At 71.6% G+C, this 55,977-nt stretch carries 54 protein-coding genes, 1 tRNA gene, 1 other RNA gene and 1 pseudogene (2 of these 57 running past the window's edge); 35 read left to right on the top strand and 22 right to left on the bottom strand.

The genetic code is table 11. The annotated features are described in order from the left end of the window. Positions 1-444, top strand: the end of a protein-coding gene (locus P8R59_RS01340; protein ID WP_278102391.1) for an aldo/keto reductase. It extends 549 nt beyond the left edge of the window; 444 of the gene's 993 nt are visible here — the last part of the coding sequence; its start codon lies off the left edge, out of view; the stop codon is at positions 442-444. Positions 445-511: 67 nt separating this feature from the next. Here the strand turns inward: P8R59_RS01340 and P8R59_RS01335 are convergent, their stop codons facing one another. The 4 genes from P8R59_RS01335 to P8R59_RS01320 all read right to left on the bottom strand — a co-directional run bounded on the left by P8R59_RS01335 (position 512) and on the right by P8R59_RS01320 (position 3,700). Then, entirely contained in the window at positions 512-964 is a 453-nt protein-coding gene (locus tag P8R59_RS01335; protein ID WP_278102390.1) for an SRPBCC family protein, read from the bottom strand. A 100-nt stretch (positions 965-1,064) separates the two neighbouring features. Further along, a complete protein-coding gene (locus P8R59_RS01330; RefSeq protein ID WP_278102389.1) occupies positions 1,065-2,270 on the bottom strand; it encodes an NAD(P)/FAD-dependent oxidoreductase in 1,206 nt (401 codons plus the stop codon). Positions 2,271-2,338: 68 nt separating this feature from the next. Next, on the bottom strand, positions 2,339-2,665 hold the full coding sequence (locus P8R59_RS01325) for an ATP-dependent DNA ligase (protein WP_077052215.1): 327 nt from the start codon (positions 2,663-2,665) through the stop codon (positions 2,339-2,341). Between the two features lie 105 nt (positions 2,666-2,770). Beyond that, positions 2,771-3,700: a helix-turn-helix transcriptional regulator gene (locus P8R59_RS01320; protein WP_278102388.1), complete on the bottom strand. Its 930-nt coding sequence runs from the start codon at positions 3,698-3,700 to the stop codon at positions 2,771-2,773. Between the two features lie 243 nt (positions 3,701-3,943). On the opposite strand from P8R59_RS01320, the gene P8R59_RS01315 reads away from it, so the two are divergent. Genes P8R59_RS01315 through P8R59_RS01305 form a run of 3 tightly spaced genes read left to right on the top strand, consistent with a single transcriptional unit; the run spans position 3,944 to position 5,710 of the window. Then, positions 3,944-4,291 carry a sugar ABC transporter ATPase gene (locus P8R59_RS01315; protein WP_077052706.1) on the top strand — a complete coding sequence of 116 codons (348 nt, stop codon included), beginning with the start codon at positions 3,944-3,946 and terminating at the stop codon, positions 4,289-4,291. 53 nt (positions 4,292-4,344) lie between these two features. Then, entirely contained in the window at positions 4,345-5,154 is an 810-nt protein-coding gene (locus tag P8R59_RS01310) for an alpha/beta fold hydrolase (RefSeq protein ID WP_278102387.1), read from the top strand. After that, entirely contained in the window at positions 5,135-5,710 is a 576-nt protein-coding gene (locus P8R59_RS01305; protein WP_278102386.1) for a TetR/AcrR family transcriptional regulator, read from the top strand. The genes P8R59_RS01310 and P8R59_RS01305 overlap by 20 nt, the downstream gene beginning before the upstream one ends. A gap of 85 nt (positions 5,711-5,795) precedes the next feature. Here P8R59_RS01305 and P8R59_RS01300 read toward each other — a convergent pair whose 3' ends face one another. From P8R59_RS01300 to P8R59_RS01290, 3 genes are all read right to left on the bottom strand, one after another. Then, positions 5,796-5,996, bottom strand: a complete 201-nt coding sequence (locus tag P8R59_RS01300) for a CDGSH iron-sulfur domain-containing protein (RefSeq protein WP_278102385.1) — start codon at positions 5,994-5,996, stop codon at positions 5,796-5,798. Next, a complete protein-coding gene (locus P8R59_RS01295) occupies positions 5,993-6,976 on the bottom strand; it encodes an iron-containing redox enzyme family protein (RefSeq protein ID WP_431606883.1) in 984 nt (327 codons plus the stop codon). The genes P8R59_RS01300 and P8R59_RS01295 overlap by 4 nt, the downstream gene beginning before the upstream one ends. Before the next feature lie 175 nt (positions 6,977-7,151). Further along, complete coding sequence (locus tag P8R59_RS01290) at positions 7,152-7,604, bottom strand: Hsp20/alpha crystallin family protein (protein ID WP_278102384.1); 453 nt, start codon at positions 7,602-7,604, stop codon at positions 7,152-7,154. Positions 7,605-7,896: 292 nt separating this feature from the next. Here P8R59_RS01290 and P8R59_RS01285 point away from each other — a divergent pair, with 292 nt between their 5' ends. Then, a complete protein-coding gene (locus P8R59_RS01285; protein WP_278102383.1) occupies positions 7,897-9,411 on the top strand; it encodes an HNH endonuclease signature motif containing protein in 1,515 nt (504 codons plus the stop codon). A gap of 155 nt (positions 9,412-9,566) precedes the next feature. After that, on the top strand, positions 9,567-10,394 hold the full coding sequence (locus P8R59_RS01280) for a UbiA family prenyltransferase (protein WP_278102382.1): 828 nt from the start codon (positions 9,567-9,569) through the stop codon (positions 10,392-10,394). Positions 10,395-10,470: 76 nt separating this feature from the next. On the opposite strand, the gene P8R59_RS01275 is transcribed toward P8R59_RS01280, so the two are convergent. From P8R59_RS01275 to P8R59_RS01260, 4 genes are all read right to left on the bottom strand, one after another. Next, positions 10,471-11,592 carry an FAD-dependent oxidoreductase gene (locus P8R59_RS01275; protein ID WP_278102381.1) on the bottom strand — a complete coding sequence of 374 codons (1,122 nt, stop codon included), beginning with the start codon at positions 11,590-11,592 and terminating at the stop codon, positions 10,471-10,473. Then, positions 11,585-12,340, bottom strand: a complete 756-nt coding sequence (locus P8R59_RS01270) for a methyltransferase domain-containing protein (RefSeq protein ID WP_431606871.1) — start codon at positions 12,338-12,340, stop codon at positions 11,585-11,587. The genes P8R59_RS01275 and P8R59_RS01270 overlap by 8 nt, the downstream gene beginning before the upstream one ends. 16 nt (positions 12,341-12,356) lie before the next feature. After that, positions 12,357-13,451 carry a type III polyketide synthase gene (locus P8R59_RS01265; protein ID WP_278102379.1) on the bottom strand — a complete coding sequence of 365 codons (1,095 nt, stop codon included), beginning with the start codon at positions 13,449-13,451 and terminating at the stop codon, positions 12,357-12,359. Between the two features lie 141 nt (positions 13,452-13,592). After that, positions 13,593-14,789 (bottom strand): glycosyltransferase, encoded by a 1,197-nt coding sequence (locus P8R59_RS01260; protein ID WP_278102378.1) that lies wholly within the window; start codon positions 14,787-14,789, stop codon positions 13,593-13,595. Between the two features lie 329 nt (positions 14,790-15,118). Between P8R59_RS01260 and P8R59_RS01255 the strand changes: the two genes are divergently transcribed. Then, complete coding sequence (locus P8R59_RS01255) at positions 15,119-15,565, top strand: MarR family transcriptional regulator (protein WP_278102377.1); 447 nt, start codon at positions 15,119-15,121, stop codon at positions 15,563-15,565. Positions 15,566-15,604: 39 nt separating this feature from the next. Here the strand turns inward: P8R59_RS01255 and P8R59_RS01250 are convergent, their stop codons facing one another. Then, entirely contained in the window at positions 15,605-15,949 is a 345-nt protein-coding gene (locus tag P8R59_RS01250) for a hypothetical protein (RefSeq protein WP_077052203.1), read from the bottom strand. 166 nt (positions 15,950-16,115) lie between these two features. Between P8R59_RS01250 and P8R59_RS01245 the strand changes: the two genes are divergently transcribed. After that, positions 16,116-17,051: an AraC family transcriptional regulator gene (locus tag P8R59_RS01245; protein ID WP_278102376.1), complete on the top strand. Its 936-nt coding sequence runs from the start codon at positions 16,116-16,118 to the stop codon at positions 17,049-17,051. A gap of 15 nt (positions 17,052-17,066) precedes the next feature. On the opposite strand, the gene P8R59_RS01240 is transcribed toward P8R59_RS01245, so the two are convergent. Continuing rightward, complete coding sequence (locus tag P8R59_RS01240) at positions 17,067-18,557, bottom strand: SulP family inorganic anion transporter (RefSeq protein WP_278102375.1); 1,491 nt, start codon at positions 18,555-18,557, stop codon at positions 17,067-17,069. Between the two features lie 93 nt (positions 18,558-18,650). On the opposite strand from P8R59_RS01240, the gene P8R59_RS01235 reads away from it, so the two are divergent. Both P8R59_RS01235 and P8R59_RS01230 read left to right on the top strand, forming a co-directional pair. After that, entirely contained in the window at positions 18,651-19,022 is a 372-nt protein-coding gene (locus tag P8R59_RS01235; RefSeq protein ID WP_278102374.1) for a MerR family transcriptional regulator, read from the top strand. Continuing rightward, positions 19,019-19,594 (top strand): GNAT family N-acetyltransferase, encoded by a 576-nt coding sequence (locus P8R59_RS01230; RefSeq protein ID WP_278102373.1) that lies wholly within the window; start codon positions 19,019-19,021, stop codon positions 19,592-19,594. The genes P8R59_RS01235 and P8R59_RS01230 overlap by 4 nt, the downstream gene beginning before the upstream one ends. A gap of 2 nt (positions 19,595-19,596) precedes the next feature. Here P8R59_RS01230 and P8R59_RS01225 read toward each other — a convergent pair whose 3' ends face one another. Continuing rightward, entirely contained in the window at positions 19,597-20,337 is a 741-nt protein-coding gene (locus tag P8R59_RS01225; protein ID WP_278102372.1) for a FadR/GntR family transcriptional regulator, read from the bottom strand. 81 nt (positions 20,338-20,418) lie between these two features. On the opposite strand from P8R59_RS01225, the gene P8R59_RS01220 reads away from it, so the two are divergent. The 7 genes from P8R59_RS01220 to P8R59_RS01190 all read left to right on the top strand — a co-directional run bounded on the left by P8R59_RS01220 (position 20,419) and on the right by P8R59_RS01190 (position 24,869). Continuing rightward, on the top strand, positions 20,419-21,309 hold the full coding sequence (locus P8R59_RS01220; RefSeq protein ID WP_278102371.1) for a proline iminopeptidase-family hydrolase: 891 nt from the start codon (positions 20,419-20,421) through the stop codon (positions 21,307-21,309). A 55-nt stretch (positions 21,310-21,364) separates the two neighbouring features. After that, the gene (locus tag P8R59_RS01215) at positions 21,365-22,789 is read left to right on the top strand and encodes an APC family permease (RefSeq protein WP_278102370.1); all 1,425 of its coding nucleotides are present in this window, start codon (positions 21,365-21,367) and stop codon (positions 22,787-22,789) included. Next, positions 22,786-23,754, top strand: a complete 969-nt coding sequence (locus tag P8R59_RS01210; RefSeq protein ID WP_278102369.1) for an acetamidase/formamidase family protein — start codon at positions 22,786-22,788, stop codon at positions 23,752-23,754. Before P8R59_RS01215 ends, P8R59_RS01210 begins: the two co-directional genes overlap by 4 nt. Positions 23,755-23,765: 11 nt before the next feature. Beyond that, positions 23,766-23,857, top strand: a tRNA-Ser gene (locus P8R59_RS01205). 75 nt (positions 23,858-23,932) lie between these two features. Next, positions 23,933-24,217 carry a type II toxin-antitoxin system Phd/YefM family antitoxin gene (locus P8R59_RS01200; protein ID WP_278102368.1) on the top strand — a complete coding sequence of 95 codons (285 nt, stop codon included), beginning with the start codon at positions 23,933-23,935 and terminating at the stop codon, positions 24,215-24,217. Continuing rightward, complete coding sequence (locus P8R59_RS01195) at positions 24,214-24,486, top strand: type II toxin-antitoxin system RelE family toxin (protein ID WP_278102367.1); 273 nt, start codon at positions 24,214-24,216, stop codon at positions 24,484-24,486. The genes P8R59_RS01200 and P8R59_RS01195 overlap by 4 nt, the downstream gene beginning before the upstream one ends. A 74-nt stretch (positions 24,487-24,560) precedes the next feature. Next, entirely contained in the window at positions 24,561-24,869 is a 309-nt protein-coding gene (locus P8R59_RS01190; protein ID WP_278102366.1) for a hypothetical protein, read from the top strand. 13 nt (positions 24,870-24,882) lie between these two features. On the opposite strand, the gene P8R59_RS01185 is transcribed toward P8R59_RS01190, so the two are convergent. The 3 genes from P8R59_RS01185 to P8R59_RS01175 are packed head-to-tail and all read right to left on the bottom strand — an operon-like array spanning position 24,883 to position 29,477. Continuing rightward, positions 24,883-27,189 (bottom strand): transglutaminase TgpA family protein, encoded by a 2,307-nt coding sequence (locus P8R59_RS01185; RefSeq protein WP_278102365.1) that lies wholly within the window; start codon positions 27,187-27,189, stop codon positions 24,883-24,885. Beyond that, entirely contained in the window at positions 27,176-28,423 is a 1,248-nt protein-coding gene (locus P8R59_RS01180) for a DUF58 domain-containing protein (protein ID WP_278102364.1), read from the bottom strand. Before P8R59_RS01180 ends, P8R59_RS01185 begins: the two co-directional genes overlap by 14 nt. Positions 28,424-28,430: 7 nt before the next feature. Then, positions 28,431-29,477 (bottom strand): AAA family ATPase, encoded by a 1,047-nt coding sequence (locus P8R59_RS01175; RefSeq protein ID WP_077052190.1) that lies wholly within the window; start codon positions 29,475-29,477, stop codon positions 28,431-28,433. Between the two features lie 212 nt (positions 29,478-29,689). On the opposite strand from P8R59_RS01175, the gene P8R59_RS01170 reads away from it, so the two are divergent. The 7 genes and pseudogenes from P8R59_RS01170 (at position 29,690) to P8R59_RS01145 (ending at position 38,253) form a co-directional block, all read left to right on the top strand. Next, positions 29,690-30,598, top strand: a complete 909-nt coding sequence (locus P8R59_RS01170) for an ROK family protein (RefSeq protein ID WP_278102363.1) — start codon at positions 29,690-29,692, stop codon at positions 30,596-30,598. A 75-nt stretch (positions 30,599-30,673) separates the two neighbouring features. Further along, positions 30,674-30,841: pseudogene (locus P8R59_RS19215) on the top strand (MarR family transcriptional regulator); the annotation flags it as partial. A gap of 24 nt (positions 30,842-30,865) precedes the next feature. Then, positions 30,866-31,879 (top strand): ROK family protein, encoded by a 1,014-nt coding sequence (locus tag P8R59_RS01165; protein ID WP_347404975.1) that lies wholly within the window; start codon positions 30,866-30,868, stop codon positions 31,877-31,879. A 124-nt stretch (positions 31,880-32,003) separates the two neighbouring features. Next, positions 32,004-33,362, top strand: a complete 1,359-nt coding sequence (locus P8R59_RS01160) for an extracellular solute-binding protein (protein WP_077052187.1) — start codon at positions 32,004-32,006, stop codon at positions 33,360-33,362. A 2-nt stretch (positions 33,363-33,364) separates the two neighbouring features. After that, the gene (locus P8R59_RS01155; protein WP_278102361.1) at positions 33,365-34,297 is read left to right on the top strand and encodes a carbohydrate ABC transporter permease; all 933 of its coding nucleotides are present in this window, start codon (positions 33,365-33,367) and stop codon (positions 34,295-34,297) included. Next, positions 34,294-35,205 (top strand): carbohydrate ABC transporter permease, encoded by a 912-nt coding sequence (locus P8R59_RS01150; protein WP_278102360.1) that lies wholly within the window; start codon positions 34,294-34,296, stop codon positions 35,203-35,205. The genes P8R59_RS01155 and P8R59_RS01150 overlap by 4 nt, the downstream gene beginning before the upstream one ends. 27 nt (positions 35,206-35,232) lie before the next feature. Then, positions 35,233-38,253, top strand: a complete 3,021-nt coding sequence (locus tag P8R59_RS01145; protein WP_278102359.1) for an alpha-mannosidase — start codon at positions 35,233-35,235, stop codon at positions 38,251-38,253. 148 nt (positions 38,254-38,401) lie between these two features. On the opposite strand, the gene P8R59_RS01140 is transcribed toward P8R59_RS01145, so the two are convergent. Genes P8R59_RS01140 through P8R59_RS01130 form a run of 3 tightly spaced genes read right to left on the bottom strand, consistent with a single transcriptional unit; the run spans position 38,402 to position 42,400 of the window. Beyond that, entirely contained in the window at positions 38,402-38,896 is a 495-nt protein-coding gene (locus tag P8R59_RS01140) for a hypothetical protein (RefSeq protein ID WP_278102358.1), read from the bottom strand. Positions 38,897-38,900: 4 nt separating this feature from the next. Then, the gene (locus P8R59_RS01135; RefSeq protein ID WP_278102357.1) at positions 38,901-40,889 is read right to left on the bottom strand and encodes a primary-amine oxidase; all 1,989 of its coding nucleotides are present in this window, start codon (positions 40,887-40,889) and stop codon (positions 38,901-38,903) included. Positions 40,890-40,927: 38 nt separating this feature from the next. Next, the gene (locus P8R59_RS01130) at positions 40,928-42,400 is read right to left on the bottom strand and encodes an APC family permease (RefSeq protein ID WP_160897429.1); all 1,473 of its coding nucleotides are present in this window, start codon (positions 42,398-42,400) and stop codon (positions 40,928-40,930) included. A 203-nt stretch (positions 42,401-42,603) separates the two neighbouring features. Here P8R59_RS01130 and P8R59_RS01125 point away from each other — a divergent pair, with 203 nt between their 5' ends. The 3 genes from P8R59_RS01125 (at position 42,604) to ffs (ending at position 44,897) form a co-directional block, all read left to right on the top strand. Further along, positions 42,604-44,088: an APC family permease gene (locus tag P8R59_RS01125; RefSeq protein WP_278102356.1), complete on the top strand. Its 1,485-nt coding sequence runs from the start codon at positions 42,604-42,606 to the stop codon at positions 44,086-44,088. Next, complete coding sequence (locus tag P8R59_RS01120; RefSeq protein WP_077052179.1) at positions 44,085-44,774, top strand: helix-turn-helix domain-containing protein; 690 nt, start codon at positions 44,085-44,087, stop codon at positions 44,772-44,774. The genes P8R59_RS01125 and P8R59_RS01120 overlap by 4 nt, the downstream gene beginning before the upstream one ends. 26 nt (positions 44,775-44,800) lie before the next feature. Next, an RNA gene (gene ffs, locus P8R59_RS01115) (signal recognition particle sRNA small type) lies at positions 44,801-44,897 on the top strand. A gap of 26 nt (positions 44,898-44,923) precedes the next feature. On the opposite strand, the gene P8R59_RS01110 is transcribed toward ffs, so the two are convergent. Next, positions 44,924-45,364, bottom strand: coding sequence for an NUDIX domain-containing protein (locus tag P8R59_RS01110; RefSeq protein WP_347404980.1), 441 nt, complete (start codon positions 45,362-45,364; stop codon positions 44,924-44,926). A 321-nt stretch (positions 45,365-45,685) separates the two neighbouring features. On the opposite strand from P8R59_RS01110, the gene pta reads away from it, so the two are divergent. Next, on the top strand, positions 45,686-47,821 hold the full coding sequence (gene pta, locus P8R59_RS01105; protein ID WP_077052177.1) for a phosphate acetyltransferase: 2,136 nt from the start codon (positions 45,686-45,688) through the stop codon (positions 47,819-47,821). Then, positions 47,818-49,050: an acetate/propionate family kinase gene (locus P8R59_RS01100; RefSeq protein ID WP_278102355.1), complete on the top strand. Its 1,233-nt coding sequence runs from the start codon at positions 47,818-47,820 to the stop codon at positions 49,048-49,050. Before pta ends, P8R59_RS01100 begins: the two co-directional genes overlap by 4 nt. Positions 49,051-49,062: 12 nt before the next feature. Here P8R59_RS01100 and P8R59_RS01095 read toward each other — a convergent pair whose 3' ends face one another. Further along, positions 49,063-49,812 carry a GntR family transcriptional regulator gene (locus P8R59_RS01095; protein ID WP_077052175.1) on the bottom strand — a complete coding sequence of 250 codons (750 nt, stop codon included), beginning with the start codon at positions 49,810-49,812 and terminating at the stop codon, positions 49,063-49,065. 169 nt (positions 49,813-49,981) lie between these two features. Here P8R59_RS01095 and P8R59_RS01090 point away from each other — a divergent pair, with 169 nt between their 5' ends. From P8R59_RS01090 to P8R59_RS01065, 6 genes are all read left to right on the top strand, one after another. Next, entirely contained in the window at positions 49,982-50,431 is a 450-nt protein-coding gene (locus tag P8R59_RS01090) for a PTS sugar transporter subunit IIA (protein WP_278102354.1), read from the top strand. Between the two features lie 35 nt (positions 50,432-50,466). Further along, positions 50,467-52,020: a PTS transporter subunit EIIC gene (locus tag P8R59_RS01085; RefSeq protein ID WP_278102353.1), complete on the top strand. Its 1,554-nt coding sequence runs from the start codon at positions 50,467-50,469 to the stop codon at positions 52,018-52,020. Further along, the gene (gene nagB, locus P8R59_RS01080) at positions 52,020-52,805 is read left to right on the top strand and encodes a glucosamine-6-phosphate deaminase (RefSeq protein WP_278102352.1); all 786 of its coding nucleotides are present in this window, start codon (positions 52,020-52,022) and stop codon (positions 52,803-52,805) included. The genes P8R59_RS01085 and nagB overlap by 1 nt, the downstream gene beginning before the upstream one ends. After that, entirely contained in the window at positions 52,805-53,962 is a 1,158-nt protein-coding gene (locus P8R59_RS01075; protein ID WP_278102351.1) for an N-acetylglucosamine-6-phosphate deacetylase, read from the top strand. The genes nagB and P8R59_RS01075 overlap by 1 nt, the downstream gene beginning before the upstream one ends. An 85-nt stretch (positions 53,963-54,047) precedes the next feature. After that, complete coding sequence (locus P8R59_RS01070) at positions 54,048-54,782, top strand: HAD family hydrolase (RefSeq protein ID WP_278102350.1); 735 nt, start codon at positions 54,048-54,050, stop codon at positions 54,780-54,782. Positions 54,783-54,836: 54 nt separating this feature from the next. Next, positions 54,837-55,977 carry the beginning of a glycoside hydrolase family 65 protein gene (locus P8R59_RS01065; RefSeq protein ID WP_278102349.1) on the top strand. It continues 1,388 nt past the right edge of the window, so the window shows 1,141 of its 2,529 coding nt (coding positions 1-1,141); its start codon is at positions 54,837-54,839; its stop codon lies off the right edge, out of view.

Genomic DNA, 55,977 nt, shown 5'->3' with positions numbered 1-55,977 from the left:
GACGAGGTGCTCCCGCTCGCCGCGGAGAAGGGCGTCGCGGTGTTCGCGCGGGTCCCCCTCGCCAGCGGGCTGCTGTCGGGGAAGTACTCCGTCGACACGACGTTCGACAAGGACGATCACCGCACCTACAACCGCAACGGCGAGGCGTTCGACAAGGGCGAGACGTTCTCGGGCGTGCCCTTCGCCGAGGGCGTCGCCGCGGCCGACGAGCTGAAGGCCGCACTCCCCGAGGGCGTGACGCTGCCCGCCGCGACGCTCGCGTGGATCGCGTCGCGCGAGGGCGTGACATCGGTCATCCCGGGTGCCCGATCGGCTGAGCAGGCCACCGCCAACGCCGCGGCCGCCGACCTGCTCGACGGGGGCTTCGACGTCGCGGCCTTCGACACGCTCGTGCGGGATGTCTACGACCGCCGCCTGCGCGCCGAGATCCACCCCCAGTGGTGAGCCGCCCCTGACACGACGGATGCCGGACCCCGAGGGGGTCCGGCATCCGTGTTGCAGGGGAGGGACGTCAGCTGACGTCGCCGCGCCACGCTCCGGACTCGGCGCCGCGCGACTCGATGTACTCCTTGAAGTGCTCGAGGTCCTTCTTCACCGAACGGTCGTCGGCGCCGAGCACGGCGCCGGCCTTCTCGAGGAGCCCGGTCGGCTCCCAGTCGATCTGCACGGTCACCCGGGTCTCGTCGTCCGAGAGACGGTGGAACGTGACGACGCCGGCGTGGTTCTCGTCCCCGCCGACGCTGTTCCACGCGACGCGCTCGTCGGGGTGCTGCTCGGTGATCTCGGCGTCGAACTCGCGCTCCGCGCCGGCGATCTTGACCTTCCAGTGCGTGAGCGTGTCGGTCTTCTGCGTGATGGACTCGACGAAGCCCATGAAGTGGGGGAACTCCTCGAACTGCGTCCACTGGTTGTAGGCGACGCGGACGGGAACGTCGACGTCGATGGTTTCGATGACCTGGGCCATGATGTCCTCTCTCGGTGATCCGGGGCTGGGGCCAGTCTTCGCGGGAAACCTCCCGCCGACCCCGGGGTTGAGGGATCGGCGGATGTGGCCTATGGGCGCCTCAGGCTCGACCGCGCAGGATCAGGTGCCAGTACACCCAGGGCAGGATCCGCCGATCCGCGATCCAGGTCGAACGCCGCTCGCGCGACAGCGAGCGCCAGAACGGAACCGTCGGCTGCGGCTTTCCCCGGCGGTCGAACTCCGCGAAGACGACGGTTCCGCGCGAGACGGTGAACGGGACGACGCTGTAGCCGTCGTACCGCGCACGCGGGGCGGCTCCGCGCAGGACCGCCCGCAGGTTCTTCGCGAGCACCTTCGCCTGCGGCCGGATCGCCCCGCCCGAGGGACGGGTCGCGACGCGGGCGGAGTCGCCGAGCGACCAGACGTCGGGGAAGCGGCGATGCTGGAGCGTTTCGGGGTCGACGTCCACGAAGCCGTGCGGGTCGTCCGGGTCGGCGAGCCCGCTCCCGGCGATCCACTCGGGCGCGCGCTGCGGCGGGACGGCGTGCAGCACGTCGTAGGAGAGCGTCTCCTCGTCGTCGCCGTGACCGATCGTGAGCGTGCGGGAGGTGGCATCCACGCTTCTCACCTCGCGGGAGTACCGCACCTCGACGCCGTACCCGTCGAGTACCCGGTGGAGCTCGCGATCGATGTCGGGGATGCCGAAGGGCACGGGGTCGGGGAGCACGAGGACGACGCGGATGTCGTCGAGGACCCCGAGCGCGCGCCACCAGTCGCACGCGAGGTACAACGGCTTCTGCGCGGCCGCGCCGCACGAGGCCGGCTCCGGCGGCTGCGTGAATACGACGGTGCCGCGACGAAGATCGCGCAGCACCGTGGACGCCTTCACAGCCAGGTCGAGGTCGTAGTTCGACACGCCCTCGGGCTGGGTCATGGCCTCGGGGAGGCCCGGAATCGCCTCCCACGCCAGCCGGAGACCCGCCGCCACGACGAGCTGGTCGTAGTCGAGGCGCCCGCCCGACACGAGGTGCACGCGGCGGGCGGCGGGATCGACGGTGAAGGCCTCGTCCCGCAGCCACCGCACCCCGGGCGGGATCACGTCGGCCTGCCGGCGCACGGCCCGCGAGGCCCGGGCGGTGCCCCCGGCGATGTGGGACTGCAGCGGTGCGTAGACGTGCTGCTCCCGGGGCTCGACCACCGTGACGTTCCCGAGGCGCGCGTTGTGCAGGCGTCCGGCGATCGAGAGCCCGGCGTTCCCGCCCCCGATCACCACGATCCGCGTCTCGGGTGAGGGTGTGTGCGGCATGCGGCATCCTTCCGTTCCCGTCAGGGAACCCCGGGGCGGCCCGGGAGGCGAGCGGGTTGACAGCGGGGTCAGCCGAAGGGGTCTGCCGTCAGGGCATCCTCGGCCGGCTCGGGGACGACGTACAACCCGGTGGGGGAGTTCGCCATCGTCATGAGCGCCTCGAGCCAACTGCGGTTCAGTGCCGGCGGGCGGCCGCCGTGGAACTTGAACACGATGCTCGCGCGCGGGTGCAGCCATACCGATGTGCGGCCCCCGCCCGTGCTGACGTCGTCCTTCCACTGGAAGTAGAACGGCTCGCCACGACGCAGCTTGTTCCCGATCACGATCTGGAGGTGGGCGAGCACGCGGTCCTCGAAATCGGCGCGGACCGCTCCCTCGTACATGAACTTCCCCACGATCGATCCCTTTCGTCGCCCAACCTCGTCACTGTGCCCCGTTCCCCCCTCTCCGGCCGCCGCCGCAGACCTTTCGCGCCATCACGACACGGAATGCGACGGGCGTCAGAACATGCGGGCGGTCTGGGCGGGGTTGAGCCCGTACATGTCGCGGTAGAACCGCGCGAACCGCGACGGGCTGGAGAACCCCCACCGGCGGGACACCTCGCCCACCGTCGCGCCGGCGTTCTGCAGGTCGCGGTGCGCGGCGGCGAGGCGGACCGTGCGCAGCTGCTCGGAGGGTGTGACGCCCAGGGCGCGGCGGAACGTGTGCTGGAGCCCCCGCGTCGAGATGCCCGCCGCCGCGGCGATGTCGTCGACGGTGATCGGCTCGTGCGCGTGTGCGTCGATGAACGCGAGCGCCCGTCGGACGGTCCGCGGTGCGGCCGCGCGCTGGGCGGTGCGGTCCAGGGCCTCGAGGTAGGTGGTGGAGAAGGTCGTGAGCGTGGAGATCAGGGCGTGCCGTTCCAGCTCGGCGGCGATCAGTGGCTGCTCGTGCCCGACGGCGAGGGCGGATGCCACGTACCCGAAGCTGCGCTCCCACTGTGCGGCGAGGGTGCGGTCGCGCGCGACCGGATCGATCGAGCGCAGCACGAGGCGGTCTTCGCCCGAGACCGCACGGGCGATCCGCTCGGCCGATGTCCGGTCGAAGAGGAAGGCCCGCACCTTCCCGGTGCCGCTCCAGCGCGCCTGCATCGCCCTGTCGCCCGTGATCCACGGCTGCCGGGCGTCGAGCGAATGACCCTCCGTCGTCATGCGGGCGTCGAGGGCGGCGAGCTGGCAGGCCATGATCTGGTCGTCGAGGTGGATGGAGGACCGCACGTCGGCGCGCAGCGAGTACTGCACGAGCGAGAACGCCCCCGTGTCGATCGACGTCCAGCGGAACCGCACGCGCAGCGGATCGACGTGCTCGAGTCGGGCGCTGGGGATGAACTGCTGCCACACCGTCTCGACGTCGCGAGCGCCGGTGGCGTTGACGGTGAGGACTTCCCCCATGCGACCCTCCTCCGCGGTGTGCGGTCCGCGGCATCCCGGTTATCTTGCCCCCGCCGTCGAGGTCGGACGTGCCGCGGGACGGGCCGCGCGAGGATTCGGCCTCGGAGCGAAACCGGGGGAGCGCGCGGGGGGCGGGCGCGCTGTCAAGGGGGGCGTGGGTCGGTGTGGCCGGAGGCTGGGATGGGGGAGTCGCCCGTCGTGGCGGCGCGTGCGCCCGACGCACGCACGATCGAAGGGACACCCATGAGCGACACTTCTTCCGACCAGACCATCCCGGCCGCCTCCGACGGCGTGGCCGGCGTTCAGCCTCTGCGCGACGGCGACACCTCGATCGAGCCCGACCCGACGCTGGATCCTGCACAGGCGGAGTGGGATGCCACGACCGCACTCGACGAGGGCGTCGATCCCGCAGACCTCGACCCCGCCACGGCGACGGGTGCCGATCCGGCCGAGATCCCGGCCGACGACGCCGACATCCCGCTGGAGGACGTGCACCCGGAGTCCACCGGCACTGACTCGCAGGGCCAGGATCCGGGTGTGGTCGAGCTCGGCGAGGAGGGCCAGGGAGACCTCGCGCCGGAGGACCTCTGAGGCTGCCGCGATCGGCGCTTGCCGTTACTGGCTAATAGGCGTAGCTTATGGCTATGGACATTAGCCAAGTGCAGGTGGGCGGCGGGCGACTGGCCGTCGAGGTTCGCGGACAGGGCCCCCTCGTGGCGTGCTCGCCCGCGATGGGCGACGAGCGCGACGCGTTCGGGCCCCTCGCCGACCGGCTCGTATCGGCCGGGTACCGGGTGGCGCTCGTCGATCTGCGCGGGCACGGCGACAGCGATACGAGCTTCGCCGAGTACGGCGACCGTGCGACCGCGAACGACCTCGTGGCCGTGATCGAGCGTCTCGGCGAGGGACCGGCGGTGATCGCGGGGGCCTCGATGAGCGCCGGTGCCGCGATCATCGCGGCCGGCGAGCGCCCCGATCTTGTGAGCGCCCTCGTGCTGCTCGGGCCCTTCGCCCGCAACGGCAACGCCGCGCTCGGGATGCTCCTGCGCGTGCTGCTCGCCCGTCCCTGGGGGCCGGCCGTCTGGCGCGGCTACTCCGCGTCGCTGTGGCCGGGACTCGGCGTCGGTGCGCGCGAACGGGCCGCACACCTGTCGCGCCGACTCGCGCGGCCCGGACGGTGGCGGGCGTTCTCCCGCACCACGCGCGTCGATCACTCCGTCGTCGCGCCGTTCCTGCCGCGCGTCACCGCTCCCGCGCTCGTCCTGATGGGAGAGGCGGACCCCGACTGGAAGGACCCCGCCGCCGAGGCCGCCTGGCTCGCCGGCGAGCTCTCCGCCGACGTCCAGCTCGTCCCCGGCGTGGGCCACGCGCCGATGCTCGAGGCTCCCGACGTCGTCGCCGACCGGGTGCTCATGCTCCTCGCGGAGGTGACCGGTGCCGCGGGCCGGTCTTGACGCCGACGTCGTCGTCCGCCGCGCCGCCGAGCTCGTCGACGCCGAAGGAGTGGCATCCCTGACGCTCTCCCGCGTCGCCGCCGCCCTCGGCGTCGCCGCTCCTAGCCTGTACAAGCACGTCGGCGGTCTCGGCGATCTGACGGATCGCCTCGCGCTCGCCGCCACCCGCGCCTTCGGCGACGCCCTCGCGCGATCGTCGCGCGGGGTGTCGTCCCGCGACGCCCTCGCGGCGCTGGCCGCGGCCTACCGGGGTTTCGCACGCGAGCGTCCCGGCATGTACGAACTCGCCCAGCGCGGGGGGACCGGTCCCGAGTGGGAGCAGGCGGCGGCCGAGGTCGTAGACGAGATCACCCGGGCGCTCGCCGGGTACGGCGCGGGGGCGGCCGACGTCCACCGCATCCGGTACGTCCGTTCGGCTCTGCACGGGTTCACCGATCTGGAGAGGGTCGGCGGTTTCCGTCAGCCCGAGTCGGTGGACGAGACCTTCGCGCGCCTCGTCGACGCGCTGGATGCCGAACTCTCCCGGCCCGTGGACGGCGAGCGCGCGGCGAAGTGACGGCATCCCCGTCGGCGGGAACGACTCCGGCGTGGGCGATCGGGCTCAGGATGCCGGGTCGCGCGGACCGTCCGCGACGGATGGGTCAGTCGTCGGTGCGGAACCCGGCGGGCTTGTGCGTCCCGTCGCAGAACGGCTTGATCGTGGACAGGCCGCACCGGCACAGCGCCACCGTGCGCCGGCGCTTATCGATCGGGGCGCCGTCGGCGTCGCGCAGGTCCACGTCTCCGCGCACGAGCAGAGGACCGTCGGGATAGGCCGTGATGCGCGGACGCTCGGCGGTCACCGGGCGTCCTCGGGGCGCAGTGAGGACGCGCCACGCCCCCAGGCATCGAGCAGGTGCTCGCCCACGCGACCATCGACGCTCAGGCAGACGGCGGCGCCGAACAGGATGTCGGGGAGCAGATCGGGGCGGTCCTCGGCGAGGGTGCCGGCGAGGTCGCGGGCCGCGATCTGCTCGTGCACCGCGTCGGCTTCGACGTGCTCGTCGAAGTAGCCGCACACGTCGTCATCGAAGCCCAGTCGACGCAATCCCTCGGCGTACAGGCGGTTCGGGATCGAGGACGTCATCTCGAACGCCGCGAGGTGTCCGACGATCGCGCCGAGGAGGCGCCGGTTGAGGCCGAACATCGACATCGCATTGTGAGATGCCAGGGTCACGGCGGGCACGTCGTCGACGTAGGCGCCATAGGCGTCGGAGAGCCCGGCCGCGCGCACGGCACGGGCGAAGAGCTCGGCGTGGACGCGCTCGGGGTTGCCGCCGCCGTACTCGTCGGACTGGATCTCCACGAGCGCGGCTTTCGGGCGTCCGGCCAGGCGCGGGATCGCCCAGGAGTGCGGATCGGCCTCCCGCAGCGTATAGACCGAGCGGTGCACGAGGAACTCGTGCGCCTGGTCGAGGGTCGCCTTCTTCGCGAGGTGGCGCGAGAGGCTCGGACCGCCGTCGGCGGCGGTCAGGGTGAAGAGCGCGCGGGCCACGGCATCCGCGGTCGCCGCCGGGAGTTCGGGCGGGAGGATACGCGCTCGCAGCGCGGCCTCGAACGCCCGCTCGATGACGCCGCGGGTGGCGATGAGCGACGGCTCCCACTCGAGCTCGGGGTCGAACGCCGAGACCGACCCGTAGGCCGAGGCGTACAGCGCGAAGAGGGCGAGCTGAAGGTCGTCGTCGGTCTCGACGTCGGGCGACGCGGCGGCGGCCGCGTCGGCGAGGACCGTGTGGTTCGTCGCCGCGCCCACGCCGAGGTGGTGCAGGACGGCGGCGCTCACCGGGCCGCGCGGAGTGAAGGGAAGGGCGGGCACGTCATCGGCGTCGATGGCGGCCGGCGGATCGTGGGGGGAGAGGGTCGCGGACACCGGAGCACTCTGCGGGCAGCGCTCCGGATCGCCGAGGGCCTTGACACGGGCGGAGGGGGCGACCCGTCGGCCGCCCCCTCCGGGGTGCTCACTGCTCGATCGGCTGCGGGGTGCTCTCGTGAGCCTCGATCACGTCGCCGGCGTCGTCGGTGGACACCGCGATCCGACGCGGCTTCGCCTTCTCGCTCACGGGGATCGTGACGGAGAGCACTCCATTGCGGTAGGCGGCGCTGATGCGCTCGGTGTCGATGCCCTGGCCGAGGTTCAGCTGTCGGACGAACGACGCGGTCTCTCGCTCGCGCGTGATCCACTTGACGTCGTCACCCGCGGCGAGGGTGCGCTCGGCGCGGATCGTGAGCAGCTGACCGTCGACGTCGATGTCGACCGAGCCCGGGTCGACGCCCGGAAGGTCGGCGGACAGGACGTAGTGGTCGCCGTCGCGGTACAGGTCCATCGGCATGCGTCGCGGTCCGCCGCGGCGGGCGTCGAGGAGCGTCGACGCGAGGCGGTCGAGGTCGCGGAAGGGGTCGTAGGTGGCCATGGTCGTTCTCCTTTTCGATCGGTCCGGATGCGGCATCCGGAAGGTTCATTGAAGTTGAGCCTCTGTCGCTCAACTTGGTGTCAGATTAGCACTCTCGTAGGGAGAGTGCCAAGAGTTCAGGTGCGTGTTGCGTGGCGGTCGTCGCGTCGTCGGGGCGCGCGGTGGGCGCCGCGTCGTCGCTGCGATGTCGCGGGCCGTGCGCCCCTTCTGCACAGGTCTCGCAGGTCGGAAGTTGTTCACAGATTTGCCACCTGATCTGGGAAACGTCGTGGGTTTCGTTCAGCGTTCGGATATGTCTTCGAATGTTTCGCCCGAGCCGTCCGGGTCGAGGGTCGTGGCGATCGACGTGGGGGTGTTGGCGGGTCTGGTCGCGGATGTCGTCGTCGCCGAGGCTGCGGTCGCGTCGGCGGAGGTCGCGCGCGTACGGGCGTTGGCCGCGGTCGGACGACTCGCGCTGGATGCCGCGGCGACGACACGGGCGTCGGTGCGAGCCGCGGAGATGGCGTTGCGGGAGGTGGCGTCCGAGGTGGCGGCCGCGTGCCGGGGGTCGGATCGGACGGTGCAGCGCGACATCGACGACGCGATGACGCTGGTGGAGTCGTTCCCGCGAACCGTCGCGGCGTGGGAGAGCGGGGCGATATCGCGGCGGTATGTGCGGGTGATCGCGGACGCCGGGGCGGGGCTGCCGGTGGAACGGAGGGCGGTCTTCGATGCCGAGGCCGTGTCCCTCGCGGGGGAGGCGTCCAGTCCGGGCCGGTTGAAGAGCCGGCTCGCCGTGGCCGCGCAGAGGTTGCATCCGCGGACGGTCACCGAGCGCCACCGGGCCGCGCGCGAGTTGCGGTGCGTGCGCGTGGTCCCGGCGGCGGAGGGCATGTCGGATCTGATCGCGACCCTCCCGACCGTGCTCGCCGAAGCGATCCACGACCGGGTGACGCAGCAGGCCCGGGTCATCGTGGACGCGGCGCGGGACGCGAAGGCGGGCGACGCACTCGGCGATGCCGCCTCCGGCGACATGGCCTCGACGGGCGGGGTCACCCGAGGGGGGACTCCGTCGCCGACGGGCCGGGCGAGCGGTGACGGTGCCGTCGACGGCGACCCGGTCGCCGGTCCCGTCCTCCCGAAGCCGGATACGCGCACGATGGACCAGGTGCGGGCGGACGTGTTCGCCGACATGCTCCTCACCGGCGACCCGACTCTCGACCCCACCCGACCCGACGACGGACCCGGCACCCTCGGCAAGATCCGCGCGAGGGTCCAGGTCGTCGTGCCGGCCATGACCATGCTCGCGCCGGGAGGGGAGAACGCGGCTCCGGCCGAGCTCGTCGGCCGCGGTCCCATCGATGCGGAAACCGCACGGCGCCTCGCCGAGGCCACCCGCGTCCCCTGGGATCGGGTGATCACCCACCCCGTCACCGGCGCCGTCCTGCACACCGACACCTACCACCGCACCACCGCGATCGACCGGCACCTGCGTGCCCGTGACCGCCGCTGCCGATGGCCCGGGTGCACTGCTCCCGCGATCCGTTGCGAGATCGACCACACCACCGACTGGGCGCACGGCGGGACCACCGACGTCCGCAATCTCGCCTGCCTGTGCCAACGGCACCACACGCAGAAGCAGTTCACGCGCTGGAGCGTGACGCAGCTCCCCGACGGACTCCTCGAATGGACCTCACCCACCGGCCGCGTCTACACCGACCACCCCGATCCGTATCCCTCCGCCGTCCCACCCGCCAGTGTTCGATTCGCACCCAACCCACTCCCCTGGGAGAAGCGGGTCGATGATGACGAGACGGCGGGTCCGTGAGCACGGAACAGACTTCGGGCCTGCCGCTGACCTCGAGCGCGCTGCTGTTTCCGAGCGCTGCTGCTTCCGAGCGCCGCTATTCCTGGAGGCGATAGTTCCCTGGGGCCGTGACGGGCCGCCCGCCCCGGGCGCGCGGGAGGCGGTACCGTCGTCACGTGCCCGATGCCCCCGCGAAGACACCGCTCGTGCGGGCGCTCTGGGGTGCGACGCATCCCGGACCGACGCTCGTCGTCACGACCCTGTCGCTGGCGCTCGGCGTCGCCGCCGGTCTCGAGCCGTGGCGTCTGCTGCTGCTCGTCGTCGCCGTGTTCGCAGGTCAGGTCTCCGTCGGGCTGTCGAACGACGCGATCGACGCCGGCCGCGACGTCGCCGTTGGACGCACCGACAAGCCGGTCGCCAGCGGAGCGCTCACCCCGGAACGGGCGCTCGGGGTGGCGGTGGCATCCCTCGCCCTGGCTCTCGCGCTTTCGGCGCCGCTCGGACCGGGACTCGTCGCCGCCCACGCGCTCGCGCTCGCCTCGGCCTGGGCCTACAACGCGGGGCTGAAGTCCACGCCGCTGTCGATCGTGCCGTTCCTGGTCAGCTTCGGTCTGTTCCCCTCGTTCCCGACCCTCGCGCTGCCGGCTCCCGCGCTCGCCGCGCCGTGGGCCTCGCTCGCGGGGGCGGCACTGGGCGCCGCAGTGCACCTGACGAACGTCGTCCGCGATCTCGACGACGACCGTGCGACCGGGGTGCGCGGATTGCCGCACCGGCTCGGCGCCCGCGTCAGCGTCGTCGCCGCTGCGGCGGGGATCGTGCTGGGCGCCGTCGCCGTCTTCGCAGGGTCGGGCGGAGGTGTCGTCGGAGGTGTGTTCTTCGGCGCGGTCGTGCTCGTCGCGGTCGCGACGATCGCCCTCGCCGTGGCACGGCCGCCCGGGCGCGCGGTGTTCCGACTGACCATGCTCGCGGCGCTGCTGCTGGCGGCACAGCTCGTCATCACGTGAGTGCACGGCCTGCCGATCGTGACCCTCCGCCTCGGCTCGGCCCGCCGAGACCCGGGACGCCCCTAGGCCCCTGCGCTCAGCCGCCTCGCGCGGCGGCGTCGAAGTCCATCGCATAGGCGCGCGTGAACGCCGCCGCCCCCGGGCCGCGGAGCACGGTGCGCAGCGCCACCGATCGGGTCGCGTGCCCGGGCGCCGAGGCGCCTCGCCCCAGCATCGTGTTCAGGAACGCCAGACGGGCGGCGTGCCGGACAGACGCCAGACGTCCCTGTTCCCACGCGGCCAGCCGTCGTGGTTCGGTCCCGCGCACCCACTCCGCCAGCAGGGGAGAAAGGGTGAGGGCATCCAGCAGGCCGAGGTTCATGCCCTGACCGCCGATCGGGCTGACCTCGTGCGCCGCGTCGCCGACGACGATCACCCGCCCCCTCCGCAGCGCGGGAGCCACGGCGCGCCGCACGCGGAACGTCGACGCCGTCGACGTGTCCACATCGAGCCCCACACGATCGGCCAGCGCCGCACGGAGGAACTCCGCGGCATCCGGGACATCCGCCTTCCCCGCCCACGCCACGAGACGCCGTCTGCCTCCGGGCAACGGGAACGACTCGACCACGCCGCCGCGCTCGAGGTGCACGAGCGCGGTCGCATCGCCCGGGGCGGCGACATCGACCATCGCGTACCGGTCGGAGTAGTGGTGCGTGTGCACGGCGCCCGGGCGATACACGAGCTCGCGCCCGGCCCACCCCGATGCGACCACCACGATCCCGGCGCGAAGATCCACCTCGCCCGTCGGACCGACCGCCTGCACGCGTACTCCCGCGCCGTCCTCGCGGACCGCGGTCACGCGCACGCCCCGCGAGACCGCCGGCGCAAGCTCCGTGAGCACGTCGACGGTGTCCGACTGGGGAAGCGCGGCGACGAACGGATGCCGCGCCCGCAGCCGATCGAATCGGATCGTCGCGAGCGTGCGGCCGTCCGCGCGGGCCTCGCCGCGGCCGATGCGCACGGCCCGGGCCAGAAGCGCGTCGGTCGCGCCGGAGGCCTCGAGGTGCGCGAGGGAGGGGGAGTGGATGCCGATCGCCCGCGTCCCGGCATCCAACCCCGTTCGTCGCTCCACGATGGCGACGTCGACGCCGCGCACGCGGAGGTCGGCGGCGAGCGCCAGCCCGACCGGACCCGCCCCCACCACGAGGACGTCAGCCATGAGCCCCCGCCATCCCGTCGGCGACGGCGAGCACGCGGAACGGTGCCGGAGTCTGGACACGCCAGGGTTCTCCGAGCGTGCGGGCGAGTTCCTCGGCCCGGTAGCTGCGGCGGATGGAGCGCAGTCCGTCGGTGCGGAGGAACGTTCCGGGTGCGAGCGGCGTCACCCCGATCGCGTAGAGCGCGTACGCCAGTCGTCCTCGAGCGATGTCGGCGTGCAGCACGGCGGACCGGGCGAGCGCCCGCGAGTCGTCCACGAACCCGCGCAGCTGCGCGGCGTCGAGATGATGGAGCACGTGATTGGACAGCACGATGTCGAACCTCTCCCCGTCGGCGAGCAGTTCCGACGAACCGCGCGAGACGAACCGGACACCCGGGCGTTCGCGCTCCCGAGCGGATCGGAGTGCACGCGGATCGGGATCCGCGCCGACCCACTCGACCTCGAGTCCGTCGCGCGCGGCGAGCCCGGCGAGACGCACCACGACGTCACCGCCGCCGCACCCGAGGTCGAGGACGCGACCCCGCCGGCCGAGGGCGCGAAGCCGGGGGCGCACGTGCGCGCGGTACACCCCGCCCCAGCCGGACACGGCACGGTTGACCAGATCGAACCGACGATACGTCGCGGCGAGACGGCGCGGATCGCAGTCGGGGTCGTCCATGAGCTCGAGGAGGGCGGTGTCTCGTGCGTCGAGTCGTGCCCAGCCTCCGGCGCTCACCGGCGTCCCTCTCCCACGGCGTGTCTGGTGCATCCGCGGGGCTCCCGCCTCACGCCGCAGGGCGGCGCAGCACCAGGCGCGCCGCCTCCACCGTGAGTCCCGGACCGAACGCCAGCGCGGCCACCCTGTCGCCGTCCGCGCGGGCCGTGTCCGCGAGAAGATCCCGCAGGATGAACAGCAGCGTCGCGCTCGACATGTTGCCGTGCGCCCGCAGCACCTCGCGCGAGGACGCGAGCGCCTCGGCATCCAGGGACAGAGCCGACTCGACCCGGTCGAGGATGCTCCGACCGCCAGGGTGCACGGCCCACGCGTCGACCTCGCTCAGGTCGCCGAGCACGTCCGCGGCGATCGCGGCGATCTCGCGACCGATGATGCGTGGCACCTCCGGAGTGAGGGTCATCTGGAACCCCGAGTCGCCGACGGTCCACGCCATGTCCTTCTCCCCCTCGTCGGTGACGTACGTCGCGAATCCCTCGAGGTCGAGGCCGGGCCGGGCGGCATCCGCGGCCGTCACGATCGCGGCCGCGGCTCCGTCGGCGAACACCGACGCCGCGACGATCTGATCGGGATGCGACGAGGTCTGCCAGTGCAGGGAGCACAGCTCGGCCGCGGCGACGAGGACGACGGCTGCGGGATCGGCGGCGACGATGCGCGCGGCGAGCCGGAGCGCCGGGATCGCCGCCGCGCACCCGATGAACCCCAGGTGATACCGCTCGACCGAGGGCGACAGGTCGAGATCGCGCACCAGCAGGTAGTCGGGTCCGGGCGCGAACATGCCCGTGCACGAGACCGTCACGACGTGCGTCACCGCGTCACGCCCGAGCCCGGAACCGGCCAGAGCCGCCCCGGCCGCCTCGGCGAACAGCGCGGGCGCGGTGCGGCGGTACTCGTCGTTGCGGGCACCCGTGGGCGGCATCGTCAGCTCACCGTCCGACAGCGCCGCGAGTCCGTCGGCCGAACCTCCGGCCAGCTGCGGGAGCACCGTGTGGCGCGTGTCGATGGCCGCGGCGTCGAACGCGGCGCCCACGAGGCGCTGGCTGCGCCGATCGAATCCGGGCTGTGCGGCGAACAGGTCGCGCAGCGCCGACTGGGCGACACGGGTGCGGGGCAGAGCCGTGCCGATCGAGAGGATGCTGGCGGTCATGACTCACTGTAGGCACGGTTTCGCACCGTGGTGTCGGGGATGGTGCCGCCACGGTGGTCCATCTAGGGTGCCGGGCCCCGCGCTGACGCTCCTCGGCTCCGTCGCGGTCGCCGTCGTGGTCGCCGCCGGGGCGCCCGCGGCTCAGGCCGCGAGCACCTCGGGCAGCACGAGCTCCTCGATCGCGCCGCGGTAATCCGCGACCATGCGTCGACGGTCCAGGCGCGGGCGGGCCGAGATCGCCGCCGACCGCAGCTCGATCCGGCGGGTCAGGGCCTCCTGCCAGGTCGCCGCAATGGCCTCGGCGTCGCGCGGGGTCACGAGTCCGAATCCCGCGACGACGCGGGCGGCGTCGCCGACGTCGGTCGTGACGGGGATGGCTCCGGATGCCGCGCCCTCGGCGAGGCACAACGGCGACGCCTCGCCGAAAGCGCTGGTCAGCGCCACGACGTCGGCGATCCGGTACAACGCGGGCATGTCCTCGCGCAGGCCGAGCGCGTGCAGCGCGACGTCCGCGCCCAGCCCCGCTTCGGCGACGAGCTCGGAGAACGCCGGGTTGCGGTGCGTCATCCCCGACCCGCACAGCACGTAGTGGGTGCGCGGCCGACGGCGCGCGTGCCGGGCCACGGCGTCGAGGAACAGCCCGGGATCCTTCATCGCGTCGAATCGCGCAGCCAGCATCACCACCGCGGCCGTCTCCGGGATGCCGAGGGATTCGCGGATGCTTCGGCGCTCGGCGCGCGTACCCGGCCGGAACCGGCGCGTGTCGATGCCGTTGTCGATCACCCACGCGTGCGTCGTCGCGACGCCGGAGCGCGTGTAGGCGACCGAGGTCGATTCCGCGCACGAGATGGTCGCGGACACGGCGCCGGTCGCGCCGGCGTCGACGAGCCAGCCCAGGGCCGGGCCGGAGTGCGCGGGATCCGAGCGGTGCAGGCACGCCGCGAGGGGGCGATCGGGCAGCATGCCCGCCCGTTCGAGCGCGACGATCAGGCTCAACGGCTGCTCCTTGAGGGACAGCACCATGTCGGCATCCGCGATGAGGGACGCCGCGTGCGCGAGCTCGGCGGGGCTGAAGGAGTCCGGGGTCATCGGCTGGTCGCCGGCGACGCGGTCGAACGTGTCGATGCGCACACCCGCGGCGCGGAGCGTCCGGAACCGGGTGTCGTCGTGGGCGTGCTGCAGCGATGCGTCGCGACGAGCGGCGGACGTCAGCGAGAGGACCCGGTGCTCCTGGCCGCCGTCGGCATGCAGCCCTGCGACGACGTCGGAGTGAAGGATACGGGCTCCTCCGGCGAAGAATCCCTCGTACAGGGACAGCACGCGCAGGGGTCGGTTCATCGCGATCGCTTTCCGGGGAGGGGCGCCGACGAGCGGAGCCGAATCGGTGACCGCGGATGCGGTTTGACCCATGCTGAAGGGTGGACCGCGGGTGGCGGGTTACGCCGCGGAGACCATCTCGTGAACGCGTGCGACGGCGATCGACCGCTGAACCCGCCCCCCGGTGCACGCCGGACACGGCGCGCCGGAAACGGGGCAACCGCGGGCCGAGACGACCCCGCTGCCGCGCCCGCGGCGCAGCGGGCGTCGACCCTCGTCGCGTGACACGGCGAAACGGCCGCGAGGCCCGCACCCGCGCCCCCGGCCTCGCACCGGTACGATCAGGGGTCGTGCAGAACTCCTCGGACGCCTCGTCGATCTCGGACCTCGGACGTGCGCTCCTGGCCTACGACGAGGCGCGTCGCGCCGCGACCGCCGAGGCGCGCCGGACGCTGTCCCTCAACGAGCTCGACGCGAAGGCCCTCATCTTCGTCGCCGAGAATCCCGGGGCGCGCCCCTCGCACGTGCGCGACCACCTCGGCATCACCTCGGCCGGCGTGACGACCCTCATCGACCGACTCGTGCAGCGCGGTGCCGTGCGCCGCGACCTCGACGACGAGGACCGTCGCGTGAACCACATCACCGCGACGGTCGACCTGGATTCTGCGCCGTGGTGTTCCCTCCGCGGATTCGACAACGCGGTGGAGGCGGCGATCGCCGAGATCGACCCCGCGGATGCCGACCGGGTCGCGGCCGTCCTCCGCCGTCTCACCGCCGCGGGTACAGCCGCCGGCTGAGGCGTTCCCGCCCCGACGGCGCGCGCCCGGCCGGGAGCCTCAGGATCGGGCTTCGACGAAAGCCTCGGCTCGTGCCTGCAGGAAGGTGCACAACGCCGACAGCATCGCCAGCTCTCCGGAGAGGGCGAGGACCCGCGCCGAGCCGAGAGGAGCGGCGTTCTCGCGCGGTTCGAACGTGACGGCCCATCCAGTCGATCCCGGCTCGGTCTCGGGGGAGACGTAGAACGTCGTCGAGACGCTGCGGAGCCCCGCGGCGATCAGGCCGGTGTCGGAACCTCCCTCACCGTCCTGCGGAATCACCTTGAGGATGCCGGCGTCGTCGTAGCCGAGCGCGCGGAAGTCGTCGATCCACGCCTGCAGCGTGGTCATGGTGCGGAAGGGCATGACTCATCCCGTCGGTCAGTGCGTCGCGGGGGCGACACCCCTCCGATTATCAGGGTCGACGTGCGGTTGCGCATCCCGGCCCATCGTGGGACCGGTTCCATCGCACAATTCGAGCGCATACGCAACGGTCTATCCGTTTTCGGCAGCGAGAACTTAGGAAATGCCCGTGGAGCATACGCATGTCGAAACCAGGGATGCCACGACGGTCCAGGAGATGTGGCAGACGGTGATACCCGGAGCCCGCATCTCCCGTGCCGACGGCATCCAGCCCGCGTTCGTCTTCCACGGTGCCGCTGAGCCCGGCTTCGGGTTCTGCGACTACACCGTGGGATCGACGATGGTGACCGAATCGGACCCGGGCGACCAGATGATCGTGGGACGGATCGCGGGCCCGCGCATCCGCGCGACCTACCGACGCGACCGCATCGACACGACGGTGCCGTTCGTGGTGATGGACCGTCCGATCGAGATCGCGTTCTCGGGCAGGATCGCCGGAACCGCGGTGTCCTTCGCGCGCGGCGACGTGGACGAGGCCGCCCGTCGGCTCTCGGGAGACGACACATTACGGGTCCGCCCCATCGGGCACGCGCCGATGTCCGAGCAGCGCCTGAGGTACTGGACCCGCACGTGGGAGTACGGCCGCGACGTGCTGCTGCGCTCGCCGGAACGTGCCCCGGTGATCGCGCAGCAGGTGCGCTCGCTGCTGCTCGAGGCCTCGCTGATGACGTTCCCCTCGACCTTCACCGAGGCGCTCGCCGCGGGTCGACCGGCGCGTGCGCTGCCCGCGCCGGTGCGTCGGGCGAAGGCGTATATCGACGCCCACGCCACCGGGCCGATCGCCCTCTCCGACATCGCGGAGGCGGCGCGGCTCTCCCCGCGCGGATTGCAGTACGCGTTCCGCACCGCTACGGGCCGGACGCCGATGCAGTACGTCCGACGCGTGCGTCTCGACGCTGCTCGGGCCGAACTGCGCGCCGCCGACCCCTCGGCGGAGACGGTGGCGGCCATCGCGGCGCGCTGGGGGTTCTCGAACCTCGGGCGCTTCGCCGCGATGTACCGGGCGGAGTTCGGCGAGACTCCCTCCACCACTCTCCGGTCGTGAGGCTCGCTCGGCGGATCAGTGCCCGCCGAGCCTCCCGCTCAGCCGGCCGTGGAGACGCGCGGTCTGCGCGTTCATCCCGATGATCTCGACGGTCGTGCCGAGCCGGGCGTACCGGGTCTCGACCGCATCGAGTGCGGCCACGGTCGAGGCATCCCAGATGTGCGAACCGGAGAGGTCGATCACCACCCGGGCAGGGTCGCGCGAGTAGGCGAACTTCGTGGTGAGGTCGTTGCTCGAGGCGAAGAAGAGCTCGCCCTCCACCCGGTAGCGGGCGATGTCGGCGTCGACCTCCCGGTGCACCCGGGTGACGCCGGCGACCCGTCGGGCGAACAGCACGGCGGCCACGATCACGCCGACGCCGACGCCGATCGCGAGGTTGTGGGTCCACACCGTCACCGCCACCGTCGCCACCATCACGGTCGTCTCGCTCAGCGGCATCCGCCGGAGGGAGGACGGGCGGATGCTGTGCCAGTCGAACGTGGCGATCGAGACCACGATCATGACGGCCACCAGGACGGCCATGGGGATGATCGCGACCACGTCGCCGAAGACCAGCACCAGGACGAGGAGGAAGACCCCGGCGAGGAACGTGGAGATGCGGGTGCGCGCGCCGGATGCCTTGACGTTGATCATCGTCTGGCCGATCATCGCGCACCCGCCCATCCCGCCGAAGAAGCCGGACAGGACGTTCGCCGCGCCCTGGCCGAGGGACTCGCGCGTCTTCGAGGACGGGGTGTCGGTGATCTCGTCGACCAGCGCGGCGGTCATGAGCGACTCGAGGAGACCCACCACGGCCATCGCGAGGGCGAACGGGAAGATGATCCCGAGCGTCTCGAACGTGAAAGGCACGTTCGGGAGCAGAAGCACGGGCAGGCTCTCGGGGAGCGCGCCCTGATCTCCCACGGTGGGCACGGAGATGCCGAACACGACCGCCGCGCCGGTCAGGAGCACGATGGCCACCAGCGGCGCCGGGATCGCGCGCGTCACGCGGGGCAGCAGATACATGATCGCCAGACCCGCCGCGGTCAGCGGGTACACCATCCACGGCACGCCGATCAGCTGCGGGACCTGCGCGACGAAGATCAGGATGGCGAGAGCGTTGACGAACCCGACCATGACGCTGCGGGGGATGTAGCGCATGAGCTTCGCCACGCCGAGGACGCCCAGCGCCACCTGCACGATGCCGCCGAGGATCACGGTGGCCAGCAGGTAATCGACGCCGTGCTCGCGCGCGACGGGGGCGATGACGAGCGCGATCGCTCCCGTGGCGGCGCTGATCATCGCGGGGCGACCGCCGAGGAAGGCGATCGCGACGGCCATGACGAACGACGAGAACAGGCCGAGCCTCGGGTCGACCCCCGCGATGATCGAGAAGGCGATCGCCTCCGGGATCAGGGCGATCGCCACGACGAGACCGGCAAGCACCTCCCGGGTGAGCAGACGGGGGGAGCGCAGCGCCTGACGCACGGTGGGCTCGGGGCGCGGGCGCGCGAGGACGTCGGTCACGGGGGCTCCGGAGGGGCGGGGGAGAATGGAGGCGGTCGCGAGTGCGACCGTCGAACTCTACCGTAACGTGAGGGTTGCGGGATCGGGGATGTCATGGATCACGCCCGACCGATGCAGATCGGCGAGCTCGCGGAGCGGACGGGACTGTCGATCCGCACGCTCCGGCACTACGACGAGATCGGCCTCCTGCGCCCGTCGGCCCGGTCCGAGGGCGGCTTCCGGCTCTACACCGCGCAAGACGAATCCCGCCTTCTGCTGATCCGCCGGATGAAACCGCTCGGGTACTCGCTCGAGCAGATGGGGGAGCTGCTCGCCGTCGTCGACGGACTGGATGCCGATCCCGGTGACGCGGTCCTGCGCGCCCGGCTCGACGGCATCCGCGAGGAGGCGATCACGCGGCGCGACGGCTTGCGTCGACAGCTCGCCGCCGCCGACGAGTTCCTCACCCAGTTGGCCGCGCGGTGACCGATCACTCTCTCGACCTGGTCGGCTTCGGCGTGCGTCTGGCCCCCGCGCACCCCGATGACGCGATCGAGGCGTGGCCCCTCACCGACGCCGACCTGTGGCGCGGGATGACGACGCCGTGGCCCACGACCGTCGACGAGTACGCCGAACGGGTCGATCAGCAGCGGGCGACGCCCGGCATGTTCGCCTTCACGGTCCGGGATGCCGAGACCGGCGAGGTGCGCGGATCCACCACGTTCTACGACCACGTGCCCGCGCAGGGGCGGGTCGAGATCGGCACGACCTGGTACGGGCGGCCGTTCCAGGGTGGTCGCACCAACCCGGCGGCCAAGATGCTCCTGTTGACCCAGGCGTTCGAGACGTGGGGCGTCAACCGCGTGGCGCTCCGCTGCGATGCCCGTAACGATCGCAGCGCCCGCGCCATCCAGCGTCTGGGCGGTGTGCCCGAGGGGCGTCTGCGTCGGCATCGGATCGCCGCGGACGGCACGGTCGGCGACACGCTGTACTTCTCGATCCTCCGCGAGGAGTGGCCCAGGGTCCGCGCGGGCCTGGAGGCGCGGCTGGCCGGCTGAGGTCAGGATGCCGCGGCGGCGGCGCGGCGGCGGGCGAACTCCCGCGCCTCCGCGAACAGCTCGAGGTCGATCTGCACGTGACGGCGGGCGAGCTCGGCGGCGGCGTCCGGGGTGGAGCGCACGATCGCCGCGACGATCGCGTCGTGCTCGCGCCCGGCGCGCGACTCCATGCGTCGGTGGCTCTCGCGGTCGCCCCACGGGTGCGCGGGGGCGGAGAGGGAGAGGTGGCGCTCGTGGTCGAGGAGGATCTCGCGCAGCGCCGTGTTGTGGGCCGCGTCGATGATCGACAGGTGCAGCAGGCTGTCGGCGCGCTGCTTGGCGTCGCCGGACTCCGCCGCGTGGAAGGCGGCCAGGCGTTCGTGCATCGAGGTGATGTCGGCATCCGTCCGCCGTTCGGCGGCTAGGCGGGCGAGCGAGGAATGCAGGAGCGAACTGGCCGTGCACGCGTCGACGAGGTCGTCCCAGCGCTCGGCGAACCAGCGGTCCACGCCCACGACCACCGACGCGGGCCAGTCCTCGGCCACGAAGGTGCCCCCGGCGCGGCCGCGGCGCTTCTCGATCAGGCCGCGCGCGGACAGGTCGTCGAGGGCGGCGCGGACGGTGGTGCGCCCGACTCCGAGGAGGGGGGAGAGGTCGCGCTCGGGGGGCAAGCGGGTTCCGGGCAGGAACTCGCCGACGGCGACCGCGGTGATCAGCCGCTCGGTCACGCGCTCCACGAGTGATGCGTCGTCGGTCTCGGCCATCAGCTCCCCGGTCGATTTCTTTCATGTTAAATCCCGAGAAAAGGTTTGCCAACGAACCTTTACCGGGTCCACGATGACTCCATGCACCGCGAGATCACCGTTCCGTTCCACGACGGATTCACCTGGGCCCGCCTGACCGAGCCCGCGAGGCCCACCGGCGCCGCGCCGCTGTTCGTCCTCCACGGAGGACCCGGCATGGCCCACGACTACGTCAAGAACCTCGACGCCCTCGCCGACCTCACCGGACGCACGGTCGTGCACTACGACCAGATCGGGTGCGGGAAGAGCTCGCACCACCCCGACGCTCCCGTCGAGCAGTGGGTGCCGCAGTTCTTCGTCGACGAGTTCCACAATCTGCGCGAGGCGCTCGGCTTCGACGAGTACCACGTGCTCGGGCAGTCGTGGGGCGGCATGCTCGGTGCCGAGATCGCCGTGCGTCAGCCGGAGGGGCTGCGGAGCCTGGAGATCTGCAACTCCCCGGCATCCATGGAACTGTGGCTCGCCGGCGCGGCGCGGCTGCGCTCCGAGCTGCCGGAGGACGCCCGCGCGGCCCTCGACCGCCACGAAGCCGACGGCACCCTGGACCACCCCGACTACGTGGATGCCACCCGCGTCTTCTACGAGCGGCACGTGTGCCGCGTCACGCCCATGCCGCAGGACTTCGTCGACAGCGAGCAGCAGATGCTCGCCGACCCGACGGTGTACTTCACCATGAACGGACCGAACGAGTTCCACGTCGTCGGCACCGGCCGCGACTGGACGATCATCGACCGCCTGCCGCGGGTCGCCGTCCCCACCCTCGTCGTCGCGGGGGAGTTCGACGAGGCCACCCCCGAGACCTGGGCGCCGTTCGTGGAGCACATCCCCGGCGCCCGTTCGCACGTGTTCGCCGGCGCCAGCCACTGCACCCACCTCGAGATGCCCGACGCGTTCCGCGCCGTCATCGCCGACTTCCTCGCCCCGCTTCCCTGACCCGCCCGTTTCGCGCCCACCCGATACGCTCCACCGTCACCCGAACAGGAGTCCCATGTCCGACACCGCCCCCGAGGCCCAGCAGCAGCTGGAGTCCTTCGGCTACAAGCAGGAGCTCAAGCGCTCCATGTCCACCTTCGACCTCGTCGTCTACGGCCTGGTCTTCATGGTGCCGATCGCCCCGTGGGCGATCTTCGGCGTCGTCTACAACGCCGCCAGCGGCATGGTCCCGCTGGTGTACATCACCGGTGTCGTGGCGATGATATTCACCGCCCTCGCCTACGCGCAGATGTCGAAGGCGTTCCCGATCGCCGGCTCCGTGTTCTCCTACGTCGGCCGGGGCCTCCACCCCACGGTGGGCTTCTTCGCCGGGTGGGCGATCCTGCTGGACTACCTGCTCGTGCCGACCCTGCTGTACGTGTTCGCGGCGTCGTCGATGGCCGGGATCTTCCCCGATGTCCCGCAGTGGATCTGGGCGGTCTCGTTCGTGATCATCAACACCGTCGTCAACGTGCTCGGCATCGGCTCGATCAAGCTCGCGAACCGTGTGATGCTCGGCATCCAGCTCGCCTTCGTCGTCATCTTCGTCGTCATCGCGATGGTCGCGCTGTCGTCCGGGACGATCCCCGGTGCCGAATTCACGATCGCCCCGGTGTGGGATGCCGAGAAGGTCAACCCCGCGCTGATCGCCACCGCGCTCTCGATCGCGGTGCTGAGCTTCCTCGGCTTCGACGGCATCTCGACGATGGCCGAGGAGTCCACGGGCGACCGCAAGTCCGGCGGTCGCGCGATGATCATCGCCCTGCTGGTGGTCGCGGTGCTGTTCATCGCGCAGACGTGGTTCGCCAGCGCGCTCGCCGCCGGCACGATCGCGTTCTCCGACGACGATGTGAACAACGCCTTCTTCCTCCTCGTCGCGCAGGCCGCGGGTTCGGGGTGGGCGACCGCGTTCCTGGCCGTCAACGTCGTCGCAGTGGGTATCGCGAATGCCGTCGCCGCCCAGGCCGCGACCTCGCGCCTGCTCTACTCGATGAGCCGCGATCGGCGCCTGCCGGCGTTCCTCTCGAAGGTGAACTCGCGTCAGGTGCCGCTGGCGGCGATCCTGTCGGTCAGCGCGATCTCGCTCGTCCTCGTGCTGTTCTTCGTGGGCCAGATCGCCGTGATCTCGTCGCTGGTGAACTTCGGCGCGCTCCTCGGCTTCATGCTGCTGCACGTCTCGGTCGCGGCGTACTACCTCGGAAAGAAGAAGTCGAAGAACTACGTGCTTCACCTCGCCGTGCCGCTGATCGGGTTCCTGATCATCGGCTACGTGCTGCTCAACGCCGACATCACCGCGAAGGTCGGCGGCATACTGTGGCTCGTCGTCGGCGGTGTCGTGTACCTCGTCTTCGCCCGCAAGTACGGCGTGACGCCCGCTCCGTCGCCCGAGCACGCCGCTTCGACCGCCGGTGAGGGCGGCGCGGAGGTGGCCTCGCGATGACGACCGAGCACCGCCTCGGCAAGGAGCACGGCCGCCCCGGACACCGCGCCGACGTGCCGCCGGTCCTCCGGATCGCGCCCGGCACGGGGGAGCGCATCGCGTTCCAGACCGACGACGCCGTGTACCGCGAGCTCCACGAGCACGGCGATCTGGCGCTCTTGTCGGCACCGCTGAACCCGGTGACCGGACCCGTGTACGTCGAGGGAGCCCGGCCCGGCGACGCCCTGGCGGTGACGATCCACGAAATCCGGCTGACCGACACCGGGTGGGCGATGAGCCTGCCCGGTGTCGGGGCCCTGCGCGACCGCATGCCCGATCGGGTCGTCACCCGTCGCATCCCGATCGACGCCGACGGCGTACACCTCACGGATGCCGTGACGGTCGCGCCCCGGCCGATGGTCGGCTGCATCGGCACCGCGCCGGCGTCGGGGGTGGCCAGCACCGTCATGCCCGCGCATTCGATCGGCGGCAACATGGACGTCACCGACATCGCCCCCGGTGCCACGGTGTACCTCCCCGTCGAGGTCGAGGGTGCGCTGCTCGCGATCGGCGACGTGCACGCGATCATGGCGCGCGGGGAGTCCTCGTTCGTCGCGATCGAGGCCGAGGGCACGGTGGTCGTCTCGATCGACGTCGTTCCGGGTCTGTCGTTGCGGGCACCCCGTATCGCGACCGCCGACGAGTGGATCTTCGTCGGCCTCGGCGCGACCGTGCAGGAGAGCGTGCGCCGCGGCTACGAGGACGCGTTCGACGCCTTCGTCGAGCGGGGGTGGGATGCCATGGATGCCTACACCGTGATGAGCGCGCTCGCCGACTCCGAGCTCGGCGGCCCCACCGGCGCCGTCGACCCCGACCCGCTGCACCCGTTCGACGCGATCGGGGCGGTCACCCTGCACCGGGTCCCGCGTTCGCTCCTCGACGGGCGGTCGTCGCCCGCGGCGGGGGAGGGTGCCGCCGCCGTGTAAGATCGTCTGTTGGAAGTGTGTCCGAGCGGCCTAAGGAGCATGGCTGGAATCCATGTAGGCGGGGTAACTCGCCTCGCAGGTTCAAATCCTGTCACTTCCGCCACAGATGGGCCTCACCCCGACGGGTGAGGCCCCATCGTTGTTTCCTGGTGTACTGCTGAGCGCTATAATTCTGTACATGACCACCCTCTCGCTCGCCGACGCACGAGCCAATCTCTCGAAGCTCGTCGAGTCGGCGGTATCGACGCACGAGCGTTTCGAGGTGACGAGGAACGGCGATCGTGCGGCGGTTCTGCTGAGTGCAGACGACTACGATTCGCTGCTCGAGACGGTCGACGTCTTGAGCCGTCCGGACGAGGTCGATGCGATCCGGCGAGGGCTTGCCGACCTCGAGGCGGGCGAGATGTTCTCCGCCGCCGAGGTGCGGGCGGCGATGGCCGCACGTGGTCGCGCCACGGCATGACCGACGGCTACGAGGTCGTCTTCACTCGGACGGCACGTCGCGCGCTCGCGCAGGAACTTCCCGAGAAGATCGCGGCCGCCGCGTTCGAGTTCATCCTCGGCGCGCTCCGAGAGAACCCTCGCCGAGTGGGCAAGCCGCTGCGCGAGCCCCTCGCCCCGCTGTACTCGGCGCGCCGCGGGGAGTACCGCGTGCTGTACCGGATCGTCGACGAACGGCTGGTCATCGAGGTCGTCTCGGTCGTACATCGCCGCGACGCCTACCACCGCTGAAGAGGAACGGGGGTCGACCTCACGTGAGTGTCCTTGTCGCAGGTCGACGACAACGACTCGGGCGAGCCGTCGGGGTGCTGCCGGGCACTGTTCTGCATCTCCTCGCGTCCGTCGCGGCGTGGACGTTCATTCAGCTGAACGGGCTGATGGTCGCAGGATGCGGATCGCAGCGTTCCTGCGATCTCGTTCTCACGGATGTGGCCGTCAACGGGGTGCAGCCCGTGCTCCTCGTGGCGTGGCTCATCACCACCGCCCTGGCATTCGTCCGGACACTCGCGTGGGGTCGCAGCCCATGGCCCGTGCTCGGGGTCGGAATCGTTGTTTCCGCGATCCTCACCGTCGCCGCCTATGTGACGCTCAGGGTGGGCGCCGGCGTTCTCTGAGCGCGACTCCGCGTCAGCGGACCGGGTCGGGCGCCTCGACCGGTGCGGGCTCACCGCGCAGCAGGAGCGAGCGGGGGAGCACGAGCGCCCACACTCGGCCGGTCGCGCTCGCACCGGCACGGAGCCGCTCGCGGATCCGTTCCACCGTGTCGGCCAGCGCCGGCCCCCGCGCGGGATCCACGCCATCCTCGGCGTACACCGCGCGCTCCAGCGCGTCGCGCACGAGCCCGATGTCGTCGGCATCCACGCCGTGCTCCTCGACGAGCCGCGCGGCGAACGCCCGCGGCGACTCGGCATCGGGGGCACGGATGCCGAGGTCCACCGCATCCGCGCGGATCTCGGCCCAGGCCGCCACGGGGTCACCCTCGCGGATGAGCGTCGCACGCGAGCGTCGCCGCCAGGCCCGGATCGCCCCCGGGGTCGCGAGCAGGAGGAGCAGCACCACTCCGCCCACGGCGAGCAGCGGGCCCGTCGGGTTCTGGACGGCCGAGGTGTTCGAACCCGCAGCCGACGATCCGGTGCCGTCCTGGTCGCCGAGCTGCGGGGCGTCGGAGCGGGTCGCACCCGGGGTGGCGGCATCCTGCTGCTCTGGTGTGGTCGCCGACCCGGACTGGCCACCGGTGCTCCCGGAGGCGAAGTTCGTCGGGACTCCGAGGCTGTTGGTGGGTTCGAACGGCACCCACCCGATACCGCGGAAGTACACCTCGGGCCAGGCGTGCAGCTGGCTGGAGGTGACCGTGTACTCGACGCTGCCCGTCTGCTCGACCGACCCCGACCGGGTGCCGGGGAGGTATCCGACGACGATGCGCGAGGGCATGCCGAGGGTGCGCGCCATGACGGCGAACGCGGAGGCGAAGTGCACGCAATAACCGGTGCGCGCCTGCAGGAACTGTGCAACGGCATCCAGGCCCGCTCCGTCGAATCCGGCCTCGACGGGGGCGTCCAGCGAATACCGGAACTGGCTGCTGCGGAACCACGACTGCAGGGCGATGAGCGCGTCGTAGGGCGACTGCGCCCCGGCCGTGACCGAGCGCGCCGTGTCGCCGATGGTCGCCGGGACATCGGCGGGGAGGGCGCGCACGGCGTCGCCGAGCTCGTCCCCGCCGACCGCGCGCGACCGGATCTGCTCGAGCGTGGGCCGCGGAACGAGCGCCTGAACCTCGTAGTCCTGGTTCCGCGACGAACCCGAACGCGACACGATCGTGCGGTTGGCCGGCATCCCCAGCCACTCGCCTTCGAGGCCGGTCACGGCGGATGCCGGGTAGGGCACCGGGAGCCACGGGCTGTCGAGCTCGCCGACCTGGACGGTCGTCGTCCAATCGGCCACCTCGATGTCGCCGTCGACCTGCACGGGATCGAACACCGGGGCGTCTCCGCCGGGGACGGTGACGGTGTCGCCCGAGTCGGGCTGCCACACCGCCCCGTCGAACTGCGACAGCGTCACCGCGCGGAGATACGGCGCGGAGGTTCCCGTCGTGGTGAGCGTCAGCACGTCGATGTCGCGCGGTTGACGCAGGTCGTTGCCGAGCTCGAGGTTGGGATTGATCGTGGTGCCGAAACCCGCGCCCGTGCCCGAAGCGAAGCGCAGCGCGGGCTGGGGGAGGAACGGCACGGCCACGAGTGTCACGAGCACCGACACCGCGGCGATGCCGATCGCGGTCGCCGACGCCCCCCACACGCGGGAACCGGTCCGGCGGGCGGGGGCCGCGGCGCGCGTGCGCGAGCGCACGTCCATGCGCAGCAGGAACAGGACGGTGGCGGCCAGGGCGAGCACGGCGGGCACGTTGACGTCGGCGGGGATGGCGATCGTCGGGATGAGAGAGACCGCCACGAGTCCGACCCCGGCCAGAAGCGGCATCCGCGCCGTCAGGACCACGTGATCGAGGACGACGGCGAGACCGGTCACCGCCGCCACGAGGACGAACGCGAGGCCCGCGGCCGGCACCACCGGGGCAATGCCGAGGCGGATCTCCTCCGAGGCGCCGGCGAACAGCGTCGAGACCGAGGCGAGGGTCGCCGGCGTCGGGATCGCCCCGAGCAGCGCCGTGGAGCGGCCGAAGATCGCCGTGAGGAACACGACCCCGACGAGGAGTTCGACGACGGTGGCCACGAGCGCGGGCGCCCGTGAGAACCGCACGGCCAGTCCGCTCAAGAGCATCACGGCGGCCCCGGCGAGGGCGCCGATCGTCCAGGCGCCCGGCGCGATGACGGAGAAGACGGGCAGCAGGGCGGCGGCGATACCGGCGAACACGCCGAGCGACAGGAGGGCGAGGTCGCGGCGCCGCCGCACCGTCCGGCCGCCGACCTCAGGCGCCGACACGGGCGTCCTCGGGTCGCGTGGCATCGTCCCACGCCCGCGCGACATCGCCGCCGGGCGCGAGCGCCGTGGCGTGCCAGCCGGTCGCGGAGCGGACGTCGCGGGCGACGTCGTCGTCCGCCACGGTGAGCAGCACCGCGAGCGGGGAGCGCGGGGCCGCGGCACGCAGGGCCAGGAGATCGTCCGGGTCCAACCGCCCGGTGACGACGACGACCGGGCCGACCAGTGCGGACGCCGAGGCGGGCACGATGCGACGTGACGGGCCGTCCGGGCGGGCGCGCAGGGTCGCGAACGAGGCCGCGAGGCCGCGGGCCTCGGCATCCTCTCCGCCGTCGACGGGGTCGGCCAGGAGTTCGCCGTCGCTGTCGATCACGTCGACCGTGTAGCCCTCGTGCACGAGGCGCGCCACCGCCGAGACGCACACCGAGACCGCGGTCTCGAACGCGCGGTCCCGGCCCGGCCCGTCGGCGGCCGCGGGCGACCAGCGCGACAGCGCGCGATCGAGGACAATCGTCGCGGCGGGGCTGGATTCCTGTTCCTCCTGGCGCACCATGAGGGTGTCGCGGTGGGCCGTCGCCCGCCAATGGATGCGCCGCATCGAATCGCCGGGGGCGTAGGGGCGCGCCACGAGGTTGTCCGCCCCCTGACCGAGCTGCAGGGCCGAACTCTGCCGCGTCCCGCCGGCCTCCCCGGTCGAGGAGGGCAGCGGCGTGAGTTCGACGATCGTGGGGGCGACGGTCACCGCGCTGGCCGCGCCGACGGCGAAGCGCCGGCGGATCAGCCCGAACGGATCCGTCGTCGACACCCGCAGCGGACCGACCGAATGGATGCCGCGCACCGCACCGCGCACTTCGTAGCGGAGCCGTACGGGAGCTCCCGTGCGCCGCAGGGTCGACGCGCTGGCGGGGAACGCGCCGTCCGCTCGGCCATCCAAGCCCGCGGGCAGAGCGTCCGACCATCGCCCCGGGAGCGTCGGAAGCGCGGTGCTCACCCGTACCGACAGCTGCACCTCGGCGAGCCCGCCCACCTCGACCACCTCGGGCGTGGCGGACCGGACGACCTCGCCGGTCGCGCGGACCACCAGAGCACTGGCCGCCGCGCACAGCACGAGCACGAGCATCAGCACGCCGAAGTACAGCAGTTCGGGGATCGCCGCGCGCTGCGCGACGAACAGCGCGATCACGGCGAGGGCGAGGGCACCGGTTCCCCGCAGGGTCAGCGGCCAGCGTTCCCTCACGACGTGCTCACGCCCGCTGAGCCAGCGGCACGCGCACGCTCGCGGCGATCCGCTCGAGCGCGTCGGCCACGACCACCGCCCCCGCACGCCCGCCGGCGGCCGAGCGGTTCGCGATCACGCGGTGCGCGAAGACCGGGCCGAGGAGCGCGGTGAGATCGTCCGGGATGACGTACGCGCGGCCGTCGAGCGCGGCCCGCACCTTCGCCGCGCGGACCAGCTGCAGGGTGGCCCGCGGGCTCGCTCCGAGGCGGATGTCGGGGTGGCTGCGGGTGGCCTGGGCCAGGGCCACGGCGTACTCCTCGAGCGCGGGGGCCACGTGCACGCCGCGCGCCCAGGCGATCATCGCGGTGACCTGCCGAGCGGAGACGACGGGGGTTAGCGCGTCGAGCGGGTTCACGGTGTCGCGCTGGCGCAGCATGAGCGTCTCGGCCGCGGCATCCGGGTACCCCATCGAGATCCGCAGCAGGAAGCGGTCGCGCTGCGCCTCGGGAAGGGCGTACGTGCCCTCCATCTCGAGCGGGTTCTGGGTGGCCACGACGAGGAAGGGAGACGGCAGAACGTGCGTCCGCCCATCGACCGTGACCTGCCGTTCCTCCATCGCCTCCAGGAGCGAGGACTGCGTCTTGGGCGACGAGCGGTTGATCTCGTCGGCGATCACGATGTGCGCGAACACCGCCCCCGGAGTGAAGTCGAAACGCCGCTCGACCGGGTTGAAGACCGAGACGCCGGTGATGTCGCCGGGCAGCAGATCGGGCGTGAACTGGATGCGGCGCACGTCGGCGTCGATCGTGGCGGCCAGGGCCCGCGCGAGCATGGTCTTGCCGACACCGGGGACGTCCTCGATGAGGAGGTGCCCCTCGGCGAGGAGAGCGATAAGCGCGGCGCGGACCGCGTCGGGCTTGCCGTCGATGACCCGTGACATCGACGCGACGATGCGCTCGGTGAGCCGGGCGAACGACGTGGCGTCCAACGCCTCGTCGGGTTCCGGCCTCAGCGGTTGGAGGTCGGGGCGGCGCAGCCGCGGGGCCGCCTCGGGCGTCACCGTCTCGTCCATGGCATCCCTCGTGTCGCATCGCGGCGGAGGAGCGTCGTGGCCGCCGTGACCTGATCGTAACCTGCGCGAACGAGCCCCGGGCCGGAATACGGCAGGTGCTCAGGTGCGTATGCGGATCGTCGTGGCCCTAGGATCGGGCTTCGTCGCCCGCACCGCACGGGCGCGTGCGCCCGTATCTCCCGTGCGGTGCCGCCCGAACCGAGGAGCCCGCGATGTCCCCTGCCGCCCCCGTTCTCGCCGTCGACATCGGCGGGACCAAGGTGGATGCCGCCGTCGTCACCGCCGAGGGGGAGGTGCTGCGCGCGAGCGTCGCGCGCCGCCCCACCGGTCGCGACACCCCCCGCGAGGGCATCGCGGCGAACATCCGCGCCGCCGCCGTCGAAGCCCTCGCCGCGGTGCCGGACGTGCGCGTCGCGGCCATCGGCGTGGGAAGCGCCGGGCCCGTCGATCTCCCGGCGGGGTCGGTGTCGCCGTTGAACCTCCCGCAGGCCGCGGGTCTCGCGATCGACGAGGTGCTCGGCGGGCTCGTGGACGGGCCGCTGACCCTGGCGCTCGACGGGACCTGCATCGCCCTCGCCGAGCACTGGCGCGGTGCGCTGGTGGGCACCGAGAACGCGATGGCGATCGTGGTGTCCACCGGCGTCGGGGGAGGGTTGATCCTCGGCGGCCGGGCCATCTCGGGAGCCTCGGGCAACGCCGGACACCTGGGTCAGACTTTCGTGCGGACCATCGACGGTGACCCCGCCGCCGCGACGCTCGAGGCCGTCGCCGCCGGTCCCGGATCGGTCGCGTGGGCGCGGGCGCAGGGGTGGGTCGGCGAGACGGGACTCGACCTGGCTGCCTCGTACCGTGCCGGCGATGAGGTCGCCGTCGCGGCCGTCCGGCGCTCCGCGACCGCGGTGGGACAGGCGATCGCCGCCGCCGCGACGCTGTGCGACCTGGAGGCCGTCGCGATCGCCGGCGGCTTCTCGCACGTCGCCGAGGATTACGTAGCCCGGGTCGCCGCCGCCGCCGCCGCGGCATCCGTCCACGCGTACGCCCGTCGTTGCCGCGTCGTGCCGTCGGGGCTCGACGGGGACGGGCCCCTGCTGGGGGCGGCCGCCCTCGCGCTGCGGACCTGACGCGGCGAGGCGGACCCCGTCGGCGTAACCTGAGCACAGGACCGCGTCGCGGCCGACGGATTCGAGAGCGGGGATGTCATGCGGACGGGCTCCAATCTGCCCGCGGTGGGGGAGTACAACCAGACGCTCGTGCTCGATCTCATCCGCCGCTCGCCCGAGGGGCTGAGTCGCGTCGAGCTGTCGGCGCGGACGGGTCTCTCCGCGCAGACCCTCAGCAACGTCACCCGGCGTCTGGCGGAGGAGGGGCTGATCGCCGAGGCCGGCAAGGTGATCTCCGGCCCGGGCAAGCCCCGGACTCTGCTGAAGCTCGAGCCACGCTCCCGGTTCGCCGTCGGAGTGCACCTGGACCCCGTCGTCGACACGGTCGTCGTGGTCGACATGGCGGGGTCGGTCGTGGCGCACGAGGAGATCGCGCCGTACGGCTCCGCTCCGGCGTCCGAGCTGATCCGGGCCGTGGCGAGGGCCGTCGACGACATCGTCGGTGACGCCGGCATCGATCGCGATCTCGTCCTGGGGGTCGGCGTCGCCGCGCCGGGCCCCTTCGACCCGCGCGGGGGGCGGTTGCTCGATCCTCCGCTGTTGCCGGCGTGGCACAACGTCAATGTGCGCGACGACCTGGGGGCGATCACCGGTCTGCCGGTGATCGTCGAGAAGGACGTCACCGCCGCGATGGTCGGCGAGATGTGGTTCGACGGATCCTCGGTGCTCAACGATGCGATGTTCCTGTACTACGGGGCGGGCGTCGGACTCGGCATCGCCGTGGCCGGCGCCCCGGTGCGCGGGCGCACGAGCAACGCCGGCGGCATCGCCCACATCGTCGTCGACCCGCTGGGGCCGATGTGCGGGTGCGGGTCGCGCGGTTGTCTCGGTGTCTCGATCGAGCCGCGCACGCTGACGGCCGAGGCGGGATACAACGAGCCGGCGGGGGATTCGCGCGCGGAGGTCGATCGTTTGGTCCGGGATGCCGCGGCCGGGCGACCGGAGACACTCGCGGTGCTGCGCCGGGCGGGGGAGCGCATCGCGCGGGCTCTGGTGGTGGCGAACAACCTTCTCGACGTCGATGAGGTCGTGCTGGGCGGACCCGTGTGGGAGCGCCTCGCGGGTGTCCTGGCAGACACGGTCGCCGCTCGTGTGGCGGGGGACCCGGCGTCGACGGCGACCCGGGCGATCGCCGTGCGCCGCTCGATCGTGGGTGCCGACGTCGCGGCCGTGGGCGCCGCGTGTCTGATGCTCGACGGGGCGTTCGCCGCGCGTCCGGCCCGCATGATGATCGCTCTCTGACCGGCCCTCGAGGGCCGTTTCCGATTCGTTATCGCGTTCGAGGGGGAAAGACTTGCCGAATTAGTCCATTTGATTTATAAAAGGTTCTGGCGACGCGTGTCTCCACCCGAGCAAGGGAGCTTCCATGAAGAAACTGACGATGGCGACCGGTCTTCTGACCGCCACCGCCCTGACCGTGGCGCTGGCCGGCTGCTCCGGCGGCAGCGGTGATTCCGGCGACGCGAACACCATCCGTGTCGCGTACCAGACCACGGCCACCTTCAACCAGATGCAGACGCTGATGGAGAACGCCAAGAAGGAGTACGAGGCGGCGCACAAGGGCGTGACCGTCGAGCTCGTCCCGATCCAGGCCGAGGGCGCCGACTACTACACGAAGCTCGCGCTGATGAACAAGTCGGCCAGCACCGCCCCGGACGTGCAGTACGAAGACACGTTCAAGATCCAGTCCGACGCCGCCGCGGGTTACCTGCTGCCGCTGGACGACTACCTCGCGAAGTGGGACGACTGGTCGCAGTTCGCCGAGGGCGCCAAGCAGGCCGGCCTCGGCCCCGACGGCAAGACCTACGGCGTCTCGCTCGGCACCGACACGCGCGGCCTCTGGTACAACAAGGAGATCTTCGCCAAGGCGGGCATCTCGGTGCCGTGGCAGCCCAAGACCTGGGCCGACGTGCTCTCGGCCGCAGAGAAGGTCAAGGCCGCCGACCCGGACGTCATCCCGATCAACGTCTACTCGGGCAAGACCGCCGGTGAGGCGGCATCCATGCAGGGTCTGGAGATGCTCCTGTACGGCACCGAGGACACCCTCTACGACACCTCGAGCAAGAAGTGGGTCGTCGGCAGCCAGGGCTTCAAGGACTCGCTGCAGTTCGTCAGCGACGTCTACCAGGGCGGCCTCGGCCCGTCCCTGCAGCAGGCGCTCGACCCCAACATCTTCACCAGCGTGACCGCCGACTGGCTGCCCTCCAGCAAGCTGGCCATCGCCCTCGACGGCTCGTGGCAGTCGGCGGCGTGGGTCGACGGCGGCACAGCGGCATGGCCCGCGTGGAGCGACACCCTCGGCATCGCCGCGATGCCGACGCAGGACGGTCAGGCGCCCGGCACGACCAGCATGTCGGGCGGATGGACGCTCGCGATCGGCAAGAACACCAAGAACGCGGATGCTGCGTGGGACTTCCTGTCCACCGCGGTGAACAAGGACAACGCCACGGCGTACAACATCGACAACAGCCAGATCGCCGTCCGCGCCGACGTGGCCGAGTCGAGCGAGTACCTCGACGCCAACCCGAGCTTCAAGACGTTCTCGAGCTTCGTGGACACCACCCACTTCCGTCCCGCGACCGAGGACTACGACAAGATCTCCAACCAGATCCAGGTCGCGATGGAAGCGGTCATGACCGGCCAGTCCAGCGTCGACGACGCGGCCGCCGCCTACGACCAGGCCGTCATCGGCATCGTGGGCGAAGAGAACACCCAGAAGGGCTGACCGTGACCGCCCTGGCTCAGACCGGGGCGACCGGAACCGGCCGGGGGTCGCGCGTGAAGACGCGCGGCCTCCGGTCGTCGGCCCGGGCGCTCCCGCTCCTTCCCGCAGCTCTGCTGCTGGCGATCTTCCTGCTCGGCCCGATCCTGGTGTCGCTGTGGGGGTCGCTCACCAACGCCACGCTCTCGGGCTCGACCGCCGTCGACTCGCAGTTCATCGGTTTCGCCAACTACATCCAGCTCTTCAAAGCGCCCGATTTCCCGGTCGCGGTGATCAACACGATTGTGTTCGTGTTCTTCTCGGCCGTGATCGGTCAGAACATCCTCGGTCTCGCCCTCGCGCTCATGATGCGCTCGGGTAACCGCATCGTCACCGCCGTGGTCGGCACGATCGTGGTGACCGCCTGGGTGCTCCCCGAGATCGTCGCCGCGTTCGCGGCCTACGCCTTCTTCCGCGACAACGGCTCGCTTAACGCGATCCTCGCGGTCTTCGGGCTTGAGCCCGTCAGCTGGCTCTTCACGATGCCGGTGCTCATGGTCATCTTCGCCAACATCTGGCGCGGGACGGCCTTCTCGATGATGGTGTACTCCGCCGCGCTGTCCGACGTGCCGCCGGAGATCACCGAGGCGGCCGAGATGGACGGGGCCAGCGGCATCAAGCGACTGTGGCTCGTCACCATCCCGATGATCCGCTCGACCATCGGCACGAACTCCATGATCGTGACGCTCCAGACCCTGTCGGTCTTCACGCTCATCTTCGTCATGACCGGCGGCGGCCCCGGCAACAAGAGCACGACGCTGCCGATCCTCGCCTACCAGCAGGGTCTGAAGTTCGGCGAGCTGGGCTACGGCACGGCCATCGCCACGATCATGCTCCTCATCGGCGCCGTCTTCTCGTTCTTCTACGTCCGCGCGCTGCGCGAGGAGGTCTCGTCATGAGCGCCACCACGACCCTCCCCGAGGTCACCGGCCGCACCCGGTCGGCGGCGCGCGCCGCGAAGCGCCCGAAGGCCTCGCTGTCGTCGCCCCGCACGCGCGCCCTGCGCGTCCTGAGCAACACGCTGCTCATCGTCGTCGGCATCCTGTTCATCGTCCCGCTCATCTGGCTCGTCACGGCCTCGCTCGACGCGCAGCCGACGCTCGCGATCAAGATGCCCGAGGTGATCACCCTCGACAACTTCGCCGCGGTCATGAAGCCCGACCTGCTGTTCCTGCCGCTGTGGAACAGCGTGCTGCTGGCCGGCGGCACCGCGGTGGCCACCGTCGTGCTCGCCTCGCTCGCGGCCTACCCGCTCTCGCGGTACAAGATGCGCGTGGGCAAGCCCTTCCTCTACGCGGTGCTGTTCGGGACGTGCCTTCCGATCACCGCGATCATGGTGCCGGTCTACAGCCTCTTCGTGCAGCTGAACCTCATCGACTCCATCGGCGGGACGATCCTCTTCCTCACCGCGAGTGCTCTGCCGATCGCCATCTGGATGATGAAGAACTTCATGGACGGCGTGCCCGTCGAGCTCGAGCACGCGGCGTGGATGGACGGCGCGGGATCGATGCGCACCCTGGTGCAGATCGTCCTCCCGCTCATGCGTCCCGGGATCGCCGTGGTGTTCATCTTCACGTTCATCCAGGCGTGGGGGAACTTCTTCGTCCCCTTCGTGCTGCTGCTCAGCCCCGACTACCAGCCGGCCGCCGTGAGCATTTTCAACTTCTTCGGGTCGTTCGGGGCCGTGGCCTACGGCCAGCTCGCGGCCTACTCGATCGTCTACTCCCTTCCCGTCCTCGGCCTGTACGTCCTCGTGCAGCGCGGACTCGGCGGCACGTCGGCCCTCGCCGGCGCCGTCAAGGGCTGACCCGTCCCCCCAGACAAGGAACAATTCATGCACGACCGCACCGCGCTCATCGAGATGCGCATCGACCGCTTCGTCCGCGAGCGTCTCGTCCCCGCCGTCTACCGCGCCCGCCACCCCCTCACGATCGCGGCGTGGGAGGCCCCGGGCGAGCCGGTGACCTTCGCCGCAGCCCGGGATGCCGAGTACCGCCCCTTCGCGATCGGGACGCCGTGGGGGCGCGCGTGGGGGACCACCTGGTTCGCCGTGTCGGGGGAGATCCCCACCGGCTGGCGCGACGCGGCGGGTGCCCTGCCCAACGGGACCGTCGCGGAGTTCGTCGTCGACCTCGGTTTCACGGCCGGGCAGAGCGGCTTCCAGTGCGAAGCGTTGATCTGGAACCGCCAGGGCGCGCCCATCAAGGGCATCTCGCCGTTCAACAACGCCACTCCCGCCGTCCTCGACGCCGACGGCCGGGTCGACGTGCTCGTCGAGGCCGCGTCGAACCCCGACGTCGGGAGCCTCTTCACCTTCGAGCCCACGCATCTCGGCGACCTCGCCACGGCGGGTGACGCTCCTCTCTATACGCTTCGCGAGATGTCGCTCGGTCTGCGCGACGTCGCCGTGTGGGAACTGCTGCAGGACTTCCGTCTTCTCCACGGCCTGATCGCGGAACTCGACGCGACCTCCGCGCGCCGCGCGACGCTGGTGGAGGCGATGGATGCCGCGATCGACGCGGTCGATCCCGACGACGTCGCGGGCACGGCCCAGGCCGGCCGTGACGTGCTGGCTCCGCTGCTCGCCGCACCGGCGGCATCCAGTGCTCACGTCCTGCACGCCGTCGGGCACGCCCACATCGACTCCGCGTGGCTGTGGCCGGTGCGCGAGACGGCGCGGAAGGTCTCGCGCACGTTCAGCAATGTCCTCTCGCTCATGGACGAGGACCCCGAGTTCGTCTTCGCCAGTTCGTCGGCGCAGCAGTTCGCGTGGATGAAGGAGCACTACCCGGCGCTCTGGGAGCGGCTGAAGGAACGCGTCGCCGAGGGGCGGTTCGTGCCCGTGGGCGGCATGTGGGTCGAATCCGACACGAACATGGTCGGCGGCGAGGCGATGGCCCGCCAGTTCCTCGAGGGGAAGACCTTCTTCCAGGAGGAGTTCGGCATCGACACCGAAGAGGTGTGGCTGCCCGACTCGTTCGGATACAGCGGTGCCCTGCCGCAGATCATGAAGGCCGCGGGAGCCCGCTGGTTCCTCACGCAGAAGATCTCGTGGAACGAGACCAACCGCATCCCGCACCACACCTTCCAGTGGGAGGGCATCGACGGCTCGCGCATCTTCACGCACTTCCCGCCGGTCGACAAGTACAACTCCGAGGTGACCGCTGCCGATCTCTCGCACGCCGAACGCAACTTCTCCGACAAGGGTCGCGCCCGCACGTCGCTGCTTCCCTACGGCTTCGGCGACGGCGGCGGCGGCCCCACCCGTGAGATGACCGCGACGATCGCGCGCGCGCACTCGCTCGAGGGGGCGCCGAGAGTCGTGCACTCCACGCCCCGCGCGTTCTTCGAAACCGCCGAGGCCGAGTACGCCGACCCGGCGGTGTGGGCGGGGGAGCTGTACCTGGAGTTCCACCGCGGCACCTACACCAGCCAGTTGCGCACCAAGCAGGGCAACCGCCGCAGCGAGCACCTGCTGCGTGAAGCGGAGCTGTGGGCCGCGACCGCCGCGGTGCGCGCGGGCGTGGAATACCCCGCGGCGGCCCTCCGCCGCCTGTGGCAGCTCGTGCTGCTGCAGCAGTTCCACGACATTCTGCCCGGCACGTCCATCGCGTGGGTGCACCGGGATGCCGAGCGCAACTACGAAGCCATCGCCGCCGAGCTCGAGCAGATCATCGCCGATAGCCTGCGTACGCTCGCGGGGGAGGGCGACCGCGTGCTCGCCGTCAACGCCGCGCCGCACCTTCGCTCGGGCGTCCCCGCCCTCGGGATCGCGGCGGCGTCGGCCGCGCGCGACGTCGCTCCGCGCTCCGAGGGCGGCGGTTACGTACTGGACAACGGGGTCATCCACGCCGTCATCGACGCCCGGGGGCTCATCATCTCGCTCGTCGAGGTCGGCTCGGGTCGCGAGGTCGTCCCCGACGGGCAGGCGGCGGGACTGTTCCAACTCTTCCGGGACACGCCCACGCAGTGGGACGCGTGGGACATCGACGAGACCTACCGCCGCCACGTCACCCCGCTGGACTCGGCTGATGCGGTGCGCATCGACGGCGACGCGATCGTGGTCGAGCGCGCCTTCGGCGACTCCCGTCTGGTCACCCGCATCGCGCTCGCCGCGGGCGCGCGCACCCTGCGGCTGTCGATCGACGTCGACTGGCACGAGCAGCAGAAGCTGCTGAAGCTGGCCGTCCCCGTCGACGTGCACACAGACCGTGCGGCATCCGAGATCCAGTTCGGGCACATCACACGTCCGACGCACACGAACACCTCGTGGGATGCCGCCCGCTTCGAGACCGCGGCCCATCGCTGGGTCCGCGTCGCCGAACCCGGATTCGGGGTGGCTGTGACGAACGACTCGACCTACGGGCACGACATCACCCGGCACGCGCGTCGGGGCGGCGGAACGTCCTCGCTGGTGCGCCTGTCGATCATCCGCGGGGCGCTGTTCCCCGATCCTCAGCAGGATCAGGGCGCGCACCGCCTCGAGGTGGGCATCGTCGTGGGCGCCGACGTGGCCGACGCGGTGACCGAGGGGTACCGGACCAACCTTCCCCTTCGTGTGATCGAGGGGGCCGGAGACGTCGCGCCGCTGGTCGCGCTCGATCGCGACGGCATCGTCGTGGAGTCCGTCAAGCTCGCCCACGACGGTTCGGGAGACGTCATCGTGCGCCTGTATGAGGCGCTGGGGGAGCGGCAGTCCACGACACTCCACGCGGGCTTCGAGGTCACGGCCGTGGCCGAGACCGACCTGCTGGAGCGCGAGGTCGATGCCGCCGCGGTGTCGAGCGTGTCGGGCGGGGCGGTCGAGCTCACCCTGCGTCCGTTCCAGCTGGTGACGCTGCGTCTGAAGCGCTGATCGCCTCCCCGCGGGTGGTCGGGGTGGGCTGGGACGGGCTGATCGCGTCGACCCGGGAGGACGTTCGGGAAAGGGAGGACGAATACTGCGGATTCGTCCTCCCTCAACGGTTCCTCCTCCGCTCCCCGGGCGGTGCTCCCAGCCGCGGTCACACCATCGCCACGGCCATGAGCGCGACGGATGCCGCCATCGCGCCGATCTGCGCCCGGTCGAGGCGCGCCGGCATCCGCCTGATCGCGGTGAACGACAGCACGCCGTAGCCGACCGCCGCCCCGGCGAGCACGGGCGCGAGGGAGAGTCCGTGCGCGTGCTCCGGGGCGCTCGCGTGTGCGCCCATCGCGATCTGCAGCCCGGCCATGACGACCATGCCGAGCGTCGTGTGCAGCGTCATCAGCGCGGGCACCCGCGGGACGCGCCGCTGGCGCGGTCGGCGCCAGATCGCCAGGCCCACGGCCGCCGCGAGCAGCAGCGCCGTCCAGTACACCGGCGCGACCACGCCGAACACGGCGGCATCCAGCATCGCCAGCAGCATGACCGCCGCCGCCACGACCTCGGGCGGTCGCACCCGCGCGCGATCGGCGGCCAGACAGCACATCCCGATCGCGGCGGGGGCGACCGCCCACAGGTGGAGGGTCTCGCTCATCGCCTCAGCAGTGGCATCCGGATGCCGACGCCTCGCCGTGCGCGTCGGGGTGCGACGCGGGCGCGCAGTGCGTGTTCACGGGCGCCGGCACGTTCAGCACGGGGTTTCGCTCGAAGAAGTTGTACGGCTTGAGCGTGAACTTGGCGTAGTCCATCGGCATGACCGGCCAGTCCTCGTTGCGCGGGAAGTGGGTGAGCCCGAACGTGTGCCAGAGCACGACGTCCTCGCCGACGAGAGGCTCGTCCCCCGCGATGAAGTCCGGGATGCCGGCACCCCCGGGGTGCTGGTTCACGAAGTCGCCCGCGGCGTAGCGCTCTGCCGGGTCGTACTTGGTGACGAAGAGGTTCTTCGTCGCGAACGCGGCGCGGGCCGCGATCGACGAGGTCTCGTCGGCGAGCAGCACGGGCGTCTCGGTGGGGAAGAGGACGTAGGAGGTCGCCTGACCGCGCTCGGTGGTCTTCTCGGTCGAGGCGATCTGCCAGACGCGGTTGACCGCGCCGTCGGCGACGCGACCCGACACCTTCTCCGACGCGATCGGCGTCACCTTCTTGGTGAAGGCGTTGCCGGCGGGGTTCTCGGCCGAGATCGGCAGGCGCACCGCGTCGATCTCGTTCACGACGTTGGCGACGCCGTCGACGGTCATGTCCAGCCGCGCGGAGAAGAGGTGCTGGTGGTACGGCGCACCCAGACCCGGGGCGACCTCGGACGCGAAGGGGTAGCCCTCGCCCGGGTAGGCGGAGGTGAACAGGATGCCGGTGAGCTTGGCCTCGCACTCGATCGTGCCGTCGAGGTAGAGGTACCAGTAGAACCCGTAGTCGTAGTTGCCGACAGTGGTGAAGAACGAGATGACGAGCCGGCGGGCACGGCGGACCTCGCTGGACCCGGTGAAGATGTCGGTGTGCTTCCACAGGGAGCCGAAGTCCTCCTCGTGCATGCACACGGCGTTGCGGATGGTGCGCGGCATCCCGTTCTCGTCCGACAGCACCGCGTCGACGTAGGTGATGTCGCCGACGCAGTCGCAGCCGAGCTCGAGCTCGTTCGTGTACCGGCCGAAGAGGTATTCGCCTGTGTCGAAGTAGTTCTGCCAGAAGCGGTTCGGCGCGGGGTCGGCGTAGGGCACAACCATCTCGCTGATCGACCCTCGGTACATCACCGGGCGACCGGCGAAGGACAGCTGGCGGAGGATGAGCCCCTCGCGGGTGTCGAAGCCGATGCGCAGATCCCACTCGCCCCACGTGACGTGCTCGTCGTCGACGGTGAAGCTCGATCCCTCGGGCTGCGTGATGACGATGGGCTTCAGCCCCTCCAGCGGCGGGCCCTGCAGTTCGGGGTCGTCGAAGTTGCCGTGGGTCTCGGGCACCGTGAACCCGGGGGTGTCGATGATCTCGATCACCGATCGGGCGGCGACGTCGATGTAGGCGGTGAGCCCGTCCACCGGGTGCGCCCACGGGTGGTCGGCGGGGTGGTCCTGACGGAAGGCGAAGGTGCGCAGGATGCGGCGGCCCACCTCGTTCTCGAACCCGTAGTGCCCTGCAGACAGCGGGACCAGCACGACGTCGTCGGTGGTGAGTCCGCGCGCGGCGAGGGCGGCGACCCAGGCCGCGTCCTCGTTCGCGATGACGCCGACCTCCTCGAACTCGGCATCCAGGATCGGGAGCTGCCCGTCCGAACCGTCGAGTTCGGTCGTCCGCAGCACCGCGCCGGTGGCGAGCGAGACGACGAGGTCGAGCGAGTGGGCGGTGCGCAGGTTCAGCAGCTGCACGCGGGCGCGGCGCTCGGGGGCGGGGGCGTCGCCGCGCTCCCACGCCAGCACCTCGCCCTTGGCGGCCTCTTCGAGACCGACGTAGGCGAAGCGCGTGGCCTCGTCGACCCCGTCGAGGCCGGCGACGATCGTGTGGACGGCGGTGATCTCGGCGGGCGTGAGCGACGCGAGCGGGTGAGCGGGGGCCGCGGGGGCGGTGAAGGCTGCGACGGCGGGATCGGTGAGGGTCATAGTGTCTTCCTGGTGGAGCGGGCGGGAACGGAGGAGGGTCAGCCGGCGATGGCGTCGGTGAGCTTGGCGTAGGCCGCGGGGCGACGGCGACGGATCCACGCAGCCTGGACGTACCCGAAGACCGGGAAGGCAGCGACCAGTGCCAGGAGCGACCACGTCACCGCCCCGAAGGTCGGTGCGCCCGTGGCATCCATGTCGCCGACCATGATCGGGAAGTAGACGACGATGATCACCGCCGAAGCCAGCAGACCGACGAAGCCCAACGCGGGGGCGACGACGGTGTTCCACACGCGCCGGTCGGCGCGGTTGCGGGCGAAGTACACGATCACGGCGATCGAGGTGACGGCCATCAGCAGCGCGATCGCGAGGGTCGCCACGCCGGCGAACCACGTGAACACCTGCAGCAGCGGGTCGAGGTTCAGCACCGCGAAGACGGCGGTGAGAACCGCGGCGGTCACCGTCTGGGCGACGGAGGAGGCGTGCGGTGACAGGTGACGCGCGTGGACACCGGCGAGGCGGTCGGGGAGGACTCCCGCGCTCGACATCGCGTGCTGATAGCGGGTGAGCACGTTGTGGAAGGACAGGACGCACGCGAACATCGAGGTCAGCAGCAGGACGTTGACGATGATCTCGCCGACGCTGCCGAGGTAGATCGCGACGGTGCGGAGCATCAGGGTGCCGGGATCGGCGGCGGCCTCCATGATCCCGCCGGGACCCCAGGCCATCACGAGACCCCACGAGGCCAGCGTGTAGAAGACGCCGATGCCGATCACCGCGACGTAGGTGGCGCGAGGGATCGTGCGGTCGGGGTCGCGCGCCTCGTCGCGGAAGATCGCGGTGGCCTCGAACCCGATGAACGCGGCGATCGCGAACATCAAGCCGACGCCGGGCGAGCCGCTGAGGACGTTGGCGGGCTCGAACGGCGCCGCGCTCAGGCCCTCGGGTCCGCCGTCGATCATGACGGCCGCCACCAACGCGAGCACGATCGCGACCTCGGCCACCAGGAGCACGCCGAGCACCTTGCTCGAGAGGTCGATGTGCCGGTAGCCCAGGATGCCGACGAGCCCGACGACCGCGAGCGCGTACAGCCACCAGGCCAGGTCGGGACCGCCGAGGGAGACGACGGTGATCTCCAGCAGGTAGCCGATGTAGCCGTACACCGAGACCTGGATGGTCGTGTAGGTGAGCATCGCCGTCCACGCCGCGGCCAGCCCGGACGGACGCCCCAGGCCGTAGCCGATGTACGTGAAGAAGGCGCCGGGTCGCGGGACGTGGCGGGTCATCGCGGCCAACCCGACCGAGAAGAACAGCAGGATGACGGCGCTGATCGCGTACAGGCTCGGGAACCCCGCGCCGTTTCCGATCAGGATGCCGAGAGGCGCGGCCCCGCCGACGACGGTGAGCGGTGAGGCGGCGGCGACCACCATGAAGACGATCGCCGTGACGCCCAGGGAGCCGCGCAGGGTCCGCGACGGCGCGTCGGCGGTGCCCTTCGATTCGAGCTGGGTCATGTCTGTGCCTTTCGGTTCGGGTGTGGTTCTCGAGGTTCCTCCCGCGGCGTTGCGGCCCGATGTGGCCGAGGTGAAAGTGCCCGCACCGCGACTGAGACACTCGCGGGTCCGGTGTCCCAATCGGGGATACCGGGACGAAACATGCGCGTCGTGCAGGGGCAACGGCCCGGGCGTACGGTCACTGCGAGCACCCGGGGAGCACCATGACCGCACTTGCCCGCGCCATCGCACGGCCCACGCCCGTCGCCGGATTCGGCGCGCGTTCGCCGCTGCACGGGCTCGAACGCCGATCGATCGGCATCCTCGACCTGGCCGCGCAGTCGGTGGCCGCCGTCGCCCCCGCCGCGGCGGCCACGACCGTCGTGCTGATGGTCGCCGGCGTGGCCCCCGGCAGCACGGTCGCGGCGATCGTCGTGGCGGCGCTGCTGAGCTTCGGCGTCGCGCGTACGGTCTCGCAGTTCGCGCGCCGGTTCGCCGCCGCCGGGGCGCTGTACACCTACACCGCTCGGGGGCTCGGCACCCGCGCGGGACTCGGCGCCGGCGCCGCGATCGTGGTGGGCTACGCCGCCATTGCGATGTTCTCGCTGCTCGGCTGCGCGTACTACCTCGCGTACCTCCTGGGCGGCCTGTGGCCGACGGTCCCGTCCGGGGCGGCGGTCACGATCGCGCTCGTGGTCGAGGCGTTCGCGGTCGCCGCGGTGCTGGTCGCCGGCATCCGTCTGTCGGCGCGGGTGGCGCTCGTCGCGGAGGCGGCGTCGGTCGTGCTCATCGTCGTGCTGCTCGGGACGCTTCTGTTCTTCATCGGTCCGGTCGACGTGGCCGCCTCGCTCGCGCCCGGTCCCTTCGACCCGGTCGCGCTCGCCGCGGGCGCCGTGGTCGCGGTGACGGCCTTCGTGGGGTTCGAGTCCGCCGCGACCCTCGGGGTGGAGTCGGTCGCGCCGTTGCGCAACGTCCCGCGCGCGATCACGGGCACCGTGCTCATCTCCGGCGGCGTCTACGTCCTCGCCGCCGTCACCCAGGTGTCGGGGTTCCACGCGCTCGGGAGGGACCTGGCCGCCAGCGCCTCGCCCGTGAACGACCTCGCGGGCACCTTCGGGCTGGGACCGTGGGGCGTGGTCGCCGACGTCGGGATCGCGGCATCCTTCCTCGCGTGCGCGATCGGGTCGATGACCGCTCTCGTTCGCGTGCTCTTCGCCATGAGCCGCGACGGCGTTCTGCCCGCGCGGATCGGTCGCACCCACCCGAGGCTGCGCACGCCCGTGGCGGCGACTCTCACGGCTCTGCCGGTCGTGGCGGGTGTGCCCCTGCTGCTGTCGGTGGCGGGGGTCGACCCGCGTGAGGCGATGCAGGTGACACTCGCGGTAGGGGCCACGGGATACATCTGCGCGTACGTCCTGGTGTGCGTCGCGGCTCCGGTCTTCCTCCGCCGCATCGGCGAGTTCACCATCGCGCCCGCGATCACGGCGGGGGTGTCGGCCGTCGCACTGGTGGCTGCCCTCGTGGCGTTCCTCGTGGTCGGATCCGATCGGATCGGCGCGGTGTGCGTCGCCGTCATCGCGGTGGCGGCGGTCGGCTTCGTGGTCGTCGCGGGGCGGCGGCTCGGGTCGCGGCCTCTCGGGGCGTACGACGAGCCCGTCGCGGCGCAGGTGCTCGGGGGCGTCGCACCGCCGGGGAGGGGCGCCCGGTGAGCGAGCGGGCCGGGCTCGCGGCGCGCCAGCCCGGTGCCGTGCGTTCCGCGCTCGCGGTTCTCGAGGCCGTGGCGCACCTGGGTGCGGGCGTCAGCGCCCAGCGCATCTCGGCCGAGCTCGGTCTGCCTCGGGCCACGACCTACCGGTTGCTCAACCTCCTCGTCGAGGACGAGTACCTCGTGCGCACCCCCGACCTCACCGGCTTCGCGCTCGGCGCCCGTGTCGCGCACTTGACGGGAGTCGTCTCCGCGCCGCCTCGGCTTCCGACCGCCGCGCGTGCGGTGCTCGCCGAGGCGCGGCGCACCGTCCGGGGCGGAGTGCACGTCGTGCTGTTCGTCGACGGGCGACTGGTCGTCGTCGACACCGACCCCGACTTCCCGCTGTCGGACGAAGCGCGACTGGTGCGCGAACCCGGGCGCTATGCGCTGGGTCGACTGCTGCTCGTCGCGCTCGGCGGGGCTGTCGATGCCGACGTCGAGACCGATCTCGTCCGCTTCGGCGCCGTGCGGCAGAGCGGCGAGGTGACCGCCACGACCGGATGCCTGGCCCTCCCGATCCGCGACGACACCGGAGCGGTGGTCGGCGCCGTCGGGTTCTCCGGTGCGCGCCACCGCGTGGACGAGCCGGCGGAGGTCATCCGCTCCCTCGAGCCGGCGGTACGCGCCCTCACCCCGCTCGTGGTGTGAGGGCGGCGCGCGTCGGGTAGACTCGTGTCGGCTCTCCGCGCGGCGGCATCCAGGCCAACTCCCCCAGGACGGAAACGTAGCAAGGGTAACCAGGCTCTACCGGGTGCGCGGAGAGTCTTTCATGCCCGGGCGACTCCGGATGCCACGCCTCAACGCCGAGCGAACGGCCCGTCGATCACCGCCCACTGCAGCAGCATGATGGTCTTGGCATCCTGGATCTCGCCGTCGCGGATCATCCGCAGGGCGACGTCGATGTCGTGCTCGAGGATCTCGATCTCCTCGCCCTCGTCGATGAGGCCGCCGCGGTCGCCCTCGCGACTCGCGCCGTCGTACGCGGCGGCGAAGAAGTGCAGCCGCTCGGTGACCGACCCCGGGCTCATGTACACCTCGAACACCGGCTCGACCTCGGTCACGCGGACGCCGGTCTCCTCCTCGGCCTCGCGGCGGATCGCGGTGACGGGGTCGTCGTCGTCCAGCAGCCCCGCCGCGGTCTCGATCAGCATCCCGTCGGGGTGGTCGTTCACATACACGGGGTAGCGGAACTGGCGGGTGAGCAGCACGGTGCGCCGGTCGGGGTCGTAGAGCAGGATCGTCGCGCCGTTCCCGCGGTCGTAGGTCTCGCGCGTCTGGGTGGTCCATTCCCCGTCGTCGCCCCGGTAGCGGAACGTCGTCGCGCGCCAGGACGTGCCAGCCGGCCGCGAGGAGCTCCACGTCCGCGACCTCGACGCGGGGGTTGCGGTCCAGGTCGCGGCCGGTGAGGTGCAGGCCGGTGCGGCCGCGGTGGTCGGGGACGGTGGTACCGGGCAGGTCGGGTGTCGTGCTCACGAGGCGAGCCTAGGACGCGCATCCCGATCCCTCGACGCCGAGGCAACCCCAACGGGATGTCACCCTGCCCGCCTAGGCTGGATGCCGTGACGCAGAGCATCTACATCACGTCGGCCGAGGGGCACTCGGGCAAATCCACGGTGGCTCTGGGCGTCCTCGACGCCCTCAGCCGCGTCTCGCCGCGCGTCGGCGTCTTCCGGCCGATCGCGCGCTCGACCGCGGAGCGCGACTACGTGCTGGAGATGCTGCTCGACCACGACGGCGTCGACCTCGCGTACGACGACTGCGTCGGCGTGACCTACGACGACGTCCGCGACGACGCCGACGCCGCGCTCGGCCGCATCGTCGAGCGGTACAAGGCCGTCGAGGCGCAGTGCGACGCGGTGGTCGTGATCGGCAGCGACTACACCGACGTCGGCAGCCCCGCCGAGCTGGCCTACAACGCCCGGATCGCCGCGAACCTCGGCGCTCCCGTGCTGCTCGTCCTCGGCGGTCGTGCGCAGCAGGGGCAGGGTGAAACACTGGGCCTCTCCGTCGCCCGCACCGCCCAGGAGGTGGGGCAGATCGCGGCGCTCGCGATGCCCGAGCTGCTGCACGAGCGCGCCGAGGTCTTCGCCGTCGTCGTCAACCGCGCGGATCCCGACGAGCTCGACGCGGTCGTGGCCTCGGTGCGTCAGGTCGTCGACGCCGCCGGCGCCGCGCGCGGCCGCACCGTGCCGGTGTGGGCGCTCCCGGAGGACCGCTTCCTCATCGCCCCCTCCATGCGCGGGGTGCTGCGCTCGGTCGAGGGCGAGCTGATCAAGGGCGACCCCGAGCTGCTCACGCGCGAGGTGCTGGGCGTGGTCGTCGCCGGCATGTCGATGGTGAACGTGCTGCCGCGTCTCATGGAGTCGGCGGTCATCGTCATCCCGGCCGACCGCACCGAGGTGCTGCTGGCGACGCTGCTGGCCAACGCCTCCGGAACGTTCCCGTCGCTGGCCGGCGTCGTGCTCAACGGCGGATTCGAACTGCCCGACACGATCGTCCGGCTCATCGACGGCCTCGGTTCCTCGCTGCCGATCATCGCCACCGATCTCGGCACGTACGACACGGCCGTGCGCATCATGAACACGCGCGGTCGCCTGGCCGCCGATTCGCAGCGCCGGTACGACACCGCGCTGGCGATGTTCGAGCGCCACGTCGACACGAACCTCCTCACGCGCGAACTGGGCGTCGCGCGGCCGAGCGTCGTGACGCCGCTGATGTTCGAGTACGGCCTCGTCGATCGCGCGCGCAGCGACCGCCGCCGCATCGTGCTGCCCGAGGGCAACGACGACCGCGTGCTGCGCGCCGCCGCGACGGTGCTCTCGCGCGGTATCGCCGACCTGACGATCCTCGGTGAGCCGCTGGAAGTCCGGGGTCGGGCGATCGAGCTGGGCATCGACATCCGGGATGCCGAGGTGCTCAGCCCCTTCGACGCCGTCCACGTCGACAAGTTCGCGACCGAGTACGCGCGGCTCCGCGCCCACAAGGGCGTCACCTACGCGCAGGCCGCCGACACCGTCACCGACGTGTCGTACTTCGGCACGCTCATGGTGCACCTGGGTCTGGCCGACGGGATGGTCTCGGGTGCGGCCCACACCACGGCGCACACCATCCGCCCGGCGTTCGAGATCATCAAGACCGCCCCCGGGGTGTCGGTGGTGTCGAGCGTGTTCCTCATGGCCCTCGCCGACCGCGTGCTTGTTTACGGCGACTGCGCGGTGATCCCCGACCCCACGAGCGAACAGCTCGCCGACATCGCGGTCTCGTCCGCCGCGACCGCCGAGCAGTTCGGCATCGAGCCGCGCGTCGCGATGCTGTCGTACTCGACGGGGGAGTCGGGCACCGGCGCCGACGTCGAGAAGGTGCGCACCGCGACCGCCCTCGTGCGCGAGCGGGCGCCCGAGCTGCTCGTCGAGGGGCCGATCCAGTACGACGCCGCGGCCGACGCCGCGGTCGCCGCGGCCAAGATGCCCGGGTCCGAGGTGGCGGGGCGCGCGACGGTGTTCGTCTTCCCCGACCTGAACACCGGCAACAACACCTACAAGGCGGTGCAGCGCTCGGCCGGTGCCGTCGCCATCGGCCCGGTGCTGCAGGGCCTCAACAAGCCCATCAACGACCTGTCGCGCGGGGCGCTCGTCGACGACATCGTCAACACGATCGCGATCACCGCGATCCAGGCCCAGGGGAGCCCCGCGTGAGCGTCGTGCTGGTCGTCAACAGCGGTTCGTCGTCCTTCAAGTACCAGCTGCTCGACATGGAGCACGAGCGCGTCCTCGCCTCGGGACTGGTCGAGCGCATCGGCGAGGAGACGGGCGTGGCCACCCACACCGTGACCGCGGCGGCTCTGACCCCGGCGGACGGTCCCGCGCCGACGGTGGTGGATGCCACCTCCACCATCGAGCGCGAGATCCCCGACCACACGGCTGGGTTCGCCGTGATGCTCGAAGCCTTCCAGGCTCACGGTCCGTCGCTCGAGGAGCGGCCGCCGGTCGCCGTCGGGCACCGCGTGGTCCACGGCGGGGCGCGCTTCTTCGAGCCGACGGTGGTGACCCCGCTCGTCGAGATCAACATCGACGAGCTCTCGGTGCTGGCGCCCCTCCACAACCCGGCGAACCTCGCCGGCATCGTCGCGGCGAAGAAGGCGTTTCCGGGCGTGCCGCACGTCGCCGTCTTCGACACCGCGTTCCACCAGTCGCTCGCCCCGGCGGCGTACACGTACGCCATCGACCGCGAGCTGGCCGAGGCGCACCGCATCCGTCGGTACGGGTTCCACGGCACGAGCCACAAGTTCGTCAGCGAGTCCGCGGCCGCGTTCCTCGGCCGCCCGCTCTCCGATCTCCGGCAGATCGTGTTCCACCTCGGCAACGGCGCATCCGTGACGGCGATCGAGGGTGGCCGGTCGGTCGAGACGTCGATGGGTCTCACGCCGCTCGAGGGCCTGGTCATGGGCACGCGTTCCGGTGACCTCGACCCCGCGGTCCTGCTGCAGCTCGCCCGTCGCGCCGACCTCTCGATCGCCGACCTCGACACGCTGCTGAACAAGCGGTCGGGGCTCGTCGGCCTCGCCGGTGTGTCCGACATGCGCGACCTCACGGCTCGGTGCGACGCGGGCGACCCCGACGCCCAGCTCGCCTTCGACGTGTACATCCACCGGCTCCGCGCGTACGCGGGCGCCTACCTCGCGCAGCTCGGCGGCGTCGACGTCATCTCCTTCACGGCCGGCGTGGGCGAGAACGCCGCCCGCGTGCGCGCGGAAGCGGTGGCGACCCTGGGCTTCGCCGGTGTCGAGCTCGACCCTGGGCGCAACGAGACGCGGGGGCGCGGCATCCGCCGGATCTCCACCGACTCCTCGCGGGTCGAGGTGCTGGTGGTGCCGACCAACGAAGAGCTCGAGATCGCCCGGCAGACCCTCTCGGTCGCGTCCTGACCGCCGCGGTGCTCAGCTGCCAGTGAGCCCCATGTGCACCTGGTAGCGGTCGCCGCGATACCACGACGTGACGTACTCCACCGGCGTGGCGCCCGCGCGCGAACTGCGGCGGAACACCATGACCGCGGCGCCGGGGGCGACGCCGAGCGCGGCGGCGATGGGGCCGTCCACCGTTTCGGCCCACACGGTCTGCTCCGCGGTGTCGATGCGGACGCCGTAGTCCTCGGCCAGCACCCCGTAGAGCGAACCCGACAGGTCGCGCTCGCCGAGGTCGGGGGCGACGCGACGGGAGTACCATCCTCGCTCGAGAGCCATCGGGATGCCGCCCGCCAGACGCAGTCGTTCGACCCACCAGGCCGACTCGCCCTCGTCGAGCCCGAGGGTCGCACGCACCTCCAGCGGCGGCACGGCGACCTCGGCCCGCTGGACCAGGGAGGTCGCGACCAGTCCGCGTCGCCGCATGTCCTCGGTGAAGGATGCCAGGTGCAGCTGCGACTGCACGCGCTCGCCCGCGACGAAGGTGCCTTTGCCCTGCACGGTGTAGAGCTTCTGCTCCTCGATCAGCTGCCGCAGCGCCTCGCGCACGGTCGCGCGGCTCACGCCGTAACGGGCGGTGAGCTCGCGTTCGGACGGGATGGCCGCGTGGGCGGGCCACGTGGTGCCGATGTCGGCGAGCAGGATCGCCCGCAGCTGGGCGTGCTTGGGGATCGGGCCGGAGGTCACGGCGGCCGGGGGAGCGTCGGCTGCGCGGGAGTGGGGCATGGCGGCGTCGACTTTCGGTATTGACACGGTCGACCGGGTCCCGTACTTTCACTGGTACGTACCAGTCCGAGCCAGTGGTCTGATCGTGCAGAGGGCGCTGTTCCCTCCCCAATCTATGACACGCCCGCTGGTTCGTACCGCCGAACCACCGATTCGCTGAGGAGTCCTCGTGGCCCACATCCTGTCCCCGCTCGCGGGCACCGTTCAGTCCCTGTCGGCCGTGCCCGACGCGCTCTTCGCCGCCGGGACCATGGGGCCGGGTGCGGCCATCGACCCGCCCGCCGAGGTCGTCGACGCCGTCGCCCCCGTCGACGGCACCCTTCTGCAGGTCTTCCCGCACGCGTTCGTCGTCGTGACCGACGACGGTCTCGGTGTCCTCGTCCACCTCGGCATCGACACCGTGCAGCTGGGCGGCGAGGGGTTCACGGCGTTCGCGGCGAAGGGGGACCGCGTCACCGCCGGCACCCCCGTCATCGCCTACGACGTGCCCGCCGTCCGCGCCGCCGGCCTGTCCACGATCGTGCCCGTCATCGTCCTCGAGCGTTCGCCCGAGGACATCGCGCTCGCCGCCGCCGAGGGCGCCTCGGTCCTCCCCGGCTCCCCGTTCCTCTCCGTCTGACCGCCGCCCGTTCCCCGCGTCCCGAAAGAGACCCCATGACCGTCACCGCCCCCACGCCGCGCCGGCGTTCGATCCCGGGCTTCGCCCAGATGCAGCGCCTGGGCAAGAGCCTCATGCTCCCCATCGCGGTGCTCCCCGCCGCCGGCATCCTGCTCCGTCTCGGTCAGCCCGACCTGCTCGGAAGCATCGACCTGCCCGTCATCGGGCCCTTCTTCCAGGCGATGAGCGCCGCGGGCGGGGCGCTGTTCGACAACCTCGCGCTGCTGTTCGCGGTCGGTGTCGCCATCGGCTTCGCCAAGAAGGCCGACGGCTCGACGGCGCTGGCCGCCGTCGTCGGCTACCTCGTGCTCGCGAACGTCTTCAAGGTCATGTCGCCGGTCGTGCTGGCGGGCCAGACCACCGCGGCGGGCGATCAGGTGCAGATCAACTACAGCGTGTTCGGCGGCATCGTCATCGGTCTGCTCACGGCGTGGCTGTTCGACCGGTACCACACCATCCAGCTGCCCTCCTACCTGGGCTTCTTCGGCGGACGCCGGTTCGTTCCCATCGTCGTCTCGCTCGCGAGCCTCGTCGTCGGGTTCGGGCTCAGCTACTTCTATCCGATCTTCGACACCGGCCTGACGGGTCTCGGCACCTTCATCGGCGGCACGGGCGCGATCGGCGCCTTCGTCTACGGGTTCGCCAACCGCATGCTCATCCCCGTGGGTCTGCACCACATCCTGAACTCGTACGTGTGGTTCCTGCAGGGGTCGTACACGAAGGGCGACGGCAGCGTCGTCACGGGCGAGCTCACGCGGTTCGCCGCGGGCGACCCCACCGCGGGTGCGTTGACGTCCGGCTTCTACCCCATCCTGATGTTCGGTCTGCCCGCCGCCGCGCTCGCCATGATCCACCTGGCCAATCCCGCGCAGCGCAAGGCCGCGATCGGCATCCTGGGCGCCGCCGGTCTCACCGCCTTCCTGACCGGGATCACCGAACCGCTCGAGTTCGCCTTCATGTTCGTCGCGTTCCCCCTGTACGTGGTGCACGCGGTGCTCACGGGCATCTCGCTCGCCGTCGCCTACCTGCTCGACATCCACCTCGGGTTCTCGTTCTCCGCGGGGCTCTTCGACCTCCTCCTCTACGGCACGGCGCCCGCGGCGAACAACGTCTGGCTCCTGGTCGTCATGGGCGTGGTCTACTTCGGGGTCTACTACCTGCTGTTCCGCCTGGTCATCAAGCGGTGGAACCTGCGCACGCCGGGCCGCGAAGACCTCTCGGCCCCGGCGTCCGACGGGCCGGAGCCGGATGCCGCGGCACCGGCCACCGCCGCCACCCCCGTCGCCCCCGTCGCCACGGCTGCGACGGCGACCGCCGACGACTCCACGGCCGAGCAGCTCATCGCCGCGTTCGGCGGACGCGACAACCTCGTCCACGTGGACGCGTGCATCACGCGCCTGCGCATGGAGGTGGCCGACCGCGCCCTCGTCGACCACGCGCGCCTGAAGCAGCTGGGCGCCGCGGGCGTCCTCGAGGTCGGCGACAACGTGCAGGCGGTGTTCGGCCCCCGGGCCGAGTCGCTGAAGAACGACATCCTCGAGGCGCTCTGATGGAGGTCGTCGTCGTCCCCACGGCCGAAGACGCCGCCGTCCTGGTCGCGGACGCCTACCAGGCGCTGCTCACCGCCACCCCGACCGCGGTCCTGGGACTCGCGACCGGGTCCACGCCGCTGCCGCTGTATCGCGAGCTGATCCGCCGCCACCGCGAGGAGGGTCTCAGCTTCCGCGAGGCGCGCGGGTTCCTGCTCGACGAGTACGTGGGGCTCCCGCCCGGGCACCCCGAGAGCTACCGCCAGTTCATCCGCGCCGAGCTGGAGCGGCACGTCGACTTCGCCCCCGACGCGATCGTCGGGCCGGGGGATGCCGGCCGCGACCCGCTCGCGGCGGGACCCGCGTACGAGGAGGCCATCCGCGCCGCCGGCGGCATCGACCTGCAGATCCTCGGGATCGGGGCGGACGGACACCTCGCCTTCAACATGCCGATGTCGAGTCTGTCGAGCCGCACCCGGGTAAAGACGCTCACCCCGCGCACCCGGCAGGACAACGCGCGCTTCTTCGGCGGCGACGTCGACCTCGTCCCCACGCACTGCCTCACGCAGGGTCTGGCGACGATCCTCGACAGCCGTCACGCGATCCTGCTCGGCTTCGGTCGCGGAAAGGCGCAGGCGGTGCGCGAAGCGGTGGAGGGTCCGCTGTCGGCGCGGTGGCCCGCGTCGGTGCTGCAACTGCACCCACACGCCACGATCGTGGTCGACGAGGATGCCGCGAGTCAGCTCGCCTTCGTCGACTACTACCGCACGACCTTCGCCGGCAAGCCCGCGGGGCAGGGACTGTGATGCGGCTGCGCGCCGCGCGGGCGCTCATCGCCGGGGCATTCGTCGGACCGGTCGTCGTGGAGGTCGTCGCGGGACGCATCCACCGGATCCGGGCCGCGGACGGCACGGAGGACGTCGACCACGACCTCGCCGACGGCACGCTCAGCGCGGGTCTTCTCGACCTGCAGGTCAACGGCTCGTTCGGCGTCGACGTCGCCGGGGCGGATGCCGAGGGCTGGAACACGCTCCTGTCCGGACTCGCCGCGCGCGGGGTCACCGGGATCGAGCCGACCGTCATCACCGCGCCGCTGCCCGACATCGCGGCCTCCCTGGACCGGGTCGGGCGGGCCCGCCGGGCGTTCGCCGACCAGCCCGTCGCGCGCATCCTCGGGGCCCACCTCGAGGGGCCGTTCCTCTCGCCCGCCCGCAAGGGCGCGCACCGGGTGGCGTGCATGCTCCCCCCGAGCGCCGAGAACGTCGACGCGCTCCTGGCCGCCCCGGGGGTGCGTGACGCGCTCCGGACCGTCACCCTCGCCCCCGAGCTGCCCGGGGCCGTCGAGGCCACGCGTCGGCTGAGCGGCGAGGGGTACGTCGTGGCCGTCGGCCACAGCGACGCCACGGCCGTCCAGGTGTACGCGGCCGCGGATGCCGGAGCCACGATGTGCACCCACGTCTTCAACGCCCAGCGCCCGCTGAAGGCCCGCGAGCCGGGTGTGGCGGGCGCCGTCCTCGCCGACGACCGCTTCTTCGTCGGCACGATCCTCGACGCCCAGCACGTCGACCCGAGCGTGGTCGCGCTCGTGCTGCGCTCGGCCGGGCGCCGCACGGTCGGGGTGACGGATGCCATCGTGACCGCCGGACTCGAACCCGACCAGTGGCACGAATTCGGCGGCCAACCGGTCGCCAACGACGCGCGGGGCCTCGGTCGCCGCCCCGACGGCACGATCGCCGGTGCAGGCATCGTCCTGGACGAGGGGGTGCGCCGCATGATCGCCGCCGGGCTCGACCCGGCCGCGGTCCTCGCGGCCTGCACCGAGAACGCGGCGCGCTCGCTCGGACGCACCGACGTCGGTCACGTCGCGGAGGGCGCTCTCGCCGACCTCGTCTGGTGGGATGCCGCGTGGCATCCGTCCCGGGTGTGGGTGGGCGGAAAAGCCCTCACGGTCCCGACACGCTGACGACGCGACGGGGTCGCCCGCCACTACGCTGGGAGGGCGGCGCACCGTCGCGACCGTGAGTCCCGTCCTGCCATCTGGAGCCACCGTGACCGACAGCCGCGACCTGCCCGACCTCACCTCCTTCGACGCCGTCCTGTTCGACCTCGACGGCGTGCTCACCCCCACCGCCGAAGTCCACATGCGGGCGTGGAAAGAGATGTTCGACGAGCTGTTCGCGGCGTGGGACATCCAGCCGCCGTACACCGACCGCGACTACTTCGACCACGTCGACGGCAAGAAGCGCTACGACGGCGTCGCGAGTCTGCTCCGCAGCCGTGACGTCGAGGTGCCCTGGGGAGACCCGTCCGACGACCCGTCGCTGGACACGGTCTGCGGCGTCGGCAACCGCAAGAACCTGGTGTTCTCGCGCATCCTCCGCGCCGAGGGCATCGCGCCGTACGCGGGCTCGGTCGCGCTGCTGGACATCCTGCAGGCCGCCGGCACGCCGATCGCGGTGGTGTCCAGCTCGAAGAACGCCGTCGAGGTCCTCGAGGCCGCCGGCATCCGCGACCGTTTCCCCGTCGTGATGGACGGTGTGGTCGCCGAACGCGACCACCTGGCATCCAAGCCCGCCCCCGACGTGTTCGCCGAGGCCGCGCGCATGCTGCGCGTCGACCCGGCCCGCTCGGCCGCCGTCGAGGACGCCACGAGCGGCGTCGCCTCGGCATCCGCCGCCGGCTTCGGACTCGTCGTCGGCGTCGACCGGGGCGTCGGCGCCGAGCACCTCGTCGCCGCGGGGGCCGACGTGGTCGTCGACGACCTCCAGGCGTTCGTAGACTGAGCCGTCGCCCCGCGCGACGCACCCGAAGCCCGGCACCCCGGAAGGCATGCCCCGATGATCGATCGCGATCGTTTCCCCGTCGACGAATGGCGTCTCGTCGAGACCGAGTTCTCGGTCGACGACACCGGCGTCACCGAGACCCTCTTCGCCGTCGGCAACGGCTATCTGGGGTTGCGCGGCAACTCCATCGAAGGCCGTTTCGCCCACGAGCAGGGCACGTTCATCAACGGCTTCCACGAGACGTTCCCCATCCGCCACGCGGAGCAGGCCTACGGCTTCGCCGAGGTCGGACAGACCATCATCAACGCCCCGGATGCCAAGGTCATGCGCGTCTACGTCGATGACGAGCCGCTCTCCCTCGACGTCGCCGACGTGCGCGAGTACGAGCGCGTGCTCGACCTGCGCCAGGGGATCCTCCGCCGCACCCTGCTGTGGGTGACGCCCTCGGGCAAGGAGGTGCGCATCGAGGACGAGCGGTTCGTCTCGTTCGATGAGAAGCATCTCGTGGTCATGCGCCTCACCGTCACGGTCCTGAACTCCGACGCCCCCGTCACGGTGGCGTGCCAGCTGCTGAACCGTCAGGACGGCGAGGGGATCTACGGCGGGTCGCCGATGGCATCCAAGTCGGCCGGCTTCGACCCGCGCAAGACCGAGAAGCTCACCGACCGCGTGCTCCAGCCGCGCGAGTACTGGCAGGACGGCGACCGGTCGGCGCTGTCGTACGAGGCGACCGAATCGGGCATGACGATCGCGGTCGTGGCCGACCACGAGGTCGACACCGAGAACACGTACGAATCACGCCACCTCGTCGAGCCCGACATCGCCAAGAACGTCTTCCGGGTGGACGCCCGCGCGGGCGTGCCGACGACGATCACGAAGTTCGTCAGCTACCACACCTCGCGCGGCGTGCCCGCGGGCGAGCTCGTCGATCGCTGCCGTCGCACGGTCGACCGCGCGCGCAGCATCGGCGTCGGCACGCTCGTGGAGCGTCAGATCGAGTGGTTCGCCGCGTTCTGGGAACGCTCGGACGTCCGCATCGGCGGCCAGGCCGACCTGCAGCAGGCGACGCGCTGGTGCCTCTTCCAGCTCGCGCAGGCCGCGGCCCGCGCTGACGGCCAAGGAGTCCCCGCCAAGGGCGTCACCGGGTCGGGCTACAGCGGCCACTACTTCTGGGACACCGAGGTGTACGTGCTGC

Origin of the sequence: Microbacterium proteolyticum, from assembly GCF_029639405.1 — a bacterium.
Taxonomy (GTDB): Bacteria; Actinomycetota; Actinomycetes; order Actinomycetales; family Microbacteriaceae; genus Microbacterium.
Note: the sequence above shows the minus strand (reverse complement) of the source record. Positions and strands in the feature narration are given on the sequence as shown.

Excerpts from the sequence above, each read along its gene's own strand:
- P8R59_RS01335 (WP_278102390.1), bottom strand. The coding sequence starts at position 964 with ATGGCCCAGGTCATCGAAACCATCGACGTCGACGTTCCCGTCCGCGTC.
- P8R59_RS01330 (WP_278102389.1), bottom strand. The coding sequence starts at position 2,270 with ATGCCGCACACACCCTCACCCGAGACGCGGATCGTGGTGATCGGGGGC.
- P8R59_RS01320 (WP_278102388.1), bottom strand. The coding sequence starts at position 3,700 with ATGGGGGAAGTCCTCACCGTCAACGCCACCGGCGCTCGCGACGTCGAG.
- P8R59_RS01315 (WP_077052706.1), top strand. The coding sequence starts at position 3,944 with ATGAGCGACACTTCTTCCGACCAGACCATCCCGGCCGCCTCCGACGGC.
- P8R59_RS01310 (WP_278102387.1), top strand. The coding sequence starts at position 4,345 with ATGGACATTAGCCAAGTGCAGGTGGGCGGCGGGCGACTGGCCGTCGAG.
- P8R59_RS01290 (WP_278102384.1), bottom strand. The coding sequence starts at position 7,604 with ATGGCCACCTACGACCCCTTCCGCGACCTCGACCGCCTCGCGTCGACG.
- P8R59_RS01285 (WP_278102383.1), top strand. The coding sequence starts at position 7,897 with ATGTCTTCGAATGTTTCGCCCGAGCCGTCCGGGTCGAGGGTCGTGGCG.
- P8R59_RS01275 (WP_278102381.1), bottom strand. The coding sequence starts at position 11,592 with ATGGCTGACGTCCTCGTGGTGGGGGCGGGTCCGGTCGGGCTGGCGCTC.
- P8R59_RS01270 (WP_431606871.1), bottom strand. The coding sequence starts at position 12,340 with ATGCACCAGACACGCCGTGGGAGAGGGACGCCGGTGAGCGCCGGAGGC.
- P8R59_RS01265 (WP_278102379.1), bottom strand. The coding sequence starts at position 13,451 with ATGACCGCCAGCATCCTCTCGATCGGCACGGCTCTGCCCCGCACCCGT.
- P8R59_RS01260 (WP_278102378.1), bottom strand. The coding sequence starts at position 14,789 with ATGAACCGACCCCTGCGCGTGCTGTCCCTGTACGAGGGATTCTTCGCC.
- P8R59_RS01250 (WP_077052203.1), bottom strand. The coding sequence starts at position 15,949 with ATGCCCTTCCGCACCATGACCACGCTGCAGGCGTGGATCGACGACTTC.
- P8R59_RS01235 (WP_278102374.1), top strand. The coding sequence starts at position 18,651 with ATGGATCACGCCCGACCGATGCAGATCGGCGAGCTCGCGGAGCGGACG.
- P8R59_RS01225 (WP_278102372.1), bottom strand. The coding sequence starts at position 20,337 with ATGGCCGAGACCGACGACGCATCACTCGTGGAGCGCGTGACCGAGCGG.
- P8R59_RS01220 (WP_278102371.1), top strand. The coding sequence starts at position 20,419 with ATGCACCGCGAGATCACCGTTCCGTTCCACGACGGATTCACCTGGGCC.
- P8R59_RS01215 (WP_278102370.1), top strand. The coding sequence starts at position 21,365 with ATGTCCGACACCGCCCCCGAGGCCCAGCAGCAGCTGGAGTCCTTCGGC.
- P8R59_RS01210 (WP_278102369.1), top strand. The coding sequence starts at position 22,786 with ATGACGACCGAGCACCGCCTCGGCAAGGAGCACGGCCGCCCCGGACAC.
- P8R59_RS01200 (WP_278102368.1), top strand. The coding sequence starts at position 23,933 with ATGACCACCCTCTCGCTCGCCGACGCACGAGCCAATCTCTCGAAGCTC.
- P8R59_RS01195 (WP_278102367.1), top strand. The coding sequence starts at position 24,214 with ATGACCGACGGCTACGAGGTCGTCTTCACTCGGACGGCACGTCGCGCG.
- P8R59_RS01175 (WP_077052190.1), bottom strand. The coding sequence starts at position 29,477 with ATGGACGAGACGGTGACGCCCGAGGCGGCCCCGCGGCTGCGCCGCCCC.
- P8R59_RS01170 (WP_278102363.1), top strand. The coding sequence starts at position 29,690 with ATGTCCCCTGCCGCCCCCGTTCTCGCCGTCGACATCGGCGGGACCAAG.
- P8R59_RS01160 (WP_077052187.1), top strand. The coding sequence starts at position 32,004 with ATGAAGAAACTGACGATGGCGACCGGTCTTCTGACCGCCACCGCCCTG.
- P8R59_RS01150 (WP_278102360.1), top strand. The coding sequence starts at position 34,294 with ATGAGCGCCACCACGACCCTCCCCGAGGTCACCGGCCGCACCCGGTCG.
- P8R59_RS01145 (WP_278102359.1), top strand. The coding sequence starts at position 35,233 with ATGCACGACCGCACCGCGCTCATCGAGATGCGCATCGACCGCTTCGTC.
- P8R59_RS01140 (WP_278102358.1), bottom strand. The coding sequence starts at position 38,896 with ATGAGCGAGACCCTCCACCTGTGGGCGGTCGCCCCCGCCGCGATCGGG.
- P8R59_RS01135 (WP_278102357.1), bottom strand. The coding sequence starts at position 40,889 with ATGACCCTCACCGATCCCGCCGTCGCAGCCTTCACCGCCCCCGCGGCC.
- P8R59_RS01130 (WP_160897429.1), bottom strand. The coding sequence starts at position 42,400 with ATGACCCAGCTCGAATCGAAGGGCACCGCCGACGCGCCGTCGCGGACC.
- P8R59_RS01125 (WP_278102356.1), top strand. The coding sequence starts at position 42,604 with ATGACCGCACTTGCCCGCGCCATCGCACGGCCCACGCCCGTCGCCGGA.
- P8R59_RS01095 (WP_077052175.1), bottom strand. The coding sequence starts at position 49,812 with ATGCCCCACTCCCGCGCAGCCGACGCTCCCCCGGCCGCCGTGACCTCC.
- P8R59_RS01085 (WP_278102353.1), top strand. The coding sequence starts at position 50,467 with ATGACCGTCACCGCCCCCACGCCGCGCCGGCGTTCGATCCCGGGCTTC.
- nagB (WP_278102352.1), top strand. The coding sequence starts at position 52,020 with ATGGAGGTCGTCGTCGTCCCCACGGCCGAAGACGCCGCCGTCCTGGTC.
- P8R59_RS01075 (WP_278102351.1), top strand. The coding sequence starts at position 52,805 with ATGCGGCTGCGCGCCGCGCGGGCGCTCATCGCCGGGGCATTCGTCGGA.